The following is a 57,671-nucleotide window of genomic DNA, read 5'->3' on the forward strand; positions in this document are numbered from 1 at the left end:
CAGACTTCATGAAACGGTTTGAGCCTGAAGATATCTTATTTGAATTGCGCAAGTTGTAACCACGGCTAAAGATAAGCTAAATTTTTCTAAGCAATTTATGGTAAAGGACGCAGTGACAGCTCACGAAAATTAACCCAGCCATAGGAGTTGATTTTTTCTGTTCCGAGCAGGCTCGGATGGTAAAAGGCAGCATGCCGCAAATGGTAAAGAAAATGAAGAGCATCATGACGCAGCAGCAAAGTTTCCAATTCCTGCAAAAGTACGGATCGAGCAGTAGAATCCGTTTCATAGGCGATGGCAGCATATCTTTGATCAAGCTCGATTAACAATACCGGATCAACGAAGCGATGAACCCCATAGTTTTCATGGAGCAGTACATGCAGCAGCGACCACTCCCGATTATTCGTTGTAATAGCGTTAAGCAGCACAATATCCGCAGCATCTATCGCTCCAGGTCGACTGAAATGTTCATAAGGCAGAACGTGAATGTGTACAGTGATGCTTGCGGATGCACACCGTTGCTGAATCCACTGAGCCGTCTGCTCAAGCGAATTGTTCAAGATGGAGTGCGTGTACAGCTGAAGCAAGTTTTGATAACCATCGGTTTGTAAAGAAACCATCGTATCTACTGTAGCCACTTCCTGCTCTGTCTCTTCGTTCTCGGTCTCATACTCTAGCGATAGATGAGCCGCTATAGCAGCACTCCAATCCGGAAAAAAGCTGTAAGCCGCTCCGACACGATTACCTCCAAGTTCCGCCACACACTGTTCGGGCTGCAAAAGTTTACGCAGCCTGTGCCGCATAGCAGGATCCTGTAATGGTCCTTGCTTGCGGCTGTTCATGATCATGAACGCGCAGCCTCCCTCCGTCTGCTCCCTAATCGTAGTCCCCGTTGGAGCAGCAGCATGAATTTGGAATGGGTGTGTGTAGAGAATAGGTTGTCCACCTAAATCACCATCGGCCATTTTTTGTGTGAGCAGCTCCTTCAATATCCAAATTTCAACCTTATCCAGCTGTGCCCTCTCCCGGTAGTAGTCCTCGAATGCCTCCAGAACCACCATCTCCGCGTCGTTACGTAATAGCTTAAACGGTCCGGTTCCAATCGGTAACCGCTCATTATTTTCGTGAGTCTGACATGGAGTAATAGATGCCTTCGGTGCAGCTAGATAATGCAGCAGTAAAGAGCTCGGTGCATCCAGTTGAATACGCAATGCATACCGATGTGTGGCTTCTATATTTCGAATATGAAGTACCTTCCATTCACAGCACAGATTATCCCGTTCCTGATTTGCGCAATCCGAATCCAACTTGCTTAGGCGCATGAACGTATGATAGACATCTGCAGAGGTCATCTCTTTTTTATTATGAAAAAGAACGCCTTTGCGCAAATAAAACATCCATACGGTTCCATCCCTATTCTGCTCCCAGTGCACAGCAAGCCGGGGTACAAAAACTGCCTGTGAACAATCCCATTCAACAAGTGTGTCAAAAAGCTGACCGATCATATGTAGCTCTGTCCTGAGGGTTGCGTTGACCGGATCCAGTAAAGGCATTTCCCGGTAAAAAGGAAGCCGCAGCAAATCGATGTGCCCCTTCTTATATGGCGTGGTTTGGAGGCCAAATTGCTTATAGATCGATTCTGTTATTTGTTGTTGAATAGGTAAGCTCGGATCATACTTGCGCATAAGCTCCATCGCTTGCGAGTACTGACCTTTGTCTATTTTGGTCTGGGCCCATGAGCTTATTACATTATTCGATTCCATGTTAAATGTAATGATGGAACGATTCCCCCTACCCCGACCAGGCTGCCACTCGATCCACCCTAGCTCCTGACATTGCTTTACAATCAGCTTCACGTTACGCGGTGTACAGCACAACACTTCTGCAAGCTGCTCCAGTGAAACCTCTACAGGCTCTTTTTCTGCATAGCCATAAAACTCCCTTAACTTCAAGTAGTGATAAGCAATTTGCATACAGATCTCCTTAAACATCTAAATTTATTAAAAATACTACTCTTTTTAACCCCTTTTCACAAGTTTACTATAGAGTTACCAACAGCCTTGTTAGAGAAGGGAAGTAACTATTATGGATGCAGAAAAGAAAGTTAAGAACAACCGCAACATACAGGTACTATCGATGATTCGTGCGCTTTCGATTACAGCAGCCGTCTTCGTAACGCTATTGTGGTCCTCCTCTTACATTTTGAATCAATATGCTTTTTTTGAGGGCGTAGGTCCCTTTACCCTTGCAGGCATGCGCTATAGTGCAGCAGCATTTACCATATGGGTGGTGCTACGGCTTCGTGATCAAAAGCACGCTCAGCGAAAAAGAGGACATGAGGTTCAAAGCATTAACAGAAAAGTATCACAAAGGAAATGGAAGCTGACCTGGAAAGACAATTTGTTTCTCGGAATTACTGGGTTTATTTTGGCACAAGGACTTCAGTATGCAGGTCAGTTTTATTTGACCCCTATGCAATCCAACATGTTCTTATCGGTAGGAAATATGCTGTTCCTGCTCGTTATTGACGCGTTTTGGCTGCGTGAGTTGAAGGGCCGTGCCACCTTCCTGGCTGTTCTCGCTGCTATGGCCGGCATTGTCATTTACTATTATCCATGGCATTTAGTCCAAAGCAGTCTGATCGGCATCTTCTTGATCCTGATATCCTGTGTTGGTAACGTTGTGCACTTGGCCTATTCCCGTTATTTGCTTACCCGAAAACAAACAGCCCCTTCTGCACTCGTTCTTACACCAATGCTAATCGGGGCTGCAGGTATGCTATTAGCTGGATTCATACTAGAGGGTACCCCGCCTTACTCTTTAAAGCTGATCCTCATTCTGTTTTGGCTTGGACCCATCAATGGAGCACTAGCCTTTACACTTTGGGCTTGGTCCCAAAAGCAGCTGCGCGCCTATGAAAGTAGCCTCATTAATAATTTAATGCTGCTGGAAGTTGCCCTGATGGATATTTTATTTCTCGGACGCAGTATTAACTATTTACAAGCAGGCTCGTTATGTATCACCGGAACGGCCATAATTGCTGTGCAGCTTGCGCCGTTGTTGAAAAAGCCTAAACCATTACCAGTTGAATTCGATAAATAGAAACTGGTGTTTAGCAGAGAGTTCTTGTTTTCATCGTGGAGATTGAGTGGTGACGTGATATCCTAAGCAATCTGCAGTCTGATCACTGGGTATTGAACACTTTGATTTGATCGTACATGTAGCGTTACAGGAATATGGAATTAATAGTTAAGTTTGAAAAGTAGTATTCAATTCAGTTGTAATAGAGGCGAGTGATTTTAGACCCGTTGGTCAGTTTTTTGTCAAGCTAAGAGAGCGCTTTAACTAAGTGCTTTCAGTCCTTTATCCGAACTTTCTGCCGATACCGAACTCTCAACAGTTTAATCCCTTCCCTCCTCCGCAGACATAACGTATAACTAGCTTGCTTATTTAATATTACACAAAATGTAATAAGCGTTCATCCAGTTGGTTGGGTGAACGCTTACTAATTTACTTTAAAACATTAATGTACATGGAGATCATCTCTGAAGATGTCTCTTCGTGTTGGATGACAAATTGGTTTTGAAATGAAGAAAGCCAGCAACCACAAGGGTTTGCTGGCTTTTTCGGGAAAATCATAATGACAAATAAAGTTTTGAAATAGATTTCAGATTAAATTGTCTGAATTACAAATTAGTTTTGAAATACTTCTGACAAACTTCAAAGGTTCCTCTAAATAATGATGTGGGTCTATGAACCGTGTTATTACATCCTCGTTTTGCACAACAACCGACCCACAGGCCATTGGACCCTTAATGATTTTTAAAGAGTATTCCGGCTCTGTTTCATACCATTCATCTTTAATCATGTTTACTATTGATCTGTAGTCTTTATTTAGTATTTCGATCAAAATACTTTGGGTCAGGTTTAAATAAGTATGTTCCGACCTCACCTTCGTATTGATCATCCTCACTAGCTATTTTTCCACTACCATAATCCCACACCTCAGTTGGTATAATTATGTCCCCATAATTCCCTTCGCCGCGTTTCCCCGCTGCAATACCTACCATTGACATATATTTAGGTTTAAAATTTTTAATCAGCTTTGTTGTTAGTCCACTAGTATTTATTTCTAATTTCAATGGCTTCCTCAACCCATTTTTCCAGATTTTCTTTAATATGATCATAAACATAAGTGCTAGTTTTATAAGGAGGATCATATGCTTTTACGACACCAGACAGACTCTTCTTCTTTCCATCAACTGTAATTGTAAAATCATCGAATGGATTTTTCCCTTTTGTAGACTGATTTCCATCCTTGTCTTTTAGATTATGAATATAGATCCCAACTACCCCTTTATTCAAATTCCAAGACTTTTCAATTTCATACTTAATCCATTTTCGACCAGCCGTTTTTTCACCAATCAGTATAACCGCACACGATTTCCCTTTTATCTGAGTATCAATCCAATCTTGTATTGCTTTGTCTCCACCCTTTTTGACTTCTTCCCAGTCATTATCCGAAACAGGAGCATTTCCTTCTACAACACCAATATTTCTTACTTGTCCCGCCCTCCAGTTGTCTGGAACATAATGAAAACTAAAGAAAACTTTTCTAGACATGTTTTACTCCTCCATTAGATTGTCCCAAATAGGATATGGCGACACTTCTTGTTTTGTTTGAATTACACACACACCAAATGTGTTGTTATTTCGATCACAATAAACGTACGTTCGTTTTCCGATTTAAATTCCTAAAGAATCCAGTATTTTATTTGCTAATACAGCATAATCGGGACTAACCATTAGCTCTTGATTAAATTCTACTGGGAAATGATTAGGCATACTCTGCCATCCTGCGCTTTGAAGTCCTGATGCAATTTCTGCCGTTCTTCCCCCGACCGATCCTATTAGAAATACTGGAAGATTACGGGTTCTTGCTAGTTCAATTTCCTCATCAACACCTGGTGGGATACCGGGTCTTTGAGTTTTTCCACCTAATACGACCATGCATGCCGCATTTTCGTGATTGATCATTGCTTTCCTCATTGCCGTTAAGCTCTTTCCACGATCATTATCCACTTGATCTGTTCCAGTGACAGTTGCATATGAAGTGTTTTCTTCTATTGTTGCTTGAGTTACGAAATGTTTTGATATGAACATATGAACAGCTTTTTTATAATCCTCTGGTCTTCTCAACTTAGCAATATCAAATATTACTTGTTGAAATGTAGGGTGGGCTCCAAAGATAACTGTACCACTTCTATCAACTATAGCTTGTACAAAGGCACAAAGTGCGTTCCATAAAGCCTGTTGGTATTCGGGCTCACAGTCTGGAAATGCTCCAGATATAATTACTCCATTTTTCTGAGTGAATGATGGTTGTTGGCCTCTAGAGTAAAGTTCTAAGCTTGCCACATACTCATCACACGAATCAACAAAGTGAGGATCTTCAACTAAATCCTGATTGTTTTGTGATGCCATCGGAGCGAGTATAATAGCAGCATCATAAATATGGCCTAAACGAGGGTGTTTGGAATAACCATGTTCTATAATGGAATCATTAAAAATAACCCGATCATCATATTTAGGTATCCTTCCATAGAAACTAACAACATGCGTCATTGGTCGTTGAACATAACGAAACCCGTTTCGTGGAATTTTGACCTGATACAAGTAAGATTGTTCACTTAAAGTTTCAATTGCTATCTTCCCATTTCGATCCAGTTCACGCATCCGTTGTATGTGTCCAAATATACTCATGGCTTTTTCACGTGAAATCTCAAATGCTTTATGAATAACAGAATCAACTAGATTTTGTTCGACTTGTCGCAAGCCTAAATCTACTGAAGGTTCTGAAAAATGGGGTGAATCAGCTGGTTTTATTCTCAAATTTACTCTATTTGTCTCTTCGCCGAGTTTGACCCATACAATAGGCAAATTCATAGACAATGCCATTTTGAGTTCTAACTCAATCCATGGAGATTCACCACTTTGGGGGGTGTCTAGAAAAATTACAGCGTCACTCTTACGAAGATTATTTTCAATAACCTCTTGTGCGCTTTCTCCAACAAGAACATCACTTAAATCTCGGAACCGGTTTTGAGCCCTAAGGCACATCGCATCATAAAATCCACCAGCAATCTCCTCACCATCGGATCTACGGTGACTTAAAAAGAGAGCCATGTTTCTCCTTGTTAACGTAGGTTGCAGGATTGAAACAGCATCTCTCGCTACTGCAATCGCAATTGTCTTAATCTGCAAATTAGTTAGCTTTCTTCGTTCAAGAGCATCTTTAACATCATAGCTCTGTGGGTCAGGAATACATTTAGGTGGTATACGGTGATCAGATGTGATCGAAATCGGATAGAACTTCGTACCAACATGAACTGCCTCTCTAAGAAATGTCACAAAAGAAGCAGAATAATTGTTATCCATCCGATTAAAAAAAATTATTATATCTTTATCTGTTGATTGAGCCATAGATTGATGTAGAATCATTTCGTTTTGGATAGGCTTTGTATCTGTATGTCTTAATAATTCATTAAGACATACTTGATAAAACTCATCTGCTTGATCATCTTTCCCTAATGTAATTGACGGATCAACTATAAACGTTCGCAATCAAAACACTCCTACTTCTTAAAATTACCAATAGACTTTAGTTACCGATAGAAAGATACAATCAGAGTATTCCTCAGATTCACTTCTAATTTTAGACTTCTCTGCTGATTTTATATTGATCAATATTGTCTTTAATATCTAAAGATTTCTGAATATAAGCATCAACATCTTTAATGAAGTCGCTCCATTTAATTGAAGGGATGTATGAAAACTCCCCGGTATAGATAGGGTTATCAGAACTGTGATTACTACAACCATTAAATGTTGGTGCCTTTTTGTTAAACATATTCTCTCTTAGAATTTTAAATAATGTATTTGTCTTATAAATCCTGCAGTTGCATTTTGTACAAGTACCATCCACTAAATAATATTCGTAGCTATTATATTCGTCCGGAAGCACTACTGCCAGCATAGCATTAGTTCCACTCGTTCTTCCATTTCTCGATATTTCTTTAAGTGAATATGAAATTTCCCATGGTATCCACTGGTCTTCTTCATTTGAAACTAAATTTTTCATATTTCTAGATATAAAAACAACAGTGATGCTGCTATCAAAAATTCTATCTTTCAATTTTGTCCAAATTGTTTCATCTTTAAAAGAACTTAGATTCTCACCGTCAGCTTCACCTTTATTTATGTGATCATCTTCTTTTAACGTGCGTTGAAACTCATCTACATAATGTCTTACAGTCGTTTCGTAGTTATTGTTAAGTGGATAAACACTGCTATCGGAATATTTATAGGAGATGAAAATTTTTCTTCCCATCCTTTAAGTCCTCCTTTGTTATTAAATTAAATATCCTATCTTCCATCCCTTAAAGTGCTAATAATTTTTAATACTCGTTTGATTATTTCATGATGATTCTTACTTGCATCCCCGATAAATTCGAAGTCGGATTTTAATGCTGGAAAATCACTATAATATTTATCGAAATTAGAAATTACTTCATTCCATAAAGTCTTACTCATATAACCGGTAGCGCCAACAGGGATAACCTTTACCCCTTGTGAAACAGCAATATCGAACTCTTTTCTTACTCCATCTGAATCTACAACTTGACCATCTACTGTTTTATTACCAAATAAAAACACTGCACAACCAACATCTGAAATAAAATCTCGTCTGTAATGATCCAATAACTCTTTTAGCTCTATGTCCATTGTGGAGAATTGAGGGAAGGGTCTTAGCATTAAATAATCACTAATTTTTCGTTTGTTTGTGGAGTACACATAATCTAAGGCTCCGTTTATAACAGAGCTCCCAACTCCCCAGCCAAATCCGGAAGCAATTTTAAAGCCTTCTTTTACTATCTCCCCACTTAGTTTATGAATAAACATTTGGGCAACTGACTCATCTTTTTCAAACTGGCTATATTCTGCTGCGCTCCCTGATAAGAATATGTTTGACCTGCGATATCGAATTAAAACAGTTGTTAAAATTTCGGTGATATCTTCATATTCATCAACTAAAATAGATTTAATATGATACCTTTCTAAATCAGCGCATTTTAGCTCCTGCTTAATAGAATCATATCTAAACTCTTCATCGCCTCTTTCTTGGGGAAGATGTATATACTGGTTTCGATTGACCTTTCTAAAAAAACAGTAATGATTCCTTCCGTCCTGTCCCATTAAGACGCGGATTCGGCTTAAAATATACTCTAAATCAGGATCTTCAAAACTATAACCTATGAATAAAAAAGTTTTTGAAATCAAATCACCCTTAAGCCCAATTGAAAACAATTGGTTTTTTTCATGAAACATTTCGTATTCATCTTTTATTAAAACTGTTTCATCAGCTCTTTCAATATCTCCATGCATCTTGTATATTATTGCATCCCTTTTAGGCTTTAAAAGGGCAAAATCATTTTGTCTTATTTTAACATCTGGATTTCTACCTGCCTCAGTTAGTGACCTCTCAATTAATCTATCGTAATTTGTTGTCCAATAAGTATCTATTGGGAGCTGCGCTAGAATTCGGTGGTTTTCAGTTATTTTCGCCTGCGCTGAGAAATTATCAATAACTAACTGCGAAAGTCTTTGTCTACCATTTTTGTTAAAGAAATACTGGGCCAATGAAATCAAGTCGGTTTCTTTTTCAATATCGAGTTGCAACTCCTCAGCCGCCTCTTTTAACAACCCTTTCCAATTAACAAATCCTGATGCAGCAGATAAACCAGCCCCCGCAAAAATAGCTGCATTATCTTCATGGAGTGCTTTCAAGTATTCTCGTATTAAAACTTCTTTCCCAGTTGTCATCGATATTCCCTCCAAATAAATAGGCATAGCTAAACAAGAGTTCATGTTAGCTATGCCAAGATGTATTAGTATCTTTATCCGCATTTCTTTAAAAGTATTTTAGCTGTAGTCCGCTGTGAACAAGAAAATTCTCTTGAAGAGTCCAGTCGACCTTAATATTGTTTTTGATAGCCTGGGTCTACTCGTGAGCGTTCTGCTTGAGAACTAGATCTCCCATCAGGTTTTGCAGTCTCATTATCTTCCTTAATAAGCTTAGGATGATCGCCGTGTTTACAGCATTCATTTCCTTGGCCATCTGGACAATCTCTTCAATGACCTGTGTCGTCTCAATAGTGCGATTATTATATTTATTAATAATAGCTTCTTCAATCATTTCAGAGAATTTCACCTTCCCACAATTCGACAGCGTGGTTCTTCTGCTTTAATTCTCGAACATGCTCAAGGAATTCATTCGAAAAATCGCGATGTTCAATTTCTGTAATCCAACTTCTGCGAGAATATCGATAACTTCATCTGACATGACCGACTTGGAAATCAACTGATTCAGTTCAGCGTTCAGTTGGTTCGTCGTTTTCTTCTTGTTTTCAGTCGTAATAATTTTGAAGATGCTAGGTTGTCGGTCTCCGCAGCTTCGGTCGTATTTAATTTACATTTATTAGTTATGCTTAATTTTGCCCAATATGAGTAATTACTTTTGAAATTCTTAATCACCCATTTGCAGGTCAATGGGTGAATTATCTATTTTTATCTTTAGGAGGATTAGGGTCATTACCATAACTGTTAGATTTACCAATCTTGCCATCTTTGTTATGAATGCGGTGTTCGGTTTGATCCTTAACTGCTTGATCTCTGCCGAGCTTCTGAGCCTCCGCTTTGGTATCAGCATGGCTTTTGACTTTGCCGCCTTGCTTGTTGTCCCATCCGCCAATTGGGTTAGGAACTGTGTGAACTCCTGGTTTTTTAGGTGGGTTGTTTGGCATAGTAAAATCAGCTCCTTTCAGTAGTTCCATCGATAATTTTACTCTCGTAATCTACTTTGTTGGAAGAGAACAGTAGATTAACTTTGGATAAAGAATATCTTAGAATATCAAACAAAAGTTTGACCAGAACAAGTACTTGTGAGATCGAGCACCAGACATGTCACGAAAACTGCTGATTTAAAACGAATATAGACGAATATGAAAAGCAATTATGACTAACAATAGCCCAAGTAAGGCGTTGCTAAGCGCCAAATATTTATCACATTCTCTCACTTTTTATCGAAATAGTTCATCCGCCTTTATCCCCCTATTAAACCGACCAAGGTTTCTCGCCCCATGATCTGCTTCATTTTAATGAAGCAGATTTTTATTTAATTTCATATCTGTTATTTCTTTTAGTTAACGGTAGCTGCAGGTTCAGAAACGTTTTTAATACTTCGGTTAATTCATCACTATCACCCTATACTTCTGCTTCTTAATCTGCGATCCAGCTTTAGATCCTAAAATATCGTTAGAATCTTCTTGACCCTCCAGCCTTTTTTATAATCCTCATAATCAATATTAGTCCATTCACGGAATGCATCCATTGCAGACCTCTCAGCTTCCATCTCGCCAAAAAAAGTTTTCACATCCATCACTGCATCGTTTTCCATGTGTACTACTACAAAAGCAGCCAGCAAATCTTTCTAGTGCAGCCTAGAGTTTTATGGAAGCAACTCATTAAACTCATTTTTACTTACGCTCGATGTTCGTGCATTCCCATCTGGAACAGCTTCTAAAGTTACTGAGTATGTGCTATATGAAGTTCCATCCTTTTCTTTGATTTCTTGAAAGTTTAACTTTTTATCAAATTCAGAAGTAAAAGCATCATAAAAGCTAAAATGAGTTGGTTCATAGTCATCTCCCAAAGCAAAAAATAAAGAGTATTCCCCATCTGGAATTTCAGTTAGTTTTGCATTGTTGTGAGAGGAAATGTATACAATACGTATAGCTTTTCTATCTACTACTAATTTTGCAATAGCATCTTTTTGGGTACCATTACTAATTGTCAATTCTCCTAATCCACTTCTATTCGATTTGATAAGTTCAGTATCATTGTTTGGTTTGGGATAGGAAGGATGGCTTGATACTGTTGGACTAGGTTTGGGTGATGAATTACTATTACTATTTGAATTTGTTGTCTGAGATTTTGACTCAAATATAGAAAAGTATATGATGGGAAAAATTATTGCCATAAGAAAAATTAAACTAATGAATTTAGTTGAATTTTTAGAATTTTTATTTTCAAATATATGCTTATTAGAAAGTTTATAATTACTTACCTTCTTTTCTTCAACTATAAAAGTTGAGGAACAGTTTAAACAGCGAATCCTTACACCTATATGTTCTTTCTCTACGTCAAAATTAATTCCACACATAGGACAAAAAATATTAACCATTAACAAACACCTTCCTCATTAAACAGTGTCATAGACTTCATATTCAATAACCTTCAATATTTACTTCTTCTGGTACCCCTTTTTTATCCTGTAGGAGCATAGAAACAGTATCTAAAAATCTAGGGGGATGCTCATCTCACTGCTTAACAGTCATCGATTTAACATCAAGCAATATCTAATACTAACTTTAACTTCTTTATTTGATTTTGGTTTGAAAATTAATGAAATTCAATGACTTATGAAAAATTAAATACAACAATATAACCCATTAGGACGTAAAGATCCTATTGGGTATATTGTTGGTTTCTTATTATTAACAAGATATTCCACAGCAAAATTGACTCTGCCTAAATTAAAAGTTAGATAATTTTTAAAAACATCCAATTACAAATCAATGCAGAGGTTTTTCTTTATTTTCAGCCAGCCAGTATTCGTAATAAGGATTTGTCCATTTGGAGCCATCATAATAGTCAACTTCTTTTACGACAGCAAGCACAGTTTTAATGCCATGAGATTCATCAACTTCCCATCCGTTTCCTTTTCCAAAAGTTCCCTTCGAAATAATATTAATGTTTTCTGCTGTCCGAATAAATTCGAATGACTCTGATCCATATTTTCGTTTGATTTTAACTGGATACCCATTCGAGTCATATCCCAACATTGATACTTTCATACTCTTTACAGTTTTTTCTGTTGTGTTACGAACAATTACTTGAATCATATCTGGCCATTGGGCTTTATACTCCGTGGATTGAATAGCAATGCCAGCACTTTCTGCTACAACTTCTTGGCTATTTTTAAATTCTTCCATCTTCTTTTTTCTTTCAACAGCCTTCTTTTCTTCATTTAGTTTTTCATAACTTGCTTTTTTCGCGGAAACGTCCGAATCATTTGGTAATATTACTAATGCATCATTTAAAATGCTAATCGCCTTATCATAATCGGTACTGGTGGATAACTGCTCGGCATCTTTTAATGCAGTTGCCTTGTATTCAGTGGTATGTGTTGAGATCAATTCTTGCGCTTTCGCATAATTTTCGTCGTCTGTAATTACTTTTTTAAACTCACTAATTGCATCTTTTAGACTTTTATTAACAATAAATTCTTGACCTTTTTTAAACGCAGTTCTTGAATCATTGAGTTTATTAATATTATTTGTTGCTGCTTCTACTTCTGATTTTAGTAATTCTAATTTTTTGATGGTGTCTAATGAAGTTGTTGCTTTTTGATAATCAATTTTATTGCTCTTGAAATCCTGATTTGCAACTAAATCCCTCCTGAGGCACCAATTATTTCTATATTTTTATATTACTATAAAATAGGACTATAAGACCAGTAAATTATTTAGAAATTTAATTTAAAAGTCACAATACTTTAATAATAATAGTTCAAATGTCACATAACTTATTCAAGAGTGATTACGATTATCAGGAAATCCTATAGTTGGTAAATCAATTAAACATAACATTACCGTAATTAATTAGAACAAGCAGTAGACTGCCCCTAAAGTTAAGTAATCTCCATTAGGACTGGATTAGTCATTGAATAGCCAAAAGAGCCGCGGTTACAGTTGCGGCTCTTTCTATTAATACAGCAATTTTACGATTGGAATATATCTTTTTAGCTATCTAGGGTTGAATAATACTATTTTTTCTATAGCATGAGAATTCAATATCTCCATATTGATGAATAACAGTATCCCCTTGGCAATATTGTTCAAGCTGAAGCATGAAGTGTAGTCCTTCAGCAAAAGATTCATTTGCTAAAATCTCTAAAGTCGGCTTGAGAAGCTGACGAGACAAAAATAGTATCGTCTTAGATCGTGCACGAGTAATAGCTACATTCAAGCGATTCATACTATAGATGAACTGTCCTTCTTGCAATGCCAGCTCAGGGTCAGCAACCCCATAGCTGATAATGGCCACTTGACTCTCCTGTCCTTGCATTTTGTCTACAGTGCCAACAAAGAAAGGAGGACGCAATCCTCTTTCTTCAATTTTCCGACGTATTGCACGTATTTGGGCATGGTGTGGAGAGATAATAAATAGTCCCTCCTGCCAAAATAACTGGTCCCCTTGCTCATCATCCTTAAACGTTGCCCCACTAGAGTGCTCCAAATGATTTCGTAGCTCGTACGTTAGATCCGCAACCATACCAGCCTCAATGACATTCTCTTGTCCCTCTAATGCATTTTCCGTAACGCAAAGAACTAGGGGATATGCGGGGTCAAGAACATGGTCAATCCACTCTGGTCGTTGTCCGTATGCCTTAAGAAGAATTTGTTGACTCCCGATATCCTGATTAAAAGCTGTATATGCCGGGCCATATATACGACTGGCTGGATAATTACATAACGTCTCGTTCATTCTAAAGTTATCTGATAGTTGTTTCGTGTAGTTCTTATTTAGATCTAGATCAACCAACATTTTAAAAATGGAGTCATACAGACTACCATTCTCTTTTACTTCCGTATACTTACCTTTAATAATTGGTGGGAGTTGATAATGATCACCTACAATGAGTAGCCTTCCTTCTGTATTCACATGGCTCATCGCAAGTAAAGATTCCGGTACACGAATCTGAGAAGCCTCATCCAACACAACTACGTCAAACTCGTTACGAATAAATTTTTTATCAAATGCTTTTTGAGTCTGATAAAGCGTTGCTCCAATAATACAGGAATCGTTAGAGGCCATTAGTTTTTTTACCACTTGATCATTTGCCTCATCAATACGTCCTTTTGCATTTTCCGTTTGATTTTGGCCATATTTAACAATACTGATCTCTTGTTTGCCTCGTAGACTTAACAATTTCAATAAGCAGTTCTCAATAGCCGCATGTGAAAAGGCAGAAACTAAGATCTTCAGTGGACGGGCGGATACTTTGGCTTGCTCGATTAGCAAAAGCAGAGCCTTTGCGATAAAATGTGTTTTCCCTGTTCCTGGAGGTCCCCAAAGTAGCGTAAGTTTTTGCTCAGTCAAATGTCTAAAAGCTTCTTTTTGACTTGATGTAAATCCTGATTTCTCAAGCATAATTTCAAGTTCTGAATCGTTAACAGAGTAACTGGTCAGGCTACTCGCCCAAGAAGCAGGTGCAGTAAGAAAATGCGAACACCAGTGGTGTTCCTCATCTAAGGAGCGAATCGTTTTTAAAACACGTTCCGTGGTCCAGTCAGTGAATCTAGTGTTTAAAGTGTAACTTCTCCCGGTATCAAGCGTAAATTTTCGGTCACCAGTGATTTCTAGCTGGACGAGCCACCCATAATCGTCTTGCCATATATTTTGAATTGACGCGTAGTAAAGTGAAGCATTTTTCGGGACAAAAAACTTATCTTTGTACTTGTAATCGTAAAATCCATTATGTGCGAGCTCGCCTTGGAAGTAATCCTCGGATAACAACCAAGAACCGCCCTTTTGAATCTCTTCCGCAATGGATACGTTTTGAAGGCGAAAAAGATTCTCCTCAATATTTGTTAGACAAAGCGTAGTTCCGGCATCTTCCCGTTCATCACGGTGTTTAGTTCGTTTGTTCCGAACTTCTAAGTAACCAAGAATAGACTCGTAACGTGCCATAAAAGCGAGTCTTGAGAAAACAGGATATTGTAAATTAAGACTAGTTGTAAAAGAAAACTTTTGCGGCCATGCAAAAAGAATGGACTCTTCATTTTCATTTTTAGCTTGAGCTCGTATTCCCCTAATAATGCTTTCCGCTGCCCATAAACGACGACTAAGTTCAGACTGAATCCACTCAAGCTTATCTGATTCTTGATGATTCCACACCAAGTGAATGAGGTCGGATTTCATTACGTTAGTGAGTCGAAACGACAAATAGTCTTTTGGCTCATATATAAAAGGTTCTCCAGATTCTGGTCGTAGATATCGGGATAAATCTTCAAGCCGATACGCAACCTGAGCAGGTAAAGCGAAAAGTCGGCTAACGACAGACGTAAGTACCACAACAGGGAAAGGGAAATAGTCCTGAGGGTGATCATCTGAATCAGCCAATAGTTCACATTGAAAATGAAACAAGAGTGACAATACCATTTCAGCAAATTCAGGTACCAGAAGATACTCTTCGAGCATGCCTAGTATGTTATTCCATTCGTAGTTGTCCGTAACGTAGGTTTGAACCGTTTTTTGCTCGAGCCATTCCGTTTGTCGCTGGTTATATTCATGTATTGTCATGAGAACAGAATAAGTATGCCGGATAAAGTTTTGCGATATAATATCTGCTTCTTCCGGGCTTTGCGCAATTGCTTGGAATATATCACGTCGTGAACCAAATAAATCCTCTCCACCAATACGTAGCAGCGCAACGGCAAAAAGTTTTCCAGAAAGCGAATCTCTTTGAGCGGTTAGAATAATTCTTATGTTCTCACCTTTTGGCATCTCAGCTGAGAAGCTCCCGTAACTAATAAGACGCCCCTCTGTTATTGCTTGAAGTTGTGCGGGCAAACGCAACAGGCGGTTTCTGAAGGAAGTACTTTTCGATAGTAGTTTTCTGTTTTCCTTATCTTGTATAAACGATACCATCTCTGGCAAAGACAACGGAAGTCCCTTCTCGCGTAAAAAGCTAGCTCCATGACGCGTTAAATATGGCAGGAGCGAAATATGGGAAGATTCAACAGCTTTTTCTTTACAATAGTCGTAAAACGGGCACCACTCACAGCGATAATCTAAATGCCAGGCAAGTTCGTCAATCTGCTTCTCAACAACATCCGTCAAGGTTGATGAAAAAAATTGTTCGACGTGCGGGAATATAAACGACATTTCAAACCATTCCGGCTCGACTTGCTCATAAAGCCAAACGCCTCCATGGGTAAGGTCTACGTCAGCGTCGATCTTGTATTCCTCAAGGATAGCGTTTAGCATCAATGCGTAAATCACAACTTGAACTTTATGTGAGATTTTTAGTGCTTCCGACGACTTAACATCAATGATCCGAAAGATTGTACGTCCATCCACTTCTAGTCTTTCGATTAAATCTGGATGACAGCTTGGTAACGTAACTTGAGAGAGATCAATACCATATCGTTTGTAAAAGGATTCTGGAAGCACAAATGTAGCTTGATAAATAAATCGGTGTAACGGGTTCCTAAGAGCCTCCAAGGTTTCCTTCTCCGTAAGCTTACGGTCCGATATACGGTTGCCATCCCCCTCGCCCATAAGCACCTGACCAGATAGCATGTCCGTGACGACTCGTTCTTCCCACATAAGGCCGCCTTCCATAATAGCAGCTGTAACTGGGTTACTCTCGAACATAACACTTGGTATATCCAACCTCTCCCGTGTATCTTTGGAAGCAGATTGAAACACCAAGTGCCGCTCGCATTCATGATAAAAATAACGGGCTACTTTCGATGGAGAAACGTATAGCATGTAGTCACCCTCATATTGGTAAATTTATTGTTGGTAAGGGATCTTCATAAGTGTCCCATATATCTTCTACTTTATGTGCAAGCAGTCTCCATAATTCAGCGGAAAAATGGAACGTTCGAGCGAGCCTTACCGGATTCGGAATAGGGATGACACGGTAATGGCCACTGCTTCGTTTTTCAACAACATATAGCCAATATTCACCGTCCTCCTCGAAAAACGTCTTTACCTGCATAGCGCTTAGCGTAACGATTTCATCGTTCTCCCAAGCAAGTCTTCTGCCTTTGACTTCAATTCGTCGAACAAGTTGTCCATCAGCATCATAACTTTCGATATCAAACCCGGCTTGATTTGCCGCCATCAATCGTGGCTCTCGTCCATTCTTTCTTTCATAGACAATTACCGCGTCACGATATTCATGATCCATAAAAACGGTATGCTCAGTAGCCATATCAGTTAATTCCGGCAACACTTCAGCAGTTAAGTTTTGTCTTACCAGATCTGCAATCCGCCGTTGTTTTCCAGCAATTCGCTTTTTATTAAAGCTCCCTGTAGATACGGACACGGGCCTCTCTTTACTTGTCGCAAGCCACTTTGAAATCCTTTTTCCCCTTGAAGGAATCGTTATTTCTAAGGCTGGTATAGGACGTGGAGACGGTTTTAAACCCTTATAGGAGTCTGCAGCTGCGACCTCAGAAAATGCGCTATCTGAATCCCTTACTATTTCTTCTCTCACTGGTTGAGTTGCCCTAGTATCAAAGTGATTCCCTTGAAGCGTACTTGTGCCCTCGTTTGAAGCTTTGATCTCTTGTTCTTGCTCTTGTTCTTGCTCTTGTTCTTGCTCTTGTTCTTGTTCTTTAAATGGTTCTGCTACTTGCCGTTCCAATACCCCTTCAAGTGGGGCAGTTACTGGTACCACTTTATATGATTCTTCTCCGCTAAGTGAAAACTCTTGCCTTAGACGACGCAGGACTTTCAAATAGGGCGCATCCTGGTTGATTACGTTAAAACAAGTACAGATTTTTGCAGATAAAGTCTTTAACTTCCCGTGGATATCGGTTCTGTTCCGTATTCCGAAAAAAGTAAAAATTTCATCCGTTAAATCCGGAGCAAACTCAAAAGGATCTCCGCTAATTAAACAAACGTGGCTTTGCAGAATTGCTTGTCGTTCTTTTCGTTTGATCACACCTTGATTCTTGGACCTCACCTGGATATAAAGCTCCTGATAAAGCTCAAGGCTCGGAAGTGAATCTGCTGAGAAACTTGGAATCTCTTCATCCTCTTCATGGTCCATGCGATGGAGAATTTCATGTATGGTACTACTAATTTGAATAAACCGATCTTTCCACTTTTCTGGAACTGTTTGCTTTTTAAAGGCTTCATGCTCAACAGAAAGCTGTTCGGATAATAATCGCAAACCTAAAAATCTTGCGATTTCCAATTGAGACTCTGCGTCCAAGCCGAAAAATGAAGGAGTCGCAATTTTAAAACCTTCTTTAAGTTGATCATCAAGGGTTCTCATATCATCAAAATATACACCATTAATGTGGACCCAACCTTCAGGTCTCACGTAAACACGTGCCTCTTCCATCATCTCTTTAACCAAAAAGGATTCATCTTTTAGTACCTCTTCGTTAAGGTACGAGTAAGCCATAGGCATGGTACGGCGGGCTTGATCAAGGGGGAACTCTCCATTCCAACACTTCTGTAGATACCGATAGGCTATACTTCCGTTAACTGTTTCTGGGAATGGATACAGTTCGGCCAACTTGATGTATAAAGTCTCAAGTTCGTTTCCTTCTCCAAAATCTTTAGCAGAAACTATAAGGTGGCCAAAATCGCTTCGATCACCCTTCTTTTGTACCACCCATGTAAGCAACGTGCGTTCACGGGTATTACGTGGTAGAATTGGCTTCTCCTCAAGTAAGTCTCTAAGTTTTCCCTTAATTAACTCATTCTCTCTAGCACTTTCAATCGCCTCAAGAAGTGTCTCAATTAGTTGCTCTAGTCCAAGTACATGACCTTCTTTTTCCAGACGTAGTAAAGCTGGAGCATTCGGTAATTCAGTTCCAAAGCTAATGCCTATTCCTTCTAGTGCTAACAGAAAAGATGAATCCAGATCGGCAACAGGAGCATCAGGACGAAGGTTATCATAACGTGCTAACACTTCGGATGGTCTTGCAGTCTTACCAGGACGATCCTTGATGGGCACCCAAGACGCTGTGCGGAGTGTGTTCTTCCAGCGTGCTTCCTTATTGGGACGATGTTCAGCTATATAACCGTTACCTGATGGAACATAAAGAACCAATATACGTTGATTCATCCAGTGATATGATTGGCTCATCCACTTAATAGCAGCATTCAACTCGCTACCTTGAATAGCAAGCTTCCAGTTGTCGGGCAGGTCAAAATCTACAACAACGTATTCTCGATTACGTACCTTGATTAGCTCATGCAATTTTTTGTAATACTCCGTGTATGCAGATGCCCGTGTACTATATGTAATTAACTCGCCAGTAGTCTCTACAATACCCGGCCGATCGTATTCATTTATTGCAGTTGATATTATCTTCAACTCAAAATTTCCCTTAGGCTGTGTCTTAAAAGATAGGAAAAATGCCTTCCATTCGTTAGCCTCAAGGTCATTTGTTGTTTCTAAATAACCCTTCCATATTGGGGGCTCTGAAAATAACCTTTTTTGGAACCCATCCGTGTATGGGTCGGCAAGTGTGGTTTCGTTTATCGGTAGTAATTCAAGTTCTCCATTCTTGTGCTCAGCCAAGACTAGTTCAATTAATGCCCAGCGTAGCTTTAAGTTTTTTGCAATATGTAAAGTAAACCGGCGAATAGCTTCGATATCCATTTCTTTTATTTGCTTTTGATTTACCCACCATCTATGAATGAGCTCATCAGTTTTATATTTAGTCAAATCATTCATAAAAAAATAAAAAGAATTATCCAATGAATCTTTGCGCCTTGCTTCCCCGTATCGAGTAAGTTGTTGCTGCAATTCAATCTGCATCAGAAAACGTGGGTCTCCGGCGCTTACTAAGAGCATTGACTGCACCCATTCTTCCCGGGCAAAGGTAGTCCAATATTCATCATTTAATAGCTTAACACGGGAGGAATCTTCCCACGTCCCTGCTTCTGTTAGAATGCAAGGTAAACGAGAAACATTCCAATTTTCATCTCGCGTCAACCTCTGTAAAACACTATATAGAAGAAATAAAGCAGGAACTTGATTCTCCTGTGGTAAGGAAGAAAACCAACACTTCACGTCTGTCTCAGACCATAACTCACTCGCTTGTTCTTTTGGATAATAACGAACTAAGCCTAAGGATTGCATGGATTCTAGTGTAATCGACGGTATAAAGCTTCTAGCAATACACTTACTAGACAAGAGCTTCCAAGGCGAAAGATGCTCCTCTTTTTCTATCATATATAGAATTTTCGGTAGTAAAAAGGCATCTTCACATTTTACTAGCGTCATTTTCCCCTCCTGACTTACCACAGGGAGAAGCCGCTCATCCTTAAGGATTTCTGGTAACTTTGCTTTGAAATGATTACGCATCCACACATGTACAGGATCGGTGTCCTCGTGACGAACATCAGGAATTAATCCATACACGTTTAGGTAATCTTCTTGATTATGTGCATAAGAGAAAAAGTATCTAAGCATATCCCGATTCAAACTCGGAATGTACGATAGAATTTCCTCATGCCATTGCTTGTTTTCAGCATCCATCATTTGAGTCCGACTAGTCATTAACAGCCAATCTGCTTGCACATGAAAACGGACTGGCAGTTGGATATCTGTGGGTAATGTCGCATACGCAAAGCCACGTTTCGGGAGAATAGGAAGCCCCCGTTGATCAACGCGACAAAACAAAGATAGATTGCGTTTCTTTTTAAGCTCACTTTCTATTCGCTCAATTTCTTCCTGCCCTGAGATAAGGAGATTTCTGTGCGAAATGAAATCCCTTTTTGCTTCATCGCTCGGCACATACTCAGTTTGGAATAAAACCCATTCCTCGACTTCATTCGAACCCTGCTTACTCGCTTTAAGATGAAAGCCCTGGGACTGGCCATCAATTTTCCTTCGATTAAAGTTCCAATGTACCCCGTTATATTCAAAGGATTTCAAACCAGCCATAATTAACATTGGAAAGAGACTCCGATCCGATGAAGACAAGAGTTCCATATGTTGTTTTGGTGTCTTTGCTGCTAAGCTATCCGATAACTTTATACGTGTCGTCATACCTGGTGTAGGGGGTGCAATCTGTGAGTCCCAAACAGGCAATACGGAACCCACCCAATCAATATTTTGTACGCTCCCAACCATAGGACGAGGTACATTAAGGTGGAAAGTATAATCGTTGGATACTATAGTTGCTTGTTTATAGCTAACAAACACGGATTTAAAACCAATTCCCATGAATCCAATTGTGAGAAGTCCTTTAGAAGATAACCCGACTGAACATAGTCCTTCGACGTTTCTTTTTTCAAATGGCTTCCCATTATGCTCAAATATAAATGTGTCCTCGGTACATTCAATGCGAATTGCCGTCGTTGATTCGACATCAAGCGCATTCTGAATAAGCTCGAATATATACAGCCATTCGTGCGGAAAGTTTCGCCCAATCCCTCGGAGCATTGCTTTTCCACGAGGATCTTCGTAGTAATTGCGGTTTGTATCAAATATGCTGCGAATTTCAGATTCAGCGTGCTTCAATTGGATAACGTCCTTCCCCAAGTGAGTTCAAAGTAGATAATAACTAATTCACCATAAAGACCTATATACCTCCTAGTAATTGGAATAGGATCCGGTTTTTTAGGTCTTTTGAATTAGTCTCTCTGATTCAAGTAAGAAAGGTTAAAATTAATGTACCTGCCTAAACGAAATAAGAGTTCGCTTAGCGAACTCTTTTATAGCGTAACAATGATAAGTATACCGAGTCATAATGCCCTCATGCTCTGTGCTGTAAATGCATCAGAGTAGCTCTTATTTCAACTCATATTAACACCAATAGATTGGAAGAAATTTTTTGTCTCTTCAAACCTTGTATTCTTAGGGATATAGATGAACAACCCTAATCTTCCTCGAGAAAGTAAAACTCGATAAATATTCCTTACAGTCCTATCCTTATCCTCATATTTCTTTGTAGGCCTCACTACCCAATTGCCATTTTCCATCAAGAAGTCACCACCAAAATAGAGGAGGGGTATATTAAGCTCCAGCCCTTGGCAGACAAACTCTGTTGCGACTGCATCTAATTTGGATGAATCTTTGAAGTACCACTTTCCGATAACTTCTTGTGAGTCTGTTTGTTGCATCATTCTAGCATTGCCTAAATACGTTTGATGATCCATTAATCGAATATTAGATGATGAAATTAACCCATAGAATTTATCTCCCGTTTCTCGTGCATGAGCCTCTAAATAACTCTTAGCACTTTCCAGGTTATCGACAATATGGATGAAATAACCCTGCTCTCGAAGCTTTCTATTTTCCTCTCTTGCTACGTTAATATCTGCAGCTAAAACCGCTTCAATAAATGGAGTTGTATTTATAAAGTTGGAACGTATTGTTGTATCTAAATGCAAGTCATCTACGTAAGTAACATTAGACAAATGACTCAACTTATTTTTTAACGTAGCAGGTGCATAGATCTCCCAGTCAGAGTATTCTTCTTTTTCAATCACTCTAACCCACGTTTCAAATTCGTTTTCTTCACCTTTATAAATGCTTTGACCAAAACCGATGGATGCCACAACATTTGTATAACCACGTTTATCAAAGGCAGCATCTTGAACCTTTAAAATCAATTCTGGTTCACTCATCCCGTACAATGCGCCCATTTTCTCTTCATCCCACGCCCTCTGAGCTTCATCAAAGAAGATGGTTGCCAAAAACTTAGCATTGGTAAATGGTTGTTTATTATAACGATCAAAATATGCCTTCTTGTATGCCAATACTCCTTTGATTAAAGAGTCTCCTTCAGCACCAGTAGAAGCATTGGTTAAGAGATACGATAGAACCTTTTCTAAAGGGCCATTCCCTGTTAAAAACACAGCATTAAAGCCTTCTTGATTTAATTTATAAAGCGTATGGAGCAAGGCTAACGTCTTTCCTGCACCAGGTACGCCTGTTAAAAAAACTAACCGTTTCTTATTGTGTTTTTCCACAGTTATTTCATATAACACTTTTAATATATTCCGTAACTCGTGTTCAGAAATGTTTTTAATCATAGATAGATCATTTGACTTAAACATACTATACGTTGCTTTTAATATATTTTTAGATGGTTCATAGGCAGAATTAGCCCATGTTAAAGATCTACCTTCATCTAGACATCTCCTTAGTAGTAATTCCTCAATTAAATGGATTAATCCATTTCCTTTTACTAGCGTGTACCCATCACAATGTTGTACTAAATTGTCCGTGCTAGTTGTTAGAATAAGCGCACCTTTTACATCGAGACCCATCTTCTGTGTTTCATCATGGTAACGTCGAAGGAAGTTTAAATAGCCGCGGAGCTGATCGACATCTTGTGTTAAACTATTATCTTTTCTTTTAAACTCTAATACCAATACAGTTCCCTCAAAAAGCATAATTACGTCAGGACGACGATAGTTTGTAAACGGCAAACAATACTCGAATAACAAAATGCTTTCATCATATTTTGTTATATGCTTAAATTCAGTTTTTAAATAGTCGTAGCAATCTCCCCAGGATTTTTTCTGAGTAGTAGTATATTTTAAATCTAGACTTGTCGTAAATGTTCCTAGCTCGTTTACAAAACTATCTCTTAACATCCCTTTCAATTGGCTAAGCGTGTATCCAACAAACTCTTTTCGCATTTGTAGTATCCTCTTCTGGGAGTTATTTTGTTTATTTTAGTTGTTGATCTACTGAAGTTCTTCAGCATACTTTACCTCTCTATGTTGCTTATAACAAATGAAATGAGAAAGAAGCTTTACCAATTGAACTCATGGAAAGCTTCTAGTTTAAACCCAAATTCAACTTAGCGGCAAAGTATATCTAAGGTCGGAATATCTGCTGGCGCCCATCGCAAATCTCTAAGATTATTAAATTGTATCCAAGCAAGTTTCTCATGTTCAGTTGCTATCGGCTCCCCTGAGATAATTTTTGCTTTATAAGTAATTAGTCTAACTTTAATATTTGGATACTCATGTACATTATCTGTGATAAACTCACCTACTTCAATATCACACAGGAGTTCTTCCTTAATTTCCCTAATCAATGCAGTCTTTTGATCTTCACCTTGCTCAATTTTTCCGCCAGGGAACTCCCAGTATCCAGGAAGAGACATCTCCATTGATCGAAGAGCGCAAAGAACCTCATCTCTTCCATTAATCAGTACCGCTCCGACAACATCAACTTGCTTCATAAAACATTCCTTTCGTTATCATTATTAATAAGAAAATTTTGAATATATGATGTAATACCATTCTATAATGAAAAATCCTCCAAATATATGAATTAATTAAAAAGAACCCTAATAAACCTGGGTTCTTTAACTAAAGTGTATAATTCACTTTCAGTGAAGATACTCTATTCAAGAATATATTTTTTGAAGCGTCTGGTGCTAGCTCACCGTGACAAGGAGGGGACTTTCACTTTCAATAATTCTTCCTTACTTATTTATATAATAATTCTAGGACTTAAAATCAATTTTATATACCCCATTAACCAATCTAAATGGCGCAACTCCCGCATCCATAAGAGCATCTGTCTCTTGTAAAAGATCCCCATGATGCGAAAACGTATACTCTCTCAGTCTTCTCCTTAACTCCGCCTCTGGAGCTGATCCCCCAAACTCCTTACGAATTATATACGTAATGAAATCCGTATTCGATTCGATAAAAGAAGGATTCTTTCTCTTCAAGACAATATGTCCCTTTGAGCCTAACAGAAGAAATCTTTCGTCCCTCTTCAGACAATCTAATAGCAAATCCCGCGACCATTGTAAATCATTCGTTAGTTCAGGCATGAATTCTAATTTAAGTCCGCCTTCAATGATGACAAATGGTTTCACGAATGACATATAAGCCCTATCCAACAACTCATTAACACTCAGATGGAGTCGTTCTTTAAACGAATTATTCCAACCTAATACATCCTCATGTATATACTCCCCTAGCTGTCCTCGGGTGTAATAGAAGATCTTCGTTGACTCACTAAGTGCCATCTCTAATTTCAAAGAAGAGGTTCCAATCTCTTCAGTTAGCCAATATAACATTTCTTCCCTGGAAACAACCTCACCCCGATCCAGAAGATAGTTTTCAATCAGGTATGTGAAGGAAATCCCTTCTTCCTCCATCCCTTTCAGAACAATATGCGGCGCCCTTGGACAAGAGAACTGTTCTTGGCAATGCTCCCTAATTAGACTATAGAGTAAATACGGGTTGTTGATCTGCAAGGATCTACATTCAGACTCCATCTCATCAAATGCTCTTTTCACATCAATGGAAGTATTGAAGGCAAGCAATTTTTCGATTCTATTACTAATTGGTTTTAACGATGCTTCATCAAGATGATTAAAGGATTCTATTAGTCCATATATACCGTGGTCAACTTGAATAATCTCATCATCGTTCGATAAATTAATTTCCAACGTAAATGACTTCCATCCTTTATTCACCACAAACTCCGCAAGTAGCTGTTTTCGCGTCACCTGTGGTCCCTTCTCACGGATGTACTCCTTAATCAAATCACTGTTTCTAATACTTCCTGTGTCTCCAAATCGTGTAATTTTCGGATATTTAGGCACAGTAAAGTAGGTAGAGAACCGTATTCTCAGTAAAGTATAGAGGGCATATTCGTTCGGAATGTTCCTCTCTTTCAACTCCGCTTCGAAAATCCCGTAAACCCCTCCAACAGAAATGGTTCGTTGATTTTCCAATTGCAGGGCAATTTCTTTCGCCACTTTCTCTAATATCTCGATATCAGGATGCACGAAGGAATGATGAATATATACACCGCGGCCCCATAAGTAAAATTTGTCTGAATGTTCTTCCCTAGTTATAACGGAATAAAAGTCACGATCCTTCTGGAATGAATGGGGAACTATCTGATTTCCTTTAACTAAGAGTTCAGCAGCATTTTTATAAGCTTCCACGCCTTCTGGATATTGCAACATAACTAGAGTTACAAGGTCAACTTTCGAATAGTTTGCCAGAATAAACTGCCCCGAGGCTATTTGCGTAAAATACTGTTGAACCATAAAACGAAAAACTTCAACGGAGATCCCTGTTTCATTAGATCGTATGGATAACATTTCGTTTAGCTGCGTTTCATCAAGGAGTCTTCCGACACATTGGTTATCCAACCAACTACCGAGTTCTTTCTCAAGAACAGCTATTTCTGCTTTACTAACCGTAGAGAAGACATAGTTGTCGTACTTCAGGTAAATTCCCTCATTCTCCAAAGCCTCAATAATCAAATGATCACTAAAGTTCTCACTCTTGAGAAATTGGTTTATCACTAGTCCCTTTTGCTCCTTTAATCGTACTTTCAACAACAATATCCAATTGTTTCCTTTTTGGCTAATTTTAGAGACTGCTTTTTTAATAATCTGGCGGATACGCTCACGCGTCAACCCATACTTTTGACCACATTCTTCTAATGTGAATCGCTTCCCATTATGAATACTCTGGAATCTTTCCAGAAGTATGTCTACTGTCCTGGGCTCAATATCCAATTGCTGGCATAGTGTATCGGATGTAATCATGTCTTGTATTGTTGTAGAAAACTGCTGAAAATAGTGGCGTTCAAGTTCATCTGGTGGAATGAGGCTGGTTCTTTCTAATTCTAACTGCTCCTCGCGCCATCTCTCTAACTTGAGCTTCAGATGCTCATAAAATTTGGAAACTACTCCCTTACCGACAGAGGGTATTTGTGTTAACTCAACAAGATTACCTGGTAATTGTCCGTAGGTTTCTACCTTTTTTAATGCCATTTTGGAGATCAGCAACGGACAGGTTACGAAGTCCTTCACATCAAATTTCACATTTAAAATCGATTTAGGTAAATCTATATTTTGATGCTCATAACTGATTCTTTTTCCCTCACTAAGCTCAGTTGTATCTTTCTCTATTCCTTTCTTGATGGAAAGACTGGCACCCACCTCACCATCAGCTACTAAACGTATCAATTCACTAAAAAACTTACGCAGATAGGTATTGCCTATCCCTTTCATTTCTTCGAATTGGTGAAGCTCTGCAGGCAAATCTCCGATTGTTTCCATCCCGTTTTTTTGTAAATACCAAACTAATTTGTTGCAACCCTTAAAGTTTTCATAGTTGATAGGGAACTCTGATAACTTCGGTGTAATAACGACACATTCTCCAGAAAAACAAACTTGTTTCATCGCTTCTTCTGCCGTAGCACTGTTTACTTGTTTTTGATTATGTTCTTTTTCTTTTTCTTGCTTTTGTTCTTGCTCTTGCTCTTGTTCTGCTCCTAACTCTGCTTCAACTTCTTTTACTTGTTCTTCCTGATAGAACCAGGGTTTAAGTATAACGAGCACTTCTTCATAATGCGTATTCATTAACCACTGTAAAGATGGAACTGGAATATGATTTAATTGCGATAGGTGATGAATGCCATAATGGAGGAATCTTTCCGCCATACTCACAGGCAAAATCTCCCGAATCTCACCACTCAATGGCTTGACTGTATGTAAAGTTATTGTGTTTTCTTCATGATTTAGTGTAAGCAACCCTGCAAGCTTTCCTATGAACCGAGATCCTAGAAACCACAAATGCGTAATGATATCATAAAATTTTTGTTGATCTTTCGCGTATATCGCTCTTAAATGTTCATCATTGATTTCTTTAAAATAATGAATGCCTAATAGTCCAATTAACTCAGACACAGGTCCAGGAGAATATACCTCGAGCTTTGTTTGCATAAGATAAGCTGGCATTATAATTTGAGACTCTACAACTTCATCTATTTGCTTGATTTCATTAGATTCATTTTCAATTGAGGCTTCTTTTTTACCTAATAAAAACCAGCCAGGTTTTTTCTTCGTGGCCCCACTTCCTTTTGGGGTGAATTTAAAGTAAATCCCGCGTTCTTTTAACGGAAAAAGAATTTTATTTAGACCCCAACCCCCGACAATCCAAAGAGCGCCACCGGCATCTCGCTTATCAATAGACTCAACTGAATTTTCCTTAAGATATTCCAATAGATCGAAATCTTCTGTCTTTATTTTTTTAGGTACTTCCACTTCAATTGGTTTCGTATTCTTAGCTTCTTGGACAATTCCTTTCATATCCTCCAATTGCATCACAGAGCTTGCAATAGAAGAAAGCATGACCTCTTCTTGCATTTGACGAATCGTGCTTTGAATAGAAGGCATTAGTGTATTCTCTAGCGTACTCTTCAGCACTTGAGAGATTAAGGCACTCATTTCATCTTTATCGATGCTCCCTGATCTTTCCATAATAGGAAGTCTGTACGCTGGAGGTTTAAACACTAAATCTCCATAAACTTCAAAGAGCCATGAGGATAATTCGTAAAGAATTTTATGTGCTTTCAATGATAGTTCAACAGTTCCATATTCGGTTTCGTGAGCAGCTTTATTCCCTTGTAGTCTCAACCAATCCAAACTATTCCGAATGTCCTCGTTAATAACTTGTAATCGAGCTAACTTATGAATTCGATCTACCTGTTTGACATCGAATACTTCGTTGATATTCTCTTGCTTCATAACTAGCTTCGCGAACTTTTCTCCAAATAGTCTTGCTTTTACAAGAACAACATGGGGATCCGCATAAACACTTCGCTCAATACTTGCCGCTAACTCAGCAAGATCTTGATATTCGATTTGCAAAAAAGAAAATAACTCTTCTTTCGCTTTCATGTTGTCCTCACACTTCTTCTCATTATCTAGATTAAATCTATTATCCAATTACGACTCTGACATCGAGATGTCAGAAAACAAATGTTGCTATCGACAAAAAGGACACGAATGTCCTATATGACGCTCGTGTCTCAATTTTATATCAGACATTCTTCAATGACTGAAGAACTACTTATTTGGATATTATTCGACAAAAATGTAAGTAATCCTCTTTTTAATGATATTAATGTAGTGCCAATTTAGCACTGTTTCCTTCTTCCAGTTACTTCAGGCTGGACATTCTGCCAGTAATGATGTCCATATTCAATGCATGTATCCTTACTGCACGACTGAACAGATCCTTCATAGTCTCATTGCATATACTTTTGACATAGCTATCCTGTCCATCTAGGTAACGATCAACCTTATCCTGTTTCAGTGTAGCTGGGAGACGTATGAACTCAGATCTAACTTTCTTAGTTCTGGTATAACAAAAGAGGGCTTACTTCCAAAACGACCAGAACCGCCAAATCAGAAATGAAGGCCTGCGGAAAGCAAAATTAAAACGTCGAGAAGTACAGCCAGGACATAATTGGACAGAGTGGATTGAACTCCTGAAAAAACATGATAACAAATGTTTCTATTGCGGCGAAAAGATGACCAAAAACGCAGGATTAAAGCAGAGAACAAGAGATCACTTGATTCCGCTATCACGTGGCGTAAGCGACTATATCGAAAACATCGTACCAGCCTGCCGTTCCTGCAATTCTTTTAAAGGCACGAAAACAGTTGATGAGTTTTTATTTAGTAAAAAATAACATTTGGAAGGGCAGGAATCAAGATTTTCTTAACCCCTGCATCATTCTACAGCTCCCTAACAATCTCGCTATCAAGAATTGCTTTACGCTTCTCCCAATCAGGCATCAATGAGTAGAGCATTTGGTAAAAGTTATCACTATGATCGTTGTATCTGAAGTGAATCAGCTCGTGTAATACAACATAATCAATGCAATGTTTAGGAGCCTTAATCAATTCAGCATTAAGCAGAACTGTATTCGAATCGATAAGAGCAGAACCCCATCGTGCCTTCATTAAACGCTGTTCAATCTTCGGTCTTTGAATCCCGTACTTTTGTACCAATAGGTACTGCTTGTCTAATGATTCTTCGAATATTTTGAGTGCCTTTTCTCGATACCAATCATCCATCAATTTTGCTTTTCGAGCATGGTTATTCGAATCCTTAACCGTTAGGACAATGAATCCTTGATAATACTTAACCTGTTCTTCTTCAGAAGTTACTTTCAACCGCAAACGATATTGCTTACCTAAATATTTGTACGATTCGCCGCTGACATACTCCCGTTCACTTTGTTTGTATGGCTGAACCTGTTCGAAGGTCTTTACATTTTTCAAGATCCATCCAGCTTTACTCTTTACAAAATCATAAATAAAGCTAAGTGGAACCTTTTCTGAAGCAGATACCATAATTGTCATGTCAGGTTTAATGTTTAGGTTCACATTCTTTACATTTTTACGTTCAATGACAAATTCGATTATTCGATTGGCATACTCAATCTGATGTTTATCCATGCTGTCACAACCTTAATAACGTCGTAAAGCTACTGTCTTTATTTGTTCAATAATCTTATCCACTTGATCGAATCCCAGACTGACTTTATGTTCTTTTGTGAAATCAAAAATGAGATCATCTAACTCCTGCGCAATCCGATTATGAACTTCCATGTTATCATGCCAATCAACTTTGGTATAGGATCGAATGATGTCCTCCATTTGCAAGGCTAATTCAGCTAGCAACTCATCACTCATCTTCTGCTCTTGCATGATGTCTTTAGCTACACCATAGAAAGCCTGAGCATTAGAGTTTTTCTTGATGCTGTCAGGGTATGCCTCAACAGGTTCGCCATGTTGATATTCCTTTTTCAGATCATTCATTCTCTGTAAATATTCAGCTTCCGAAATTCGCTGTTGTTTATATGCATCAATAGCTTCTTTGATCCGTTCAGAGAACTTCTTATAATAGGCAGGATTCTCATCCCATTTCGTACTAATGCTTTTTGTGAGTCTAGTGCGAATCGCATCTGCTTTGGCACGTTTAGATTCTAATCGCTCCAATTCCTCTTCAAATGCCTTTTCATTAAGAATATCAACAGGATTCGTGATCCGAATAATCTGTTCTGCCGAAATGTAATGATCCATTAAGTTTTGCATCTTTGCTTCATACTCTCTATGATCTATGGAATCCGAATACCGTAGCTTTACTGCCTTTCGAAGCTCTTGATAAAACTTCAAGTCTCTCTTATATTTCTTCAGTTCTTCTGCTGGCAATGCGTTATAGATTTTCTCTGACTCTAACGCAATACCCAGGTTTTGACCAAACTTAGAGAGAACCCCATAAAACTCTTGCCTACGCTCCTCATCTTCCAGCCATACCTCATACTCTTCAGTATCCGCTTTATTTTTGATCGGAGCAAAGATTTGAAGCAAGTCGGAGTAATATTGCCTCAGTGAACCAACGATACTGATCACATCATAAATGGCTCCCTGTAAGTCTTTTGGATCGAAGTTTTCCAGACCTGCACCAGAGTACATCTCAAGTGCTTGATCGAGTCGATCCAGTAACCCTCTGTAATCAATAATCAATCCATAATCCTTACCATCATATAAACGGTTAACCCTGGCAATTGCCTGCAATAAAGTATGTTCTTTCATCGGCTTATCAATATATAATACAGTTGCCCGTGGTGCATCAAAACCTGTAAGAAGCTTATCAACGACAATTAGTAACTCAATCTCATCGCCATCGATGAAGTCCTCTTTAATGGCATCTTCATAAGAATCATCGTCACCATACTTATTCATCATTCGATTCCAAAAATTGAGCACCTTATCTCTCGAAACTTCGTCAACGACTTCATGCCCTTCACGCTGATCGGGTGGGGAAATAACGACTGCACAAGTAAGATCGCCAAACTCCTCAAATGCCTCCAAATATCGGATCGCTTCGATCTTACTATTAGTCGCAAGCATCGCCTTGAACTGGCTTCCCTGTGTTTTGTAGTTATCCAAAAAGTGTTGGTTAATATCAAAGGCAATCATGCTGATCCGTTGATTAGAGGATGCAATTCGTTCGAATTGACTCCACTTTTTCATGACCTCATCTTTTTGCTTGTCATTCAAATTTCGTGTAATCATTTCCAAGCGTGTATCAATTGCCTTTTGATTGACGGTCTGATCAACCATCTTTCCTTCGTATAACAGTGGAACTATTGCTTTATCTCTTACACCGTCTGCTATCGTATATGTATGAATTAATTTACCGAACTTTATCATCGTGCTCTTTTCTTTCTTCATGAGCGGCGTACCTGTGAAACCCAAATAACAGGCGTTCGGGAAGACTTTTTTCATTTTGATGTGAAGTTCACCGTATTGTGTACGATGCGATTCATCGACCAATATGAAAATGTCTCTGGATTCAATAGGCTTTTGCTTCGCTGAAGCAGTATCAAACTTATGTACGAGTGTCGTTACAATATCTGTATTGTTGTCGTTAATGAGATCCACCAAATGTGAACCCGTTGTTGCTCTACTCGCCTTTAACCTGGTATGCTTAAATGTCTTATGTATTTGTTTGTCTAGCTCCACCCGATCCGTTACGACAACCACTTTCGGATTATGTTCGTTCATTTCAGAGAGAATATATTTCGCCAGCATCACCATTGTTAAGCTTTTGCCTGAGCCTTGCGTATGCCAAATAACACCTGACTGACGATTTCCGTTTTCATCTCGTTCTTGGATGGTCTTGATGATCTCCTTGATTGCAAAATACTGTTGGTATCGAGTGACCTTTTTCACGTCTTTATCGAACAATGTGAAGAAGTGAGTCAGCTCCAATAGCCGCTCTGGATGAAACAGTGAAATAATGTTTTTATCCTGCATCGTCGGCAAGCGACCTTCAACTGTTTCATCCAATAACGCCTGCAACCATTCTTTCTTTTCCTCTTTCCACACTGACCAGAACTTTTTTGGCGTGTTACATGTTGCATACTTGGTTTCATTTTTGTTGGTTGACATGACGACTTGAACATACTTAAAAAGCTGAGGAGCGTAGTCTTTCCCCTGATTGCGAATCATCTGGCTAATGCCTTGCTCCATGGAAATCGATGCCTTCTTGCATTCAATAACCACAAATGGAATCCCATTCACGAACAGCACAATATCAGGTCGTACCTTCCCACGCCCATCCATACGCTCTACGGCGAACTCTTCAACTACATGAAAAACATTATTCTCGAAGTTCTCCCAATCGATATATTGGATTGTAAATGACTTCTTCGAACCATCGGGCAAAAACTCTGTATAGCTCCGTCCCAACATCAGCGTCTCGAAGATCTTCTCATTCGTCTTCACAAGCCCATCTGTCAATGGCTCATCCAGATCCCGAACTGCCTGGTGAATATTATTCTGACTGAATTTATATGTAACACCTTTGTACTCGTACGAATTGAACTCTTTCAACTTCTCTTCCAATATCGTTTTCAACAAAACATCATAGAGAGTGCCTCGCATTGATTCAGCTTGTTCGGGGGCAAGAAGTCGATAATTCAATCCTTGCAACAACTCAAGTGCAGGCTGTTGACTAATGTATTGCTCATCATAGCTATTTGGTCGCTCCACATTCACACCTCCAGAGTAGAGATTAATAAAAGAGGGCAAAGGTTAAACCTTTACCCGCACTTTCCCTGTAAGTAAGGATTCCATTATCCCCTTTTTCTGCTGTTTGAAACATTCGAGTTCACTTTCCAAAAGTTCAATATGATGATTCATGCAGAGTAAAATTTCTGCAATCGCCTTTTGTTCCCTTATATCTTGCGGTACTGTCACTTTGATTAACTTTAAATTTTCATATTTCAGATTCAAGGTATCATCAACCAACCCCTGAGAGTATCTTCTAAATAGGTTGACTATGTTGGGAGCCTTGAATAGAAAACCTATAAAATTTGAATCTACTTTGTTAGTAGGCTTTAAAATTGTATACGCAGGACTTACTATCCCCTCATACTTTGAAACACTTGAAACACCTTGCCACATTCGCATAGTGTTATAACCAATGTCCAAAGGCATTATCCGTTTATATTTCGATTTATCTTCACTTGAATTATCTTTTATATCGACTTCAGAACGTCGCACTATCCCTTTCTGAGAAGTAATAGCTAATAATTCAAGATCATTATAACCAATTTCTTTTCTTTCTTTTAATAAATCCCCTAACTTTGACTCTATCCATTCTCCATTAAACCCTGCAACTCTGACTTTCCCTGTCAACAACCTCTGCATTAACCCTTTTTTCTGCTCTTTTTTTAGCTCGATAAGTTTTTCTTTGAGTTCAATTGCATTATCCCAGGTGGAGAGAATAGAAGCGATTTTATGTTGCTCTTCTATTTTGGGGACTATATGATAAAAATCTCTTTGTAAGGTAATTGGAATCTGATTTCGAGTAGATTGTTTCATCACTCTCTCATACTGTCTAACAAAGTAAACCGACTGCATAAATTGAACTAAATATTCAGGAATGAGTTCTTGCACATTACATCTGTAATACGTAAGGGTCGTACTCAAAATTACAAATTCATAATCATTTTTTAGTATAGCAACAGGTCCTACAGTTGCGTTGTGAGCAAAAAGAATATCTCTCTCAATAGCGATACCTTTCTTGAATTTCGTAGCTCTTTCAAAAGTCAAGAATTTAGACTTATCATACTTTATGATTCCACTTTCAATTGTATTAGCACTTAAATACGGAACTCCTGAATCGACGAACTCGTCAGATTTTGGATATAATTCTCCATGGTTGCCATCCAAGTGTCCAATGATCAATCCTCGTTCTATCATTTCATTTAATTGAATAACCATCCAATCAGAAGGAACTTTTCCAAACTTGGTGTCTTTGAATTCTGTAAATTGTTCCATCACTATTTTTGCATCAGTCACAATCTCACCTACAGTCCAATTTCTTTAAGGTATTTGTTCATCTGCAGTTCAACCTCTTGAAGTTCCTGCTTAATATTTGAGATATTTTCTTGCACTTGCTCCATATTTACTTGTTCTTCTTCCTCAAACGTATCCACATACCTTGGAATGTTCAGGTTGAAGTCGTTATTTTTGATCTCGTCCAGCGTGGCAACATATGAATATTTCTCAATAGTTTCATACTTTTCATACGTTTCAACGATTCTTTGTAGATCTTCTTCACGTAATTTGTTCTGATTCTTACCCTTTTCATAATTACCTTCACCTGAAGCATCAACGAACAGCACATCTTTGCGCTTGCGATCCTTCTTGAAAACCATAATACAAGCTGGGATTGCTGTACCGAAAAAAAGTCCTTCGGATAGACCAATAACGGCATCCAATAGATTCATTTCAATGATTTGCTGGCGAATTTTCTCTTCACTTGCTCCCCGAAACAAAACGCCGTGCGGCAGAATTGTAGCCATGCGACCATTTTCAGCTAATGAATAAAGCATATGTTGAACAAACGCATAATCACCTTTAGATGTCGGCGGTACGCCCCACTCAAATCGTCTATGCTGATCCAAGCTTGCTTCCATCTTGAACTTCTCATCCGTGTTACCTTCACCTGCAAAACCCATTGCCCATTTATCAAGTGAAAATGGCGGGTTCGCTACAATTGCCTGAAACTTCATCAACTTGCCATCTTCCAAGTGAAGTGGATTAGACAGCGTATCTCCCCACTCTATCTTTGCATCATCAATACCATGCAAATACATGTTCATGAGAGCTAAGGAATGGGTTTGTCCATTCCGTTCCTGCCCATAGATCGCAACTTTCTTGCTCTGCACTTGATTCGCTACTTTAATCAGCAAGGAACCAGATCCACATGTTGGGTCATAAATGCGATCATTTTCTTTTGGCTTAACCAATCGAGCCAGCAGTTCCGACACCATCGAAGGCGTAAAAAATTCTCCTCCTTTTTTTCCAGCATCCGAAGCAAATCGTTCGATCATAAACTGATAAGCATCGCCAATGACATCTTCGCTACCAACAACCGATGGCTTCAATGTTAGCTTATTGAAATCCTCTAACAATGCACGGAGCATCGCATTTCTTTCTTTCGCTTTGCCGAGCGTTGCTTCGCTGTTAAAGTCGATATTACGGAATACGCCACGTAGTTTCCCTGTATTCTCATTCTCCAAACGTTCCAAAGCCTTGTTGATTATTTCACCAATCTCAATATCCGTCCGTTTGCTATATAAATAATCGAAAGTGGTTAGCTCATCTAAAACAAATCGCTCTCTGGATAACGCACGTTGAATGCGTTGTTGATCCCCGTCATAGCGTTTCGTATATTCTTCAACGTGCTCTTTGTAAGCATCGCTCAGGTACTTGATAAACAGCATCGTCAGGATGTAATCCTTATATGTACTGGAATCGATTTTCCCCCGAAATGTATCCGCCGCTTGCCATAAAACTGCATTTATTTGCTGTGAAGTAACTTGTTCACTCATCATTGTTCCTCCTATGAACTTATCCTCTATTTCCAAAGCCCTGCTCTTCTATTATACATGATAGGAAGGGAAGCGAGTATGCCTTCACCCTCCCTACAATTATCGGGATTAATCAATCTTTGAATAAGAATTAGAAATACCCATCAATTGATAGCTATCCGTGTAGCTTTTCTCATGCTTACCCTTGGCTTCTTCCATCGCCTTTTGGTACAATTCATCTGCATGAAGCAACATCTGAGCAACTTCTCGCTGGTGATCAAATGTAAGTTTCGGCAACTTTATCGAAGCAACATCCTTATGACTAAGTACCGTGACTGTCGTACCTCTCTGATAAGCTTGTAAATAATACTGCCCGATTGGACTTTCCATGAATGCCTTAATAAAATTTGGTTCATACTTTGATCGATCTGAAACCCGAATCCGAAGAAAATTCTGTGAAAATACAAGTGCTTTCTCTTGGATGTCTTCTGGTTTCACAACAGTCATTTTAAGCAACGTTCCTCGACTTGATAGCAATACATCGCCTGCTTCAAGTTCATAATCTCTTGCTCGTCTTGGACTCAAGGTGATTCCCTTCAATCCCTCCGCAATGATTCGATCATCCTGAACGTTGACAAGATTAACCAGGTAATACGTTGCCTCTGACTCCTCGCTTTCATCTTGGGTTGGATTAATTCCTCGTTCAACATCAGCAATTTCACCAAGCAGGACCTTTGGAAGCTCCGACTGCTCGTATTTCTTTCGGTTAATATTTGCATTCCCGATCTTTGTGGATACCTCTGCTTTTTCAAAGTACCTCTTTGGATGCAGGCTCCAATCGTTATCGGTAAGCTCGTTAATCGAAACAATTCGACTATAGCCCTCAATCTGCTTATAGTTTTGATAAGCATTGATTAGTGACTCATCAATAATGTTAGTCTTTCAGTAATCTGATTAATTGAACTTGTTATTTCTTGTAAATCGATAAATATTACATCAACCTCCACTTTATCATTACTTGAAAATGATAAGCCTAGCTGTTCTTGAAGAAATATTCCCTCATGCCAAGGGTATAACAGATAAATTTTTCGAGCGTTATACTTCTTAGAATAGGCATACATTTGATACATATCAGCTTGGGAAATTCCGTAATTTGGGTATATATGACTAAGCAACTTCCATTTCGTATCCATTATCACTATGGAATCGCCAATTTGTAGAACTATATCTGGTTGTAGGTTAAATTGTTTTGGTTTATCAAACAAGTAATATTTTTTATCTTGAAGTGTAACTTTATGGCTAGTTCCGAAGTGTTTACTTATGACATTCCCCACGTAAGATTCAAAAACTTTGTCCATTGGAAACAAGAGAGCAAATGCTAAATTTGAGCCAGCAAATGTTGTAAAACTCTTGTTCATTAAGAAGAGTTTACACCAAGAAAGTGGTAGTTCATATCCCTTCATACTTCTATCTGTCTTTATACTAGCAAAATCCTTTTCATAATTAGTTGACGCTTCCACTAATTCGAAAGCAATAAGCAACTGCTCAATATCTTTAATATTCCGAGAGTCGTTTGATAATTTTAAAAGCTTCATTAGAGTCGCTTTTATCAATTTGTTTTCAGGCCTGTTCACATTAAATACATCATAAGCTACATAGAACCGCTCTTTGTGAACAATATTTTTCTTTATGTGTTCACCAAAGATTAATTTCCCCTTATAAAACTTTTCATTATCTTCGTGTTGTATATAACTCGAGCGTAAACCCCTCTTTGTTAACTCACGTGTCTCGTCAATAAACATTTTTATGAAGATCTCATATAAAGTGTGTTTGGTTACACCAAGACTCGAGTTATTGAAAGTTTTAAAAGGGAAATCCTTTAAAGATTTAAGCATCTTTAAGAAAACTTTTCGTGTTTGAGTATCAGACTGCGTCTTATCTTTAAAATAAATCTTTGGAAGTATTTCTATTTGGGTACCATCATTCATTTGAATAAGTCCAACATAATTTTTCGCACTAATAACCTTACCAATACCTCTTTTACTTGAGATAGACATGAGCTCCAATGCATCTGCCCTGGAGTCATCTTTTTGGGAAATAATAAAACTCTCGAGCTCATCAAACGATTTTTCTGGAAGGGGTACATAATTTGAAGGAAGCCCTGTCAGATTTCCTCTCACAATGGAGTCGTATTCCTTGATAACATAGTAATTTTTCAAGATGATCACCAATTTTTATAAGTCATAGATTTGCGTGTAAGAATTAATATTATAAAAAGCATCTTGGTTGATCTGGAATATATCTTTGTCGTCTATATCTGTTTCCAAACTAGCACCAAAGAGGTTCGGATCAATCTTAATACTTCTAATGAACTTCAATTCATCCGTCTTATTTACATCTCCAAGAATTAGCTGAATCTTTTTGTAATCTTCATAAAAATATTCCTGTAACAAAGGAATAATCGAATTTTTAAATATACTTGCAAGCCGCTCGATCGATGGATCCTCCTTCAGTTCAATAAAATACGCGTGCCCGATCATATGCTCTCTGTCATAGAGTACTTCAATTCTCTTATTCATTTTTTCAAGCAGTTTGCTTATTTCAATATCATGAACAAATACATCGTCGAGCACAAGACTCTGTGGCATCATTTCAATGAACTTAAACCGTCTTCGAAGTGCAGTATCTAATAATGCGATTGATCTGTCCGCGGTATTCATCGTTCCAAGGATATAAACATTATCCGGAACACCGAATTTCTTCTTCGAGTAAGGTAGGATAGCTGTTAACTCTTCGTCTTTACCTAGTCGCTTCGATGTCTCAATTAGAGTAATTAACTCACCAAAAATCTTTGAAATATTACCTCTGTTGATTTCATCAATAATAAAAACGTAATTATTAAATTCACGCTCTACACTGATGGAATTTGAACTAGAATTTGAACTAATTTCTGGGTACTTTTCAATTATCTCCATGAGATCTGACGAATTAATTCTGTTTAGTTTATATAGAGTTCGAAGGGTTAAGTTTGTATTTCCATTAAGGGCGTAGATGTTTTCTCTAATATTGGTCGCAAGCCATTTTACAGCTCTTTTTCTCTTATACTCAACTAAACTATCGTCAAAGTCATAGTCTCCGATGACAATCCCGATTGCATCAATAGTAGTCTTATTGAACAGCGAAAGTACGATATCCCCTATACTCATGGTATCTTGGAAGTCTATCAGCATATCTCGAACAGTACTTGTATCACAAGTTGTATCAAATTCAATGTGCTTAGGTAAATGATCCCAACCAATTCTTATACAGTTATTCCTGAAGCAGTCTGTTTTCGTAGGATTTTCTCCTGCTCCTTCTAAGGAAATCTTCCAGACCGTAGGATTACCAGATATCAAGTCAGCATCGTTGCTCGTAACCACTTTTAGTTTTGAAGCAGAATCACAAAAGGCTTTAAACACTCCAGGTTCCAACGCATACTTGATTTCACCTGTATTTTCATCGTCAACAACTGGCTTGATACCTTCAATAAATTCCTCATACCCAAAAGATTGGTGGAATGTGGTAAATGCAATCTGCCCCTTATCTTTATACTCTTTATATCTTAAAAAGACATGCTCATAACCTGCCCCATCGACTTCTTCTTCAATTTGCTCAAAGCTTTTATTTTCAATGATAGCCAAAGCATACTTCACAGTATTATACGTTTTTCCTGTACCCGGAGGGCCGTACAAAATTATATTCTTATCGTTCATGACATTACCTCCAATTAAAGAAGCTCTATTTGAATTAATTCCATGATCTTCCGTTCCGTCCTCTACAGCCCTATTATAATAGAGCTGTAACTCTTCAACTGCATCTTCAATCGATTTTAATAAGCGATCGCTACTCATTTCTAAAACGTCATTGTAACTAAAACTTCTACCTATCTGTAGTTTGTGATATTCTCTTTTCTTTGCCTTTTCAATCGTGGATGCAATTTCATTTTTTTCAACTTCTTTTAAAGCTGAATTTCCATTTACTGAAACAAAGTATTCAAAATTTGTATGGGCTGAATCAAGTATATCCATATACTTATTATGTCTATTAAATACATCTATCTCGCTGTCTTTGTCTTTAATTTCTAATGAAACTCTAAATCTAATTTGACTATTTACCCTCTCAGCGAAAATGGAAATACTTGTAGAATACGATCTCTTCAATGGATTCTTTAGCTCTATCCATAAATAGTCGCGAATTGCTCTCCTACTACCATCTAACCATTGTGAAGCTGTTTTTTCATACATATATCCTTTAGAACTAAAGTAATTTGCAACCTTTAAAAACTCTTTAACTCTTTCTCTGCCAAGCTCTTTAAGTGCTATCATTTCTTGTTTTTGATCTTTATCTTCAATTTTATTGGAATCCTTATAGTACCTCTTACCATAATCTCGAAGAAAGTCTAGGATTTCGATAAATTTAATCTGTGGCTTCATATCTAAAATTGATCCCTTCCTGATAAATTCAGCGTACTCATTATTAACAAATCGAATCAATTCGTATATGGTTATTGACCCCTTATCTGTTTACACGAATACATCATGATCTAAGGTATCTGGTACTTCCTTCACGCCATTAAATTCATTTCCATAAGTTAACCTTCGTAGTGACCCTTGAGCGATCAAAAAGTTATGTGTACTTGCTTCATGGTGAGCATGCATTGTACCACTGCGATGTTCTTGCATTCTGAACATCATTATTACATATATTTTTTGCTTCTTTTAGAATGTCAGGCTGTTTGAAATAAAAGTTAGCCACAGATAACGATTTGCTACGGATGCCGCGAAGATACTCGTTATAAGCCATAATTGCCGTTGCGGTCCATACTGCATCCGTAACATTGTCGAAATTCATTTTGAACCTCCGTTATATATTACTTTTTTCATATCATCATGGGGAATATTACCTACCCTTTACTCCATATTAACTGGTCTTATAAAAAAGGAAAGCTTTTCTTCACGAAGAAGTATTTACTAAAGGTGTTTGGATGTTGGATGAAGAAGAATAGCAGCAAAAAGTAGACGATAAAAGTCGATAACTCCACTGTATCCGAGCAAATGAGACGGCCAGAGCTGTTTCTGATCTTGTAGGGATATACCTTAATTTACAGTAATGGAGGATGTGTATGAATCAACCTAAAGCATTTGGAACGTTTACTAAACGAGGTAGTCATTCATTTCGAACATCAGCTTATATCCAGTGGGGGATTTCAATAAAGTCTATTGGAGCAGCATTACTGTTGAACCCTGGATCAGCCAATTTCGATAAATTGAGTTCTGAGCTAACTACTGCACTTCATACCTTAGGCAATGTAGAAGGCGAAATCTACACGGATCCGACAATGAAATTATTAATTAAAATAATAGAAGGTATATATGCAGCAGAACATCTTGACGGACGATTTCAAATCTACAACCTTTTTAACTTACAAAACACCGATAACAAGCATGCCATTGATCAGTTTGAGAGCCTAGTCGAGTCCGGAGAGTATGACATTATGGAATCTTTGGTCACCCATAATGAATTAATCACTCATCCTTGGATTTATCTTGGATGGGGTGTAGAACAGAAAAGTAAGTGGAAGAGTATTGGATTAGTAAAAGAAAGCTGGTTGAATTTAATATCTAATTCAGGGGTACCTACGTTTGGTAAAAAACATAGTAAAACAAACGATTACTATCATCCCTCTTATGCTATCTATCGTCCTACTATGATAAATGAACTCATCAATTTGTATAATCAAAAATTTAAAATTAAAAAACAACGTTTTTCACAATATGCAACTAAACCAAATTTACTTATCGACCATACACCAGTTGAACAATGGGTTGAATCTGATTTTGGCTGGTTTATATCTCCGTCCAATCCTGAAACAATTGTAAGCGGCTTTTCACATCTGCATATTAAAGAAGGTTACAAACTGCGGGCTTATCAGTATACTCATGGGGCAAATGGTAATGGTATTGTTTGGGCTATACCTGAAGATACAGAACTACCAGACCCTAACGAGTGCACTCAAGTAAACGAACATATTATATCGACACCGAAACCAGTATTTGCGTTAGACGACTTTATGCAGATCATTGACGGAGATAAGTCCCCTATGTCTTATTTGCAAGCATCAATTATATTTCACGATCTACATGAATTTGGAGCTGTTTGGCACGGTACTCAATGGGGACAGGATGTCATTCTACCGCTTAATGAAGATTACAGTCTAGGCAATCACGATTGGGAAATGATCGAGGATATACCTGAAGTAATCGAACCTCATTTCTACTATTGCGATGAAGGTAATCCAACTGTTGTATTCCATACGATAAATGATATTGGTACTGTTACAATGAATCGATATGTCCATACTTTTAGCAAATCAGACTATACACTTAAATTTGAACGATTCATTATCGCTACTGCTGGTGGAGAAATCATCTTTTAATTGTAGTCACAAAATAGTTTTAGTTTTTAAGGAGAAGGAGTAGCGCCGAACACACCGCAGAACTGATGGCTGTAGTCAATACTCGGCTAGTCTATAAGCAAAACAAAGTAAATTTATCAATGTTAATTGGTAATGTGAATATTAAAAGTCACTTAATTTAACGATATCCATTTTATTTCGATCACAACAAAAAACGTGTACTTCTAGTTCTTTTAATATTTCATTTAAATATTCTCTTTCTTTCATTTGAATGTCTTTCATTTCGCTATGCTGAGTAGAGCCTTTCATAATAAGTATTGCTTTCTTTATATCCTTCTCAGTTAACTGTCCAATTTCTTTTGAATAACTAGTGATAAATTTAGATTTTGATATAACTTGATAATATGTAGCAATTTCAAGGATACATCTGAGCAACGATTCCTTATTATCTTCGATCTTCAACTCGATTAAATAGATACTATCATCTGTCTTTGAGATTAAATCAATCTTGCCTACTTTGTCTTTGTTGTTATTTTTAAGGGGGATTTGATAATTAATAACTCTACCAATACCCCCAAATGTTTTTCCGATTAGTTCCTTAGCAAAATTTTCTTCTTTTCGATTTGATGTCGTACTAATAACAGTTTCAACTCGTTTTTCTACTCTATAGCCTTTTTCACGGTTAATTTCATCTAAATTATTCAGTCTACATTTAATATTTTGATTAAGTAATTCTTGAGAAATGATCTCTGTATATAATACTTTTAAATCCTTTGTTTTACCTTATAATTAATAATTTTGCAATTGTAAAGTTGATCTATGTTGTTGAGACAAACACTCAATTCATTCAGAATTTCATCCCGTGAATAGCTGTACATAGATTATCTCCTAAATTGTGGGTTAGAAATCGATATGGGAATCGCCCTTTTTTACATAGTCGAATTTTTATCCTTCAACATCTTCTCTAAAAGAATAAACTGATCCACCGTTAACGGGAAGAAACTCATATCCTTATGAGGCTGAAACATTGGAGCGATTCTTTGTATTTCTTTAATGTGAAGTCCTTGTCCCTCTTTAGGAACTTCATAATCCATAACTACCGGTAACTTAATAGGATAACCTGGTCTGGATTCAAAAAACTCACCATCTCTCCAGGTTCCCCTATAGGAGAGTGGATATTTTTATGCTTGCCAGCAAACCCCATTCTTTTATCCCTATACTCATCAACTACCCAGTCTGGATAAACAAGTTTAATTGTGTAATCGAGCTTTGACATTGATAATCCCATCCTTATCCTATAAGCTGTTTACAGTGACCACACTCAATTAACTTGAGCTTTCCTTTATGGTTTATTTCATAAATATCTAATGCTTCTTCTTTTGATAGAAAGCTTTTCCAACCACCGGTTCCTTGCTGCTTCTTCCACCCCTGTTTTGATTTCTGCTTCATTTCCAGTACATATGGATATTCCTCATGATCTAGATGGACTGTATAGGTTTTTAACGGAGTGTCAATGTTAACCCAAGACTTCATTATTTCTCCACCGCCTTTGATCGATTTTTTTATGGTTGATCCAAGTGATTGTGCCGTGCATAGTTTCGTGATTAAGATCAACATCAAACCCAAACTTCCGATAAAAGTGCTCCGACCGTTCAATGTGATCCCAGTCTACACTTGAGATCCATCCAGTGATGCATTTGATACCGAGCTCATCGACAATTTTTATTATTGCCTGCATAATTAACGAGCCATAGCCTCGATTAACTCGGTCACCCTCTACACGAATATCAGCAATCCGCATATGGAGGTTTTCATGATCGACTATTAAGAAAGCCATCGAATCCGGGACAATTACCCCTTTTTCGTTAATAACTCTGACCCTTAGAGTAATGTCCTCTTCGTCCATACCATCACCGTAATACAATCTGGTTACCAATATCGTTTCTCCATGTTGATTTTGCGAAATCAAGAGAATCTTATGTCCCTCATTCTCGAAATCAGATGATTGCTGTTGAACTTCATAAGCAATATCATCACGTTTTTTAAGTGGGACAAACTTATTCTTTCGTTTCAAATCAAACATAGGATCACTTTTACTAAATAGGCCTTTTAATACTTCAGATATTCCTACAGAATTCTCCTCGTTATTTTCCAATGTCAAAGATTCCTCCATTACACTTCTTGCTAACAGCAGCATCGCCTTGGGAAATTTTATAAACCAAGATTTCAAAAAAACTACAGCGTCAATTCTCGAGTTCTTCGTAAATCTACTTTCCAATCAAACTAAAGAAAAATATTCGTTCGAATAATCACTATTATAATTCTAAGCTCTTGTTATTTTTGAGGTGGCGATCAAAGTCTGCAAAGGACTCCAGTTTTAAAGAATGTCCAAACACCAAGTTAAACTTCTCCAGAGCTAGCACAGTATCTACAAATCGTCCATTCTCCAACCCTTTGTCCATCTCCTTAAAGCATTGTTTGAACTCACGTCTATTATTAGTAAGACGCTCGGCAATCATTGTCTCGAACATCTCACGTTGCTTACGCATTTCCTCTTCCGCATCAATACATAAAGCTGTAATACGATCAGCCTCAATTTCTGAAAGCTTCGCATCCTTGAGGATGGCCATTGCAGATTGATACACTCCTGAGGAAACCATATATCCTGCTATCGAACCAATTAATGCTCCAGCAGGTCCAAAAACAGCTCCAGCTGCAGCACCTGCATATATACTGGATACAGTTGTAATTCCTGTACCACCAATTTTCTCCGCTACTTCTGCTCCACTAATCTCACCTTTAACATAGCGCAGAAGAGTAATTCCAGAGTCCACAACGCCAGCTGCAATGGAGGTAGCTACATTCGACTTAGTAAGTGCTTGTACTCCCATTTTTGAAGCTCCTGAACGAATCCCCGCACCAATGAAACCGATGGCACCACTTTTAGCTCCGGATTTTCCAGCATCTTTCATAACTTCTTTTGTTGCTTCATTAACACTCTTCATACCTCTTGATACTTCAATTCCATTCTTTGCGATAGAAATAGCTGCACCGATAATTCCTCCAGCAGCAGCAGCATTTGCCCCTGTATACAGCATTTCTTTCCCAACTTGTGTCACTTCGAACCCAGCTGCATATCGCCTTGAGTGCTCAGCCGCTTTTATTGCCTCCGTATGCGTTGTTCCCTTCGTGTGCACACTTCCATCTAACTCCAACCCACCACGTATATTTTGTACGGTATCTCTATGTTCATCACTAAATAAACCATTCATATCCGCACGTTTACCAGCAATACGCTTTACCGTGTCTATATGCTCCGGATTGGTGACTTTTTGCATACCGTTATATTTTGCTTCTCGAAACATTCTAGTAGCACTGACTGCACTATTTGTCGATTTTGTTTGTACCTCTCGAACGATCTTATCACCATCTCGAATAATAATATCTGCAGCTGCGTGAGGATTTCCCTCTAACGCAGTTACTCCAGCACGAATATTATCTAATCCTTTAGAAGCAGCATCCATATTAAACTTGGTTGCTTCAATGATTTCAAATAAATTCCCTTGTTTCTTCTCAGTACCAACATTAACTAATCTACGGGCCATCTCCCGTAGCATCCCCATGCCCTTGATTGCTTCGTCGGTCGCCTGTGCCTGATACCTAGAGGCGTGAGCCCCTAATTGAGAAGAAGCGAACGATATATTGTCGTCGTTCGTTTTTTTCTTTGATTTAATTTTTAAAAAGGCCATAATTGTCACCCCGTATTAGAAATGAATTCACATTAAACTTCCTATCCTTAACTTTCCAACATGAGTTGTCGAGAACTATCCAGAACAGCTACGCAGGAATCATCAAGTGAACCACTTTTATCAAGTAATGGAGTTTCCAGTAGCTTCTTAAGAGTTTGTGCATAAGTATAGGTAAGATGCAGCAACTGTTGGTGCTCCAAACTTAAATCACGGTAATGCATTGGAAACTCCTTCTTTCCAATAAATCTATTTATGAAATGACGCACTTTAAATTTAAAAGTTTGTTTACGATTGGTTTCCGTCTCTTGTAAAGCGTACTCAAAGCAATTAAGAACCGTTGTCATACGATCATTTATCTCCAAAATAGCCTCAGAGAATTGCTCTGCTATGTCGGCTATTGCTGTCAGCATGCTGCTCGCAGAATTGAGCTCTTCCACTGCTTTCTTCGCTTTGGCATAATTCGCTTTTGCTTCAGCTAAATTTTTACGAGATTTGGCTTCCATCAAGATACCACCTATCGCAAGAACGGGGCCAGCCACGATACCTCCAAGTACAGCCGCTCCTCCGGCAATACCAAGTCCTCCTGCGGCCAGAGATCCTCCACCAAGCCAAGCTAACGTAGCATTCGTCGCTGCTACCCCAGTGAGTGCCGAGATCGCGGTACCCGTACTCGCAGAAGCGAACATCATTGCTCCGCCGTAGGAAGCGACACCTGCTAACGCACCTGCACCCATAGATTGTAATCCTCCAGCAACAACTTCCTTGGCCTTCATAGACACACCATGCATCTCCAGTAGTTCTTCTTTTCCGATTAATACCTGGTTATTATATTTAACTGTTGTAGCAGGTCCAGTTAAGTTAACATGAGTGACCTTACGAGCTAACACAATAAATCTACCAATTTGTTCATCCCAAGAGCGCAGCTTAATTTCACCAAGCTGTGTTAATGTTGCTGTTGTTTTTATTTTACACCTTTCTAGATGTTCCTTCGCATTATCGAACACTTCTTGTGATCTCTCATTCAAATCTCTAGCCTCGTTATTATTTGAAACGGATTTACTTCCCTTAACTATACCAACGACACCTGCAATTGCAGCTGCACCGGCCAATATGAATGGTATTGGCATTTGATTTCCTCCTATATAATTAAGTTAGCCGATAACTAGATTTGTTTCTCTACGGGTAACCCAGCTTGAATTTGAAGTTGTTTGCAAACACTTAGATTTATAGTAAAAAACTCTTCTCTGCTTATTTCCTTCTTAAATACGGACTCATACATCTTTTCAACATTACAAATAAGAGGTCTTGTTGCGTAAATCGCACATAAATTGTCTACGAAATGAATGCAGGTTCCATCACCTCTATCAAGCTCGGACAACTCCGGTACACGATCCAACATCCTACAACAAAGACCACATGAATTACAGGGGAAAACTTCCATTATTAACATGATACCTTTCCTGCTACATCTCACTTTTTATTTAATCCAAATTTAGCAATCTTCAAATTTTCCTAAGTCAACATAAAACGCGTTACGAATCTCTTTCCCTTTGTGAACTAGGCAGATTTATAGTTCTTATGGCCCACACTTTCGTTAGTGTAATACAAATAATACGTCAAAAATCAAGAGCTGTCGACTAGATTTTTCCACGAAAAGCATAATCTGCTCTTTCATAAAAACGAAACGTAATGCCCATATGTATGAGATGCATCGTGGAATTCTACTTCAAGTTTAGGTAGTTGATTCGAAGTTTTAATGGCACTAACAAAAATTCATGACTTTCGCTATTGTAGGTATAGAGGTTAAAGGGTAACAGCATAATCAGAAAATACTGCAATACATATATTTCAAAAAAAGGCTTAAACCCTCTTGAATAAGGTTTAAGCCTTTTAAATTTTTTTATAGGTGCTTCCATTGCTTGGAAACTCGACCTTTTTATTAAACATCTCAGATACCCAGCCCAGTTTGCGATTGTGTCTGCTGGTTCTTTAATGGTTTTATACAGAATATCTTCTCTCTCTTCCCAGAAGTATCCTATTACAGTGTTACGATGCCTAAAGTAGTATGCTTTAAAATGGACTGATATTTCTTTCATATTCACTTTGAAATTGTTGTATTCGGTGATTACAAATTGCATTAAATTATCACCATTAATACTTATCGGCGCGATAATTTTGAACTGACAGAATCAAATGATCATAAGTAGCATTACTTAGGAATGCATCAAATGTTAGATTTCCATTTAGTGATGCCATTTTTATAATAACTCCATCGTGCCTTACTTCAAACTTATAATCAGTACTTACATTTGAATGTAATGGCTCTTCCTTAGTTGCTTGCAATTTTAGAGAATCTGGATACCTTTCGTAGTGCTCTTTAAGTGCATCTCTATGATCAAAATCAATGTTCTCTTTATCAAGTATAAGTTCAACACGACCGGGTATAAACTCGTCGCGCATCCATGCATTTAAAATGGTTTGATGAAATGAAACATTCCGATCAATCTGGGTGTAAGGAATAGTATCTTCCTTAACCATCTTACGGAGCATGTATTTTGATATTCCTAGATATTCCGCGGCTTCTCTAGAATTCATATAACCGTTATACCATTTCTTTGCTTCTTCCTCCCCCAAAATTACATAACCAATCATCGGAGTTCCCTCTTTTGTGCTTTGTTAAATTCACGATCAATCTCATCAAGAGCAAGGATGAGTGCATGATAACGTCGCTGAGCATACATCCTGCGCTTTTCCAGATCTTCAGGTCTGTCTTTATAATAAATGCTCTTTGTTGCGCTCTCCTCAAATACTTCATCCAAATGTTTCTTAATATCGGTCTCTTGTATTTCAAGAGCCATTTGAATTAAACGAATGGTTTCTGCAGTTAAATGCATTTCATAACGAGTACCAACTGAAACATCGTCTGATTCGTTCTCCTTTAAAGATAATGATGTATATAATGGACCTCTCGGAGTGACATTCGCAGCCCCCATCCATTCGTTTAATACATCCTCATGAAAAATCACTCGACTACCAACTTTAATATGTGGAATCTGCTTCTTTCTTGCCATTTCATAGATTTTATCGCTAGAAACGCCAAGAATTTCAGCCACTTCTTTTACTGTGAGCGTTACCTTCTTCTTAACCAAGATATCCACCCCTTTGGGCAATCAAATTTCTTACTCCATTCGACATCTTACTTTGAACTCCTGCGTTCCATGCATTCAAAGTTACAAAAACACTCTACATCTATAGTACAATAAGGAAAAAACATAAGGGGAAGCCATTAATGACCGTATTTGAAATTATAGGAACTCTAACTACCGGCAAAGAAGTACACGAGTCTATCGAGGCCGATTCGGAGAAAAAGGCTATGGGGATTTTTAGAAAAAGACAGGGTTACCTAAAGAAAGGCAAGTATCAGATATACATACAAGGTCAACTACCTAATCTGGATGATTACCCGTATCTCTCCCCCAAGCAGCGACTATTCCAAACCGAAACCGTCGATACGATTATTAAGCTTGCGGAAAGAATCAGAAATAATACAGGTACCTCTGAGGACTACTTAACACTCAAGCGTTACTTCTCAGCAACAATCAGAACTAGCATTAAAGAAAAATGGATAGGTATGACTAAGATATCACCTAAAGACATGGAAGACGAACTACTAACCGCCATCATAACAAAATATATACCGCAATACGATAGAGCCCGCGGCAAATTCCTTTTTTTCATCAGGATGAAAATCAACGGGTATCTGATGAAACAATGGAATCAAGAGACATATGTAAATCCCGATAAAGATAAAAGTAGGCCGCGATATAAAGAAGAGCAGTACGCAGCTATGCTCATACAAACTACACCTGAGATCGATTATGAAGAAGATGAAGAAACACGTTTGATAACATACGCCAAAGGAATTCAAAAGAGAAGTCAAGACTTGTCTAAGGATTCAATGGAGAAGGATTTAATGAAGTATTTCTACAATCGTATTGTTGCTCTCGGACTACATAAACGATTCTTAAAATTCCCTAAACAAATACTTACGATGGAACTGTACTATGGAAGTTATTCCAACAAAGAGAGAGAAATTGCATTTAAGCGAGACCGAAAACAACAGACAATACATAAGACTAAAAAACGAGCTGAGCAAAACATTCTAACGTATATTAATAAAAATTTTTAGTTGAATTAAAAAACGTCTGTTTTTTGTGCGAGTGGCTGGTGAACCTAAAAGGGTAATCACAAATTACAATGAATAAGGTTAATGGTTATCTATATACAACTTGTTACTTTTATAATTTAAACTTATATTCCATTAGTTATTAAAATTATATATTGATTAATTTATTTGTAATATCCAATATAGGAATCTGATTCTTACACTTAATAAGCTTTGTTCAATAGCCTCAGCTATAGGATAAGGCTTTTTATTATTTAAGTTTACTTCTCCAATAATATTCATAATTAAAGGCCCTATGCGAACAGCCAGTTTAGGCTGACGTATAGGGCCTTTTTTTGTTTTCCGACCAATTTTATCTTTGATTTTCATAAAAATTGTTTTTCCATCAGCCCAAGTGCAAGCCGTCCGTCCGGCTGTACTTGGGCCTTTTTTTGTTTTCGCAAAATTTGCGGCAAGCGCTGGAGCAATCCAGCGCTTTTTTATTTTACTTAAGGAGCGACGGACATGAAAAATGTACAACCTGATTGGCGTAACATTCCTGCTTCACAATACCCTCACTTAAAGACACTAAAGCGTACGAACAAGCGATGGAAAAACGAGGTTATCTATTTTGACGAAGTAAAAAAAGTTTATTTCCACAAAGACCCTTTGCACGGTGAAATTGAAACGTACGACAAACGCGGCACACATACCGGCGTTCTGAACCCGGACGGTACAATTCATAATACGAAAGGGGCAGTAAAAGGAAGAACAATTAAAGACATTCTTTAGCTCAAAATAGCTACTATTAATTAAATTCCTTGTCCTACCATAAGATGCAATGAAAAAAGCCCAGGGATTCTTTCCCTTGGGCTCTTTTTGTCCGGTGCTTCCGGTACAAATTTATAATACCACATAATGCCATAAAAGTATATTGTTATTTCTATGCTGCCGGCTGTGGCTCACGGCTATCTGCTCCCTGATTGTTCAACTATAGTTCCCCGTTAGCGTGGAACTCTAACCCTCCGGAGCTATTCTATCTCGAACGAATTCACAAGTTCGGTAGAAGTTATGGAATACCCCCACAATTTCTCAATTTGTTCAACAGCTACTTTTGTGCGCCACAACCCTTTTAACGTTTCAGCCGACTCATATGTTGTCGTGCAATCTCGAACGATATTTGTCATGTATCCATAAGAATGCATGTTTCGAATACCGTAATTGCTGTTTATAATGCACTCGTCCGTCTCGAATCCCATATAAAAAAGAACTCTAATACCAAGACTCCGGAGAAGGCTGTCGAATTGTTCTTTAGAATAAATGAGCAGATCTCCTTCTTTCGGTTCTATTTCGTTAGGTATCTTGATTTGATCATAGACCTTACCTTGCACACTCATCCAGGAACCATTAAACACATTGTCACTATGTCTGGATCTCCAAGTTTCAACCCACTCTGATTCTGGAAATGGATTACCTGTCTCTTCCATACGTACCTCAGAAAATTCTTGAGGGTTTGCCAAATGATACCTTTCTTCCTCGCTCGTCGATGTGAGCCACTGAGGATAAGAACTTAAAAACTGAGAATGATTACAATGAAATATTTGGATGCCATGTTTTCGCAGTGAAGTTACTGCTGGCGTTATTTTGTTCAGAATGATCTCTTTCTTCCTAAATGCGTGGGAGCTACCTCTCTCAGTGCTTAACTCAAAACCTAAGGAATCAACGACTGGGCCATCCTCCCAACCAAAGTTCCACAAGTCAACAAGGACAACTCCAATTTCTTCACTTCGAAATGTGATCCGGGAAGATGAACGTTTAAAGGATGATTCCGTATAAGGGACACCAGGACGTGGTGATCTCGGGGTGAAATCTAAATCTAATGTAACCTCCATAATAAACACCTCCTGTAACGTTTTTCGTCACAAAAGTGGAAAATCCTTCAACTTAGACTTATCACTCCATCACGCTAATCTGCCTCGTTAATTAAAAAAGGGAACAGTTGCCTGCCGCGGCAATCTGCTCCCTGTTATCCAACTATCGTTCGTCGTAGCGTAATTCGAAATCACTCGATTTGAAAAACGATTTCAAACCCTGTCGATGTATCTTTCAATGGAGAATTGAACTCTCTAAAGACAAAATTCATGCCAGAAATATCATCTGGTAATGCAGGCGATATGACATAGTTAATAGATAAATGCCCTGAACTACCTCCACCACTATCCATTCGACAATGGTATGCTTCCCCTAGATATAATTCAAAATGTTTTGTTTTAGTTGACTTTACATACAGGTCACTCATTACATCCCAATCAATATTAAAGGTTATTAAGCTTGCGTTACTATACTGCCGCATAGAGGTCACGGTATAGAAAAACTCTTCGTGTTCCTTATATTTCAGAATAGGGATATTTTTTCTGAATCCACAAGGTTCGACTATCGGTTTATAATGCTCTTCATTTCTCAGAACATGGAAAACCGATTTCAAATAATCCTCATAGAGCTTAAAGGAAATTGCCCACTTCTCAATATACTCAAACTTCGGGTAACCTGGATTATTGCTCGAAATATCTTTGCGTTGTTTAACAATTCGCAGATTTGCTTATCAATAGGAAAGATTCGCTCGTCATAATGATCCGTTGGACGTTCAAATGGCATCCGCTTCATCATTGTCCTCCTAATGGTTTTTCTTTCATCATTATTCCCAACTAAATATTAACACATATTGGAAGTATCCTGCCCGATAGCGGGGAAAAGGCGGTCTCTAGCTCTCGGCTTCCTGAGTTGATAGCGATACTGTGGCGGAGAAAAAGAACACCACCTCACTATAGTTCGTCGCAAGGTGGTCAATGATAAACATGCACCAAATATTATTTCGATGGTAGCAGTCCTTTAATAAACTCAGAAAAACTTTCAGAAAGAAGATAAAGATATTTGTAAGATGGTCCTATTTCGTTTTCATTCAAGTTCCAATAGTAAACCGACCCAGTATCACTACTTCCTACAGAGATACAAATTAAATTTCTTAAAGGATCTTCTCCAATAGGAACTATATTCACAGGAAGTCTACCGCTTTTTGTGAACATCAAGTAATGCTCCACTACACTCTTTCCCTCTTTCTCCATAAGAGGGAATAATAGCATTAATGAACTTATTATTTTTCCATCCTTTGAAGCAAATCTTCTTTTACTTGGCTTCCCTCCATTGAATTGCAACAGAAATTCTCTGTAGTCCTCTGGAAAGTTCACCTCATATCTTCGCTCAACATATTTGATTTTTTCAACAAGAATTACTGGGAAGCTAATCTCCATCTCAATTTGCATAAAATGCTCCTCTTTCGTAGGCCACTATTCACCAGTCAAACTGCTCCATGATGGGTTGAACTAAAGTTCTTCGTTAGCAGAACACATCAAAGCACTTTATAAGTGTTTCCCGTTATTGTGGTTTAAGTTTGTTTTCAATAACAAAGAAATGATTAAAGACTCCTATTACCCTTATTTTATTGTTCTCGTCTCCGAAGATTTGGGTTTTTGCCATCATGAAAAATGGCAAGGAACGAATATGTTCAGACATTAAATCGAGGTTTGTATGAATGCATTTATCGCTAGCCCTTTCACAATTCAATCCATGTTCTGCTTGAAGATATGCATGATAGTCTTTTGAGCTTGGCTTTGTAGCTACCAGTATAATAAGTAGCGCAATAACGGGTAGGATAATAAACCTTTTCTTCATTACGTCCCTCCCTCTAAGGTTTTATGCAACGGAAAGAAAATAAAGGGGAAAATTACCTTATAAAAAGATACGCGTCATGGAAGGTGTTGTTGCGCTAATCTGCCCTTTAGTTGAGAAAACAGCAGCCTTTCACAGCTGCCGTTTCTTTTTGGGTTTTGACCTATAGTTCCTCATTAGTTGAATCATTTAGAGTCCATAATTTCATCGAACCGAGTAGCTAACTCAATAAACTTTTCACTCCAACCACTATCAATGGATATTTCTTGGAATGAACCCGTTGGAGCGAATAAGATTTTAAGTTCAGATATTACTTTATTATCTCCAAGTTCGATCCGCCTTTTGAGCGTATCCAATGTATTTAGCACTTCCTCAACGGAATCGAATTGTGACCATATGACATTAGTATTTTGCGAATCAATTAAAATCCTCATCTCAACTAACAAACCTAAGAAATCATTGATATTTCGCAATTTGAACCACTCCAATAATAGAATAGTTTGGTATTTGAATATTTCTATAGATAATAGACCTGTTCTGCCCTTTATTTTAAAGAGGCTGCCGATCATCATTTTTGGCAGCCTACTAGTGGAGTTTATAGAGCTTTCGTACCCAATAGCTCAGAATTTATGAAAATTTATACCTTTTGGGAGCCGGAATTTGCGGTGTGCTGGACGAACCAGTCTAGTGCGCCGTTCAACATGCTATCTGTAAATTGATGAGCGGCATCGAATTCGGTAATCTCGAAACGTTCTGGGCATGCCGCATAATGGTACAACACCGCCGCCCTAAATCTATGCGCTCCGTCGGGAGGCACATGACCATCTTTCGCCCCGTTCAGGAAGCGAATCGCGGGAGCATGTTCATATTTGCTCGTATTCGAGAGTGGATTGCAGCGGTGATAACAATTCCAGGCGTACGTATCCGGATGGCTCTCTTCTTCATCCGTACCCGGACGTAACCAATCCGGCGTTGAGATACAGGCAGCGACCGCGGTGATCCGATTGTCCAGCCCTGTTGCTACCAAGGCGATGTCGCCGCCCATCGAGATGCCCCCGGCCATCACGCTGCCGGTCAGCCCAAATCGTTCAACCGCCCAGTCGATCACTCGCGGATATTCCTCCGCCGTCATTGCTATCATCGGCCAGAAATAACGGCGCTTGTTACTTCTTAGTTTACCGATAAACAGCTCGCGGCTCTCCCTCATCCGCTCTCCGTGTTCGTAAGGATCGTACGATAAAGCTATGAAGCCAGCGTCAGCGAACATCCGCAGATGCGTGCGTAGTTCGTCCTTGCCGCCGGTCAGCCCCGGAAGCCAGATGACTAGGTGCCCGTTTCGCTCTCCATCCGGCTCCTCCCAGATAATCGGGATATGATCCACTATTTCATGATTGAGCTTATTTGTTTCTGTCGCACCCATCGACTACCTTCCTCCCAATTACGATCATATTGTGCGCTTGCGGCCTTCTCTTCATTATATAAAGGGAATCAATGGGAATCACTATTTTGGGTTCTTGTGCCCATAAACTGGACAAGCTCCCTTGATGTAGGCGCCTGGTTTCGTTGTGCTATCGTTTTCCGTTAGTTCAATCATCGTTATTTTATTTGTATAACATCATCTTTCAAATTCAACATATCCCAAAGGTCTATCTCTTCTAAGTCTGAACATCCAATAGTGATGTTATATTGACTATTTGTTTCACTGATTTCAGTTATTACGCCGGTTACATCCAAAAACTTATTAAGGGGGATATGGATTTCCATTTCTTTATCTATCTGCCCTTCTAACAAAAAACCTTGTATGATAAAAGCATTATCTGTCTTCAATGTTTGGGTTACTTGGAACTGTGCCATAAATTCCTCCGCAATCTTACGACTTAAAGCTTAAAGCTATTTATTCGGTGAACTGGTGGAACTACGTTATTTGAATGATAAGTGCCTATTTTTTTTCTCTTATCCAAAGGCTATCTCTTTTATCTCTCCATGCAACCCAACCTAGTGGGAGATCAGATAATTGGATCAAGCTCGGGTCAATGTTAATTATTTGCTTTAATGATATTATGCGTGCCTCTTCCTCTTTTACTTCTCCATCATCGAGAAACTGCCACATTCCATCGTCCTCGTCATGTGTTACGTATTGAATAGGTCTTTCACGATTCATGATTTTATTTGTGGTTATGACTGCTACATTTTCCGGATCATCAAATGGCCATGGCTGTAACATCCCTTTTTAACTCACCACTTTTAATAATCTATCGCTCGCCGTTAGCACAATCATAAACTTTTAATGCTGTAAAAAAAAATAGTGTCCTCATGTGTAAATGCGGTAAGCCAACTATACGATAAGTCGAATAAATACGCATCTATCTCTAACCATGGCTCTATATTTTCAAAAAATATCTTAATATCAGCTGTTTTTGCCTTAAACATTTCCTTTTGTCTTTCCAAATAAAAAATTAGTTCTCCCTGTTCATTCCAGTTTATCGCGTTCTCAAAGGTTACTATTTGCGGCTTATTTCTTAATGAGTTCCATATCAAATGGCCTCGCTGTATTTTTTCTTCTACAGCTAATTCCCTAATGAGCTTTTTTAATACGATACTGGCATCGGAATGGTTCATTTTTTCCATACGTTTGCCCCCGTTAATTAAAAATTGAGCAGGCTACCGGCGATGCTGAAATCTGTTCATAAGTTTGCTAATGTACCTTTTAACTCAACTATCGTTCTCCGTTAGTTGAACTGAACCCTGATTAGCTTCTACCCAATGCTCTATCAGCCTCTAATTGAAGTTGCATGGTTTTAGGTCCCATATATTCTTCCGCAACCCCCAAAGTTGTTTTGTCGTTACCCAATGATTCCAATACTGTAACTGAAAAAACGTTAATTAAGTGCATATCTTTACAATTAGATACTTCTTCGAAATAATCAAAAATACTCTCTAACAGCTTGATGTTTCTATTCTCGCTTAATAGCTTAATAATTTCAGGCATGAAGATATTCTCAATGATGACAGTTTCTAATACCTCACCGTAATGCTCAATTGATTTTTCATAATCATTAACTGTTGAAGGTAAGAACTCTAACATAATTCTAAAAAACTCCTCCAATTTTTTGCTCATGACAACCAACTCCATCGTCTTTTTTACGAACTTTTTAAATTCGCCACGACTTAAATTATTCGCAACTTGATTCGACTATCCTCCAGTTACTTCAACGGACAACGGCAGCCGATCGTGCCGGCTGCCGTCATGTAGTGAGTGATTGAACTATCGTGTCCCGTTACCATAACAAAGAACCCATCAGCTTTTATATTCACTGTCCTTCTTAATACCTTTATAGAGGCTTATTGGCAGGGCGATTATTAAGAAAATTAATGTCGGGATCATTAACCATAATATTGCGCCTCCTTCAGCTAATAGGCTAAACCAGAACCCAAAGTAAATATTCACTAGAATTAATGGATAATTAAAGCTCCTCAAAAAAGTGGTCTTTCGCACAAAAA

General features: G+C 38.3%; 51 protein-coding genes and 1 pseudogene (1 of these 52 cut by a window edge). 6 read left to right on the plus strand and 46 right to left on the minus strand.

Annotated elements, in window-relative coordinates:
• Positions 1–59: the 3' end of a peroxiredoxin-like family protein gene (locus GON05_RS01595; RefSeq protein ID WP_157317508.1), read on the plus strand. Its footprint begins 586 nt before the window's first position; 59 of the gene's 645 nt are visible here — the last part of the coding sequence; its start codon lies beyond the left edge, outside the window; it ends in the stop codon at positions 57–59.
• A 36-nt stretch (positions 60–95) separates the two neighbouring features.
• Here GON05_RS01595 and GON05_RS01600 read toward each other — a convergent pair whose 3' ends face one another.
• Positions 96–1,973, minus strand: a complete 1,878-nt coding sequence (locus GON05_RS01600) for an ABC transporter substrate-binding protein (RefSeq protein ID WP_181646084.1) — start codon at positions 1,971–1,973, stop codon at positions 96–98.
• 112 nt (positions 1,974–2,085) lie between these two features.
• Between GON05_RS01600 and GON05_RS01605 the strand changes: the two genes are divergently transcribed.
• A complete protein-coding gene (locus GON05_RS01605) occupies positions 2,086–3,102 on the plus strand; it encodes a DMT family transporter (protein WP_246238753.1) in 1,017 nt (338 codons plus the stop codon).
• A 788-nt stretch (positions 3,103–3,890) separates the two neighbouring features.
• Here the strand turns inward: GON05_RS01605 and GON05_RS01610 are convergent.
• The 15 genes and pseudogenes from GON05_RS01610 to GON05_RS01680 form a co-directional block, all read right to left on the minus strand.
• Complete coding sequence (locus GON05_RS01610; protein ID WP_157317510.1) at positions 3,891–4,142, minus strand: nucleoside phosphorylase-I family protein; 252 nt, start codon at positions 4,140–4,142, stop codon at positions 3,891–3,893.
• Positions 4,120–4,623, minus strand: a complete 504-nt coding sequence (locus tag GON05_RS01615; RefSeq protein WP_157317511.1) for a TIR domain-containing protein — start codon at positions 4,621–4,623, stop codon at positions 4,120–4,122. The genes GON05_RS01610 and GON05_RS01615 overlap by 23 nt, the downstream gene beginning before the upstream one ends.
• Positions 4,624–4,746: 123 nt before the next feature.
• Entirely contained in the window at positions 4,747–6,624 is a 1,878-nt protein-coding gene (locus GON05_RS01620) for an SLOG domain-containing protein (protein WP_157317512.1), read from the minus strand.
• 91 nt (positions 6,625–6,715) lie between these two features.
• Positions 6,716–7,390, minus strand: a complete 675-nt coding sequence (locus GON05_RS01625) for a TIR domain-containing protein (RefSeq protein WP_157317513.1) — start codon at positions 7,388–7,390, stop codon at positions 6,716–6,718.
• A gap of 35 nt (positions 7,391–7,425) precedes the next feature.
• Positions 7,426–8,883 (minus strand): SIR2 family protein, encoded by a 1,458-nt coding sequence (locus GON05_RS01630; protein WP_157317514.1) that lies wholly within the window; start codon positions 8,881–8,883, stop codon positions 7,426–7,428.
• A gap of 178 nt (positions 8,884–9,061) precedes the next feature.
• Positions 9,062–9,529 (minus strand): annotated as a pseudogene (locus GON05_RS01635) (type I restriction enzyme endonuclease domain-containing protein).
• Positions 9,530–9,617: 88 nt separating this feature from the next.
• Entirely contained in the window at positions 9,618–9,893 is a 276-nt protein-coding gene (locus tag GON05_RS01640) for a DUF2188 domain-containing protein (protein ID WP_246238754.1), read from the minus strand.
• A 470-nt stretch (positions 9,894–10,363) separates the two neighbouring features.
• The gene (locus GON05_RS01645) at positions 10,364–10,516 is read right to left on the minus strand and encodes a hypothetical protein (protein ID WP_157317515.1); all 153 of its coding nucleotides are present in this window, start codon (positions 10,514–10,516) and stop codon (positions 10,364–10,366) included.
• A 51-nt stretch (positions 10,517–10,567) separates the two neighbouring features.
• Positions 10,568–11,308 (minus strand): hypothetical protein, encoded by a 741-nt coding sequence (locus GON05_RS01650; protein ID WP_157317516.1) that lies wholly within the window; start codon positions 11,306–11,308, stop codon positions 10,568–10,570.
• 385 nt (positions 11,309–11,693) lie between these two features.
• The gene (locus GON05_RS01655) at positions 11,694–12,317 is read right to left on the minus strand and encodes a DUF5780 domain-containing protein (protein ID WP_157317517.1); all 624 of its coding nucleotides are present in this window, start codon (positions 12,315–12,317) and stop codon (positions 11,694–11,696) included.
• 613 nt (positions 12,318–12,930) lie between these two features.
• Complete coding sequence (locus GON05_RS01660; protein WP_157317518.1) at positions 12,931–16,680, minus strand: bifunctional RecB family nuclease/DEAD/DEAH box helicase; 3,750 nt, start codon at positions 16,678–16,680, stop codon at positions 12,931–12,933.
• Positions 16,681–16,690: 10 nt separating this feature from the next.
• Positions 16,691–21,409 carry a sacsin N-terminal ATP-binding-like domain-containing protein gene (locus GON05_RS01665; RefSeq protein ID WP_157317519.1) on the minus strand — a complete coding sequence of 1,573 codons (4,719 nt, stop codon included), beginning with the start codon at positions 21,407–21,409 and terminating at the stop codon, positions 16,691–16,693.
• Positions 21,410–21,684: 275 nt separating this feature from the next.
• Positions 21,685–23,538, minus strand: a complete 1,854-nt coding sequence (locus tag GON05_RS01670; RefSeq protein ID WP_157317520.1) for a DNA/RNA helicase domain-containing protein — start codon at positions 23,536–23,538, stop codon at positions 21,685–21,687.
• 164 nt (positions 23,539–23,702) lie between these two features.
• Entirely contained in the window at positions 23,703–24,089 is a 387-nt protein-coding gene (locus GON05_RS01675) for a (deoxy)nucleoside triphosphate pyrophosphohydrolase (RefSeq protein ID WP_157317521.1), read from the minus strand.
• A gap of 267 nt (positions 24,090–24,356) precedes the next feature.
• Positions 24,357–28,571, minus strand: coding sequence for a sigma factor-like helix-turn-helix DNA-binding protein (locus GON05_RS01680; protein WP_157317522.1), 4,215 nt, complete (start codon positions 28,569–28,571; stop codon positions 24,357–24,359).
• 593 nt (positions 28,572–29,164) lie between these two features.
• On the opposite strand from GON05_RS01680, the gene GON05_RS40035 reads away from it, so the two are divergent.
• The gene (locus GON05_RS40035; protein ID WP_397368836.1) at positions 29,165–29,368 is read left to right on the plus strand and encodes an HNH endonuclease; all 204 of its coding nucleotides are present in this window, start codon (positions 29,165–29,167) and stop codon (positions 29,366–29,368) included.
• A 46-nt stretch (positions 29,369–29,414) separates the two neighbouring features.
• Here the strand turns inward: GON05_RS40035 and GON05_RS01690 are convergent, their stop codons facing one another.
• From GON05_RS01690 to GON05_RS01725, 8 genes are all read right to left on the minus strand, one after another.
• Positions 29,415–30,140 (minus strand): M48 family metallopeptidase, encoded by a 726-nt coding sequence (locus GON05_RS01690; protein ID WP_157317524.1) that lies wholly within the window; start codon positions 30,138–30,140, stop codon positions 29,415–29,417.
• 12 nt (positions 30,141–30,152) lie between these two features.
• Entirely contained in the window at positions 30,153–33,245 is a 3,093-nt protein-coding gene (locus GON05_RS01695; RefSeq protein WP_181646085.1) for a type I restriction endonuclease subunit R, read from the minus strand.
• Between the two features lie 42 nt (positions 33,246–33,287).
• Positions 33,288–34,559: a restriction endonuclease subunit S gene (locus GON05_RS01700; RefSeq protein WP_157317526.1), complete on the minus strand. Its 1,272-nt coding sequence runs from the start codon at positions 34,557–34,559 to the stop codon at positions 33,288–33,290.
• 8 nt (positions 34,560–34,567) lie between these two features.
• Entirely contained in the window at positions 34,568–36,097 is a 1,530-nt protein-coding gene (locus tag GON05_RS01705) for a type I restriction-modification system subunit M (protein ID WP_157317527.1), read from the minus strand.
• A gap of 108 nt (positions 36,098–36,205) precedes the next feature.
• Positions 36,206–36,661, minus strand: coding sequence for a restriction endonuclease subunit S domain-containing protein (locus GON05_RS01710; RefSeq protein WP_157317528.1), 456 nt, complete (start codon positions 36,659–36,661; stop codon positions 36,206–36,208).
• A 329-nt stretch (positions 36,662–36,990) separates the two neighbouring features.
• Positions 36,991–38,295, minus strand: a complete 1,305-nt coding sequence (locus tag GON05_RS01715; protein WP_157317529.1) for an McrC family protein — start codon at positions 38,293–38,295, stop codon at positions 36,991–36,993.
• Between the two features lie 15 nt (positions 38,296–38,310).
• The gene (locus GON05_RS01720; RefSeq protein ID WP_246238755.1) at positions 38,311–40,548 is read right to left on the minus strand and encodes an AAA family ATPase; all 2,238 of its coding nucleotides are present in this window, start codon (positions 40,546–40,548) and stop codon (positions 38,311–38,313) included.
• Between the two features lie 208 nt (positions 40,549–40,756).
• Positions 40,757–40,966 carry a hypothetical protein gene (locus GON05_RS01725; RefSeq protein ID WP_157317530.1) on the minus strand — a complete coding sequence of 70 codons (210 nt, stop codon included), beginning with the start codon at positions 40,964–40,966 and terminating at the stop codon, positions 40,757–40,759.
• Positions 40,967–41,237: 271 nt separating this feature from the next.
• Between GON05_RS01725 and GON05_RS01730 the strand changes: the two genes are divergently transcribed.
• Positions 41,238–42,551, plus strand: a complete 1,314-nt coding sequence (locus tag GON05_RS01730) for a hypothetical protein (protein ID WP_157317531.1) — start codon at positions 41,238–41,240, stop codon at positions 42,549–42,551.
• A gap of 141 nt (positions 42,552–42,692) precedes the next feature.
• On the opposite strand, the gene GON05_RS01735 is transcribed toward GON05_RS01730, so the two are convergent.
• The 11 genes from GON05_RS01735 to GON05_RS01775 all read right to left on the minus strand — a co-directional run bounded on the left by GON05_RS01735 (position 42,693) and on the right by GON05_RS01775 (position 49,428).
• The gene (locus GON05_RS01735; RefSeq protein WP_157317532.1) at positions 42,693–42,992 is read right to left on the minus strand and encodes a hypothetical protein; all 300 of its coding nucleotides are present in this window, start codon (positions 42,990–42,992) and stop codon (positions 42,693–42,695) included.
• Positions 42,993–43,459: 467 nt separating this feature from the next.
• Positions 43,460–43,624 (minus strand): hypothetical protein, encoded by a 165-nt coding sequence (locus GON05_RS38755; RefSeq protein WP_185157174.1) that lies wholly within the window; start codon positions 43,622–43,624, stop codon positions 43,460–43,462.
• A 2-nt stretch (positions 43,625–43,626) separates the two neighbouring features.
• Positions 43,627–43,806 (minus strand): hypothetical protein, encoded by a 180-nt coding sequence (locus GON05_RS01740; RefSeq protein ID WP_157317533.1) that lies wholly within the window; start codon positions 43,804–43,806, stop codon positions 43,627–43,629.
• 14 nt (positions 43,807–43,820) lie between these two features.
• Entirely contained in the window at positions 43,821–44,063 is a 243-nt protein-coding gene (locus GON05_RS01745; RefSeq protein WP_157317534.1) for a hypothetical protein, read from the minus strand.
• Positions 44,047–44,685 carry a GNAT family N-acetyltransferase gene (locus tag GON05_RS01750; RefSeq protein WP_181646086.1) on the minus strand — a complete coding sequence of 213 codons (639 nt, stop codon included), beginning with the start codon at positions 44,683–44,685 and terminating at the stop codon, positions 44,047–44,049. The genes GON05_RS01745 and GON05_RS01750 overlap by 17 nt, the downstream gene beginning before the upstream one ends.
• Before the next feature lie 160 nt (positions 44,686–44,845).
• On the minus strand, positions 44,846–46,279 hold the full coding sequence (locus tag GON05_RS01755) for a hypothetical protein (RefSeq protein WP_157317536.1): 1,434 nt from the start codon (positions 46,277–46,279) through the stop codon (positions 44,846–44,848).
• 47 nt (positions 46,280–46,326) lie between these two features.
• Positions 46,327–47,406: a hypothetical protein gene (locus tag GON05_RS01760; RefSeq protein WP_157317537.1), complete on the minus strand. Its 1,080-nt coding sequence runs from the start codon at positions 47,404–47,406 to the stop codon at positions 46,327–46,329.
• Between the two features lie 35 nt (positions 47,407–47,441).
• Positions 47,442–47,678, minus strand: a complete 237-nt coding sequence (locus tag GON05_RS38995) for a YkgJ family cysteine cluster protein (protein ID WP_221435193.1) — start codon at positions 47,676–47,678, stop codon at positions 47,442–47,444.
• A 322-nt stretch (positions 47,679–48,000) separates the two neighbouring features.
• Positions 48,001–48,417 carry a hypothetical protein gene (locus GON05_RS01765; protein WP_157317538.1) on the minus strand — a complete coding sequence of 139 codons (417 nt, stop codon included), beginning with the start codon at positions 48,415–48,417 and terminating at the stop codon, positions 48,001–48,003.
• 13 nt (positions 48,418–48,430) lie between these two features.
• Positions 48,431–48,931 carry a helix-turn-helix domain-containing protein gene (locus tag GON05_RS01770; RefSeq protein WP_157317539.1) on the minus strand — a complete coding sequence of 167 codons (501 nt, stop codon included), beginning with the start codon at positions 48,929–48,931 and terminating at the stop codon, positions 48,431–48,433.
• Positions 48,928–49,428, minus strand: coding sequence for a helix-turn-helix domain-containing protein (locus tag GON05_RS01775; protein ID WP_157317540.1), 501 nt, complete (start codon positions 49,426–49,428; stop codon positions 48,928–48,930). Before GON05_RS01775 ends, GON05_RS01770 begins: the two co-directional genes overlap by 4 nt.
• Positions 49,429–49,568: 140 nt before the next feature.
• Between GON05_RS01775 and GON05_RS01780 the strand changes: the two genes are divergently transcribed.
• Entirely contained in the window at positions 49,569–50,468 is a 900-nt protein-coding gene (locus GON05_RS01780) for a hypothetical protein (RefSeq protein WP_157317541.1), read from the plus strand.
• A gap of 156 nt (positions 50,469–50,624) precedes the next feature.
• Here the strand turns inward: GON05_RS01780 and GON05_RS01785 are convergent, their stop codons facing one another.
• Positions 50,625–50,984 carry a hypothetical protein gene (locus GON05_RS01785; protein WP_157317542.1) on the minus strand — a complete coding sequence of 120 codons (360 nt, stop codon included), beginning with the start codon at positions 50,982–50,984 and terminating at the stop codon, positions 50,625–50,627.
• On the opposite strand from GON05_RS01785, the gene GON05_RS01790 reads away from it, so the two are divergent.
• Positions 50,970–51,236, plus strand: a complete 267-nt coding sequence (locus GON05_RS01790) for a colicin E3/pyocin S6 family cytotoxin (protein WP_157317543.1) — start codon at positions 50,970–50,972, stop codon at positions 51,234–51,236. The genes GON05_RS01785 and GON05_RS01790 overlap by 15 nt on opposite strands.
• 239 nt (positions 51,237–51,475) lie before the next feature.
• Here the strand turns inward: GON05_RS01790 and GON05_RS01795 are convergent, their stop codons facing one another.
• The 10 genes from GON05_RS01795 to GON05_RS01840 all read right to left on the minus strand — a co-directional run bounded on the left by GON05_RS01795 (position 51,476) and on the right by GON05_RS01840 (position 57,288).
• Positions 51,476–52,336, minus strand: a complete 861-nt coding sequence (locus GON05_RS01795) for an isochorismatase family protein (RefSeq protein WP_157317544.1) — start codon at positions 52,334–52,336, stop codon at positions 51,476–51,478.
• Positions 52,337–52,506: 170 nt separating this feature from the next.
• Complete coding sequence (locus GON05_RS01800) at positions 52,507–52,929, minus strand: hypothetical protein (protein WP_246238756.1); 423 nt, start codon at positions 52,927–52,929, stop codon at positions 52,507–52,509.
• Between the two features lie 382 nt (positions 52,930–53,311).
• Entirely contained in the window at positions 53,312–53,764 is a 453-nt protein-coding gene (locus GON05_RS01805; RefSeq protein ID WP_157317545.1) for an SMI1/KNR4 family protein, read from the minus strand.
• A gap of 112 nt (positions 53,765–53,876) precedes the next feature.
• Positions 53,877–54,173, minus strand: a complete 297-nt coding sequence (locus GON05_RS01810; protein ID WP_157317546.1) for a hypothetical protein — start codon at positions 54,171–54,173, stop codon at positions 53,877–53,879.
• A gap of 182 nt (positions 54,174–54,355) precedes the next feature.
• Complete coding sequence (locus GON05_RS01815; protein ID WP_157317547.1) at positions 54,356–54,742, minus strand: hypothetical protein; 387 nt, start codon at positions 54,740–54,742, stop codon at positions 54,356–54,358.
• Between the two features lie 65 nt (positions 54,743–54,807).
• Positions 54,808–55,437 (minus strand): alpha/beta hydrolase family protein, encoded by a 630-nt coding sequence (locus GON05_RS01820; RefSeq protein WP_157317548.1) that lies wholly within the window; start codon positions 55,435–55,437, stop codon positions 54,808–54,810.
• A 329-nt stretch (positions 55,438–55,766) separates the two neighbouring features.
• The gene (locus GON05_RS01825; protein WP_157317549.1) at positions 55,767–56,024 is read right to left on the minus strand and encodes a hypothetical protein; all 258 of its coding nucleotides are present in this window, start codon (positions 56,022–56,024) and stop codon (positions 55,767–55,769) included.
• An 85-nt stretch (positions 56,025–56,109) separates the two neighbouring features.
• Positions 56,110–56,394 carry an immunity protein Imm33 domain-containing protein gene (locus GON05_RS01830; RefSeq protein ID WP_157317550.1) on the minus strand — a complete coding sequence of 95 codons (285 nt, stop codon included), beginning with the start codon at positions 56,392–56,394 and terminating at the stop codon, positions 56,110–56,112.
• Between the two features lie 50 nt (positions 56,395–56,444).
• The gene (locus GON05_RS01835) at positions 56,445–56,798 is read right to left on the minus strand and encodes a hypothetical protein (RefSeq protein WP_157317551.1); all 354 of its coding nucleotides are present in this window, start codon (positions 56,796–56,798) and stop codon (positions 56,445–56,447) included.
• 121 nt (positions 56,799–56,919) lie between these two features.
• Positions 56,920–57,288: a DUF7674 family protein gene (locus GON05_RS01840; protein WP_157317552.1), complete on the minus strand. Its 369-nt coding sequence runs from the start codon at positions 57,286–57,288 to the stop codon at positions 56,920–56,922.
• Positions 57,289–57,671: the final 383 nt, after the last annotated feature.

Origin of the sequence: Paenibacillus anseongensis (assembly GCF_009757995.1) — a bacterium.
Lineage (GTDB): Bacteria > Bacillota > Bacilli > Paenibacillales > NBRC-103111 > Paenibacillus_E > Paenibacillus_E chondroitinus.

Bases quoted from the DNA above. Each gene is read 5' to 3' on its own strand.
- GON05_RS01600 (WP_181646084.1), bottom strand. From the start codon at position 1,973: ATGCAAATTGCTTATCACTACTTGAAGTTAAGGGAGTTTTATGGCTAT.
- GON05_RS01605 (WP_246238753.1), top strand. From the start codon at position 2,086: ATGGATGCAGAAAAGAAAGTTAAGAACAACCGCAACATACAGGTACTA.
- GON05_RS01615 (WP_157317511.1), bottom strand. From the start codon at position 4,623: ATGTCTAGAAAAGTTTTCTTTAGTTTTCATTATGTTCCAGACAACTGG.
- GON05_RS01625 (WP_157317513.1), bottom strand. From the start codon at position 7,390: ATGGGAAGAAAAATTTTCATCTCCTATAAATATTCCGATAGCAGTGTT.
- GON05_RS01630 (WP_157317514.1), bottom strand. From the start codon at position 8,883: ATGACAACTGGGAAAGAAGTTTTAATACGAGAATACTTGAAAGCACTC.
- GON05_RS01640 (WP_246238754.1), bottom strand. From the start codon at position 9,893: ATGGAACTACTGAAAGGAGCTGATTTTACTATGCCAAACAACCCACCT.
- GON05_RS01645 (WP_157317515.1), bottom strand. From the start codon at position 10,516: ATGGAAAACGATGCAGTGATGGATGTGAAAACTTTTTTTGGCGAGATG.
- GON05_RS01660 (WP_157317518.1), bottom strand. From the start codon at position 16,680: ATGCTATACGTTTCTCCATCGAAAGTAGCCCGTTATTTTTATCATGAA.
- GON05_RS01670 (WP_157317520.1), bottom strand. From the start codon at position 23,538: ATGCGAAAAGAGTTTGTTGGATACACGCTTAGCCAATTGAAAGGGATG.
- GON05_RS01675 (WP_157317521.1), bottom strand. From the start codon at position 24,089: ATGAAGCAAGTTGATGTTGTCGGAGCGGTACTGATTAATGGAAGAGAT.
- GON05_RS01680 (WP_157317522.1), bottom strand. From the start codon at position 28,571: ATGAAAGCGAAAGAAGAGTTATTTTCTTTTTTGCAAATCGAATATCAA.
- GON05_RS01690 (WP_157317524.1), bottom strand. From the start codon at position 30,140: ATGGATAAACATCAGATTGAGTATGCCAATCGAATAATCGAATTTGTC.
- GON05_RS01705 (WP_157317527.1), bottom strand. From the start codon at position 36,097: ATGAGTGAACAAGTTACTTCACAGCAAATAAATGCAGTTTTATGGCAA.
- GON05_RS01720 (WP_246238755.1), bottom strand. From the start codon at position 40,548: ATGAAGCCACAGATTAAATTTATCGAAATCCTAGACTTTCTTCGAGAT.
- GON05_RS01725 (WP_157317530.1), bottom strand. From the start codon at position 40,966: ATGAATTTCGACAATGTTACGGATGCAGTATGGACCGCAACGGCAATT.
- GON05_RS01730 (WP_157317531.1), top strand. From the start codon at position 41,238: ATGAATCAACCTAAAGCATTTGGAACGTTTACTAAACGAGGTAGTCAT.
- GON05_RS38755 (WP_185157174.1), bottom strand. From the start codon at position 43,624: ATGGATTATGAAGTTCCTAAAGAGGGACAAGGACTTCACATTAAAGAA.
- GON05_RS01740 (WP_157317533.1), bottom strand. From the start codon at position 43,806: ATGTCAAAGCTCGATTACACAATTAAACTTGTTTATCCAGACTGGGTA.
- GON05_RS01745 (WP_157317534.1), bottom strand. From the start codon at position 44,063: ATGAAGTCTTGGGTTAACATTGACACTCCGTTAAAAACCTATACAGTC.
- GON05_RS01755 (WP_157317536.1), bottom strand. From the start codon at position 46,279: ATGGCCTTTTTAAAAATTAAATCAAAGAAAAAAACGAACGACGACAAT.
- GON05_RS01760 (WP_157317537.1), bottom strand. From the start codon at position 47,406: ATGCCAATACCATTCATATTGGCCGGTGCAGCTGCAATTGCAGGTGTC.
- GON05_RS38995 (WP_221435193.1), bottom strand. From the start codon at position 47,678: ATGTTGGATCGTGTACCGGAGTTGTCCGAGCTTGATAGAGGTGATGGA.
- GON05_RS01765 (WP_157317538.1), bottom strand. From the start codon at position 48,417: ATGCAATTTGTAATCACCGAATACAACAATTTCAAAGTGAATATGAAA.
- GON05_RS01770 (WP_157317539.1), bottom strand. From the start codon at position 48,931: ATGATTGGTTATGTAATTTTGGGGGAGGAAGAAGCAAAGAAATGGTAT.
- GON05_RS01780 (WP_157317541.1), top strand. From the start codon at position 49,569: ATGACCGTATTTGAAATTATAGGAACTCTAACTACCGGCAAAGAAGTA.
- GON05_RS01790 (WP_157317543.1), top strand. From the start codon at position 50,970: ATGAAAAATGTACAACCTGATTGGCGTAACATTCCTGCTTCACAATAC.
- GON05_RS01795 (WP_157317544.1), bottom strand. From the start codon at position 52,336: ATGGAGGTTACATTAGATTTAGATTTCACCCCGAGATCACCACGTCCT.
- GON05_RS01805 (WP_157317545.1), bottom strand. From the start codon at position 53,764: ATGCAAATTGAGATGGAGATTAGCTTCCCAGTAATTCTTGTTGAAAAA.
- GON05_RS01810 (WP_157317546.1), bottom strand. From the start codon at position 54,173: ATGAAGAAAAGGTTTATTATCCTACCCGTTATTGCGCTACTTATTATA.
- GON05_RS01815 (WP_157317547.1), bottom strand. From the start codon at position 54,742: ATGATGATCGGCAGCCTCTTTAAAATAAAGGGCAGAACAGGTCTATTA.
- GON05_RS01820 (WP_157317548.1), bottom strand. From the start codon at position 55,437: ATGTTCGCTGACGCTGGCTTCATAGCTTTATCGTACGATCCTTACGAA.
- GON05_RS01825 (WP_157317549.1), bottom strand. From the start codon at position 56,024: ATGGCACAGTTCCAAGTAACCCAAACATTGAAGACAGATAATGCTTTT.
- GON05_RS01830 (WP_157317550.1), bottom strand. From the start codon at position 56,394: ATGTTACAGCCATGGCCATTTGATGATCCGGAAAATGTAGCAGTCATA.
- GON05_RS01835 (WP_157317551.1), bottom strand. From the start codon at position 56,798: ATGGAAAAAATGAACCATTCCGATGCCAGTATCGTATTAAAAAAGCTC.
- GON05_RS01840 (WP_157317552.1), bottom strand. From the start codon at position 57,288: ATGAGCAAAAAATTGGAGGAGTTTTTTAGAATTATGTTAGAGTTCTTA.